The 42,699-nt window shown below is 71.1% G+C and carries 36 protein-coding genes; 24 read left to right on the top strand and 12 right to left on the bottom strand.

What is annotated here, in order from left to right:
* Positions 1 to 158: 158 nt before the first annotated feature.
* Positions 159 to 1,010, top strand: coding sequence for an alpha/beta fold hydrolase (locus tag ACN6LB_RS38525; RefSeq protein WP_445029911.1), 852 nt, complete (start codon positions 159 to 161; stop codon positions 1,008 to 1,010).
* On the opposite strand, the gene ACN6LB_RS38520 is transcribed toward ACN6LB_RS38525, so the two are convergent.
* On the bottom strand, positions 970 to 1,854 hold the full coding sequence (locus ACN6LB_RS38520) for an alpha/beta fold hydrolase (RefSeq protein ID WP_445029910.1): 885 nt from the start codon (positions 1,852 to 1,854) through the stop codon (positions 970 to 972). The two genes, ACN6LB_RS38525 and ACN6LB_RS38520, sit on opposite strands and share 41 nt — an antisense overlap.
* A 149-nt stretch (positions 1,855 to 2,003) precedes the next feature.
* Between ACN6LB_RS38520 and ACN6LB_RS38515 the strand changes: the two genes are divergently transcribed.
* Complete coding sequence (locus ACN6LB_RS38515; protein ID WP_445029909.1) at positions 2,004 to 2,588, top strand: GNAT family N-acetyltransferase; 585 nt, start codon at positions 2,004 to 2,006, stop codon at positions 2,586 to 2,588.
* 21 nt (positions 2,589 to 2,609) lie between these two features.
* Here the strand turns inward: ACN6LB_RS38515 and ACN6LB_RS38510 are convergent, their stop codons facing one another.
* Positions 2,610 to 3,608, bottom strand: coding sequence for an NADP-dependent oxidoreductase (locus ACN6LB_RS38510; RefSeq protein ID WP_445029908.1), 999 nt, complete (start codon positions 3,606 to 3,608; stop codon positions 2,610 to 2,612).
* A 147-nt stretch (positions 3,609 to 3,755) separates the two neighbouring features.
* Between ACN6LB_RS38510 and ACN6LB_RS38505 the strand changes: the two genes are divergently transcribed.
* Positions 3,756 to 4,697, top strand: a complete 942-nt coding sequence (locus tag ACN6LB_RS38505; protein WP_445029907.1) for a LysR family transcriptional regulator — start codon at positions 3,756 to 3,758, stop codon at positions 4,695 to 4,697.
* Here ACN6LB_RS38505 and ACN6LB_RS38500 read toward each other — a convergent pair.
* The gene (locus ACN6LB_RS38500; protein WP_445029906.1) at positions 4,654 to 5,649 is read right to left on the bottom strand and encodes a LysR family transcriptional regulator; all 996 of its coding nucleotides are present in this window, start codon (positions 5,647 to 5,649) and stop codon (positions 4,654 to 4,656) included. The two genes, ACN6LB_RS38505 and ACN6LB_RS38500, sit on opposite strands and share 44 nt — an antisense overlap.
* Positions 5,650 to 5,716: 67 nt before the next feature.
* On the opposite strand from ACN6LB_RS38500, the gene ACN6LB_RS38495 reads away from it, so the two are divergent.
* Both ACN6LB_RS38495 and ACN6LB_RS38490 read left to right on the top strand, forming a co-directional pair.
* Positions 5,717 to 7,150, top strand: a complete 1,434-nt coding sequence (locus tag ACN6LB_RS38495; protein WP_445029905.1) for an MFS transporter — start codon at positions 5,717 to 5,719, stop codon at positions 7,148 to 7,150.
* 194 nt (positions 7,151 to 7,344) lie between these two features.
* A complete protein-coding gene (locus ACN6LB_RS38490; RefSeq protein ID WP_356146188.1) occupies positions 7,345 to 7,473 on the top strand; it encodes a hypothetical protein in 129 nt (42 codons plus the stop codon).
* A gap of 82 nt (positions 7,474 to 7,555) precedes the next feature.
* Here ACN6LB_RS38490 and ACN6LB_RS38485 read toward each other — a convergent pair whose 3' ends face one another.
* Positions 7,556 to 9,124 carry a purple acid phosphatase family protein gene (locus tag ACN6LB_RS38485; protein WP_445029912.1) on the bottom strand — a complete coding sequence of 523 codons (1,569 nt, stop codon included), beginning with the start codon at positions 9,122 to 9,124 and terminating at the stop codon, positions 7,556 to 7,558.
* A 142-nt stretch (positions 9,125 to 9,266) separates the two neighbouring features.
* Here ACN6LB_RS38485 and ACN6LB_RS38480 point away from each other — a divergent pair, with 142 nt between their 5' ends.
* Together ACN6LB_RS38480 and ACN6LB_RS38475 are read left to right on the top strand one after the other, a co-directional pair.
* Positions 9,267 to 10,310, top strand: a complete 1,044-nt coding sequence (locus tag ACN6LB_RS38480; protein ID WP_445029904.1) for a 3-isopropylmalate dehydrogenase — start codon at positions 9,267 to 9,269, stop codon at positions 10,308 to 10,310.
* 276 nt (positions 10,311 to 10,586) lie between these two features.
* A complete protein-coding gene (locus ACN6LB_RS38475; protein ID WP_356141340.1) occupies positions 10,587 to 11,675 on the top strand; it encodes a branched-chain amino acid aminotransferase in 1,089 nt (362 codons plus the stop codon).
* A gap of 49 nt (positions 11,676 to 11,724) precedes the next feature.
* Here ACN6LB_RS38475 and ACN6LB_RS38470 read toward each other — a convergent pair whose 3' ends face one another.
* On the bottom strand, positions 11,725 to 13,176 hold the full coding sequence (locus ACN6LB_RS38470) for a cytosine permease (RefSeq protein ID WP_445029903.1): 1,452 nt from the start codon (positions 13,174 to 13,176) through the stop codon (positions 11,725 to 11,727).
* Positions 13,177 to 13,331: 155 nt separating this feature from the next.
* Here ACN6LB_RS38470 and ureA point away from each other — a divergent pair, with 155 nt between their 5' ends.
* The 8 genes from ureA (at position 13,332) to cimA (ending at position 22,642) form a co-directional block, all read left to right on the top strand.
* Positions 13,332 to 14,012 carry an urease subunit gamma gene (gene ureA / locus ACN6LB_RS38465; RefSeq protein ID WP_445029902.1) on the top strand — a complete coding sequence of 227 codons (681 nt, stop codon included), beginning with the start codon at positions 13,332 to 13,334 and terminating at the stop codon, positions 14,010 to 14,012.
* Entirely contained in the window at positions 14,009 to 15,679 is a 1,671-nt protein-coding gene (locus tag ACN6LB_RS38460) for an urease subunit alpha (protein WP_445029901.1), read from the top strand. The genes ureA and ACN6LB_RS38460 overlap by 4 nt, the downstream gene beginning before the upstream one ends.
* 24 nt (positions 15,680 to 15,703) lie before the next feature.
* On the top strand, positions 15,704 to 16,741 hold the full coding sequence (locus tag ACN6LB_RS38455) for an agmatine deiminase family protein (RefSeq protein WP_445029900.1): 1,038 nt from the start codon (positions 15,704 to 15,706) through the stop codon (positions 16,739 to 16,741).
* 10 nt (positions 16,742 to 16,751) lie between these two features.
* Positions 16,752 to 17,342 carry a TetR/AcrR family transcriptional regulator gene (locus tag ACN6LB_RS38450; RefSeq protein ID WP_445029899.1) on the top strand — a complete coding sequence of 197 codons (591 nt, stop codon included), beginning with the start codon at positions 16,752 to 16,754 and terminating at the stop codon, positions 17,340 to 17,342.
* Positions 17,343 to 17,477: 135 nt separating this feature from the next.
* On the top strand, positions 17,478 to 17,912 hold the full coding sequence (locus tag ACN6LB_RS38445) for a hypothetical protein (RefSeq protein WP_445029898.1): 435 nt from the start codon (positions 17,478 to 17,480) through the stop codon (positions 17,910 to 17,912).
* Positions 17,913 to 18,038: 126 nt separating this feature from the next.
* Positions 18,039 to 19,286, top strand: a complete 1,248-nt coding sequence (locus tag ACN6LB_RS38440; RefSeq protein ID WP_445029897.1) for a TolB family protein — start codon at positions 18,039 to 18,041, stop codon at positions 19,284 to 19,286.
* Positions 19,287 to 19,433: 147 nt separating this feature from the next.
* The gene (locus ACN6LB_RS38435; protein WP_356144185.1) at positions 19,434 to 20,747 is read left to right on the top strand and encodes an MFS transporter; all 1,314 of its coding nucleotides are present in this window, start codon (positions 19,434 to 19,436) and stop codon (positions 20,745 to 20,747) included.
* 290 nt (positions 20,748 to 21,037) lie between these two features.
* Positions 21,038 to 22,642 (top strand): citramalate synthase, encoded by a 1,605-nt coding sequence (gene cimA / locus ACN6LB_RS38430; RefSeq protein ID WP_445029896.1) that lies wholly within the window; start codon positions 21,038 to 21,040, stop codon positions 22,640 to 22,642.
* Between the two features lie 61 nt (positions 22,643 to 22,703).
* On the opposite strand, the gene ACN6LB_RS38425 is transcribed toward cimA, so the two are convergent.
* The gene (locus tag ACN6LB_RS38425) at positions 22,704 to 24,569 is read right to left on the bottom strand and encodes a ricin-type beta-trefoil lectin domain protein (protein ID WP_445029895.1); all 1,866 of its coding nucleotides are present in this window, start codon (positions 24,567 to 24,569) and stop codon (positions 22,704 to 22,706) included.
* A 127-nt stretch (positions 24,570 to 24,696) separates the two neighbouring features.
* Between ACN6LB_RS38425 and ACN6LB_RS38420 the strand changes: the two genes are divergently transcribed.
* Both ACN6LB_RS38420 and ACN6LB_RS38415 read left to right on the top strand, forming a co-directional pair.
* Entirely contained in the window at positions 24,697 to 27,735 is a 3,039-nt protein-coding gene (locus ACN6LB_RS38420) for a glycoside hydrolase family 3 protein (protein ID WP_445029894.1), read from the top strand.
* Positions 27,736 to 27,918: 183 nt separating this feature from the next.
* The gene (locus ACN6LB_RS38415; protein WP_445029893.1) at positions 27,919 to 29,307 is read left to right on the top strand and encodes a hypothetical protein; all 1,389 of its coding nucleotides are present in this window, start codon (positions 27,919 to 27,921) and stop codon (positions 29,305 to 29,307) included.
* A gap of 47 nt (positions 29,308 to 29,354) precedes the next feature.
* On the opposite strand, the gene ACN6LB_RS38410 is transcribed toward ACN6LB_RS38415, so the two are convergent.
* A complete protein-coding gene (locus ACN6LB_RS38410) occupies positions 29,355 to 29,840 on the bottom strand; it encodes a MarR family winged helix-turn-helix transcriptional regulator (protein ID WP_445029892.1) in 486 nt (161 codons plus the stop codon).
* Positions 29,841 to 29,901: 61 nt separating this feature from the next.
* Between ACN6LB_RS38410 and ACN6LB_RS38405 the strand changes: the two genes are divergently transcribed.
* The gene (locus ACN6LB_RS38405; RefSeq protein ID WP_445029891.1) at positions 29,902 to 30,990 is read left to right on the top strand and encodes an FUSC family protein; all 1,089 of its coding nucleotides are present in this window, start codon (positions 29,902 to 29,904) and stop codon (positions 30,988 to 30,990) included.
* Here ACN6LB_RS38405 and ACN6LB_RS38400 read toward each other — a convergent pair.
* Both ACN6LB_RS38400 and ACN6LB_RS38395 read right to left on the bottom strand, forming a co-directional pair.
* On the bottom strand, positions 30,938 to 31,747 hold the full coding sequence (locus tag ACN6LB_RS38400) for a response regulator (protein ID WP_445029890.1): 810 nt from the start codon (positions 31,745 to 31,747) through the stop codon (positions 30,938 to 30,940). The genes ACN6LB_RS38405 and ACN6LB_RS38400 overlap by 53 nt on opposite strands.
* The gene (locus ACN6LB_RS38395) at positions 31,744 to 33,165 is read right to left on the bottom strand and encodes a sensor histidine kinase (protein WP_445029889.1); all 1,422 of its coding nucleotides are present in this window, start codon (positions 33,163 to 33,165) and stop codon (positions 31,744 to 31,746) included. The genes ACN6LB_RS38400 and ACN6LB_RS38395 overlap by 4 nt, the downstream gene beginning before the upstream one ends.
* A gap of 158 nt (positions 33,166 to 33,323) precedes the next feature.
* Here ACN6LB_RS38395 and ACN6LB_RS38390 point away from each other — a divergent pair, with 158 nt between their 5' ends.
* Genes ACN6LB_RS38390 through ACN6LB_RS38380 form a run of 3 tightly spaced genes read left to right on the top strand, consistent with a single transcriptional unit; the run spans position 33,324 to position 36,576 of the window.
* Positions 33,324 to 34,259: an ABC transporter ATP-binding protein gene (locus ACN6LB_RS38390; protein WP_445029888.1), complete on the top strand. Its 936-nt coding sequence runs from the start codon at positions 33,324 to 33,326 to the stop codon at positions 34,257 to 34,259.
* Positions 34,256 to 35,791 carry an ABC transporter permease subunit gene (locus tag ACN6LB_RS38385; RefSeq protein WP_445029887.1) on the top strand — a complete coding sequence of 512 codons (1,536 nt, stop codon included), beginning with the start codon at positions 34,256 to 34,258 and terminating at the stop codon, positions 35,789 to 35,791. The genes ACN6LB_RS38390 and ACN6LB_RS38385 overlap by 4 nt, the downstream gene beginning before the upstream one ends.
* Positions 35,788 to 36,576, top strand: coding sequence for an ABC transporter permease (locus tag ACN6LB_RS38380; protein ID WP_445029886.1), 789 nt, complete (start codon positions 35,788 to 35,790; stop codon positions 36,574 to 36,576). The genes ACN6LB_RS38385 and ACN6LB_RS38380 overlap by 4 nt, the downstream gene beginning before the upstream one ends.
* A gap of 72 nt (positions 36,577 to 36,648) precedes the next feature.
* Here ACN6LB_RS38380 and ACN6LB_RS38375 read toward each other — a convergent pair whose 3' ends face one another.
* Positions 36,649 to 37,143 carry an N-acetyltransferase gene (locus ACN6LB_RS38375; protein WP_356145275.1) on the bottom strand — a complete coding sequence of 165 codons (495 nt, stop codon included), beginning with the start codon at positions 37,141 to 37,143 and terminating at the stop codon, positions 36,649 to 36,651.
* A 124-nt stretch (positions 37,144 to 37,267) separates the two neighbouring features.
* Between ACN6LB_RS38375 and ACN6LB_RS38370 the strand changes: the two genes are divergently transcribed.
* Complete coding sequence (locus ACN6LB_RS38370) at positions 37,268 to 38,083, top strand: class I SAM-dependent methyltransferase (RefSeq protein ID WP_445029885.1); 816 nt, start codon at positions 37,268 to 37,270, stop codon at positions 38,081 to 38,083.
* 82 nt (positions 38,084 to 38,165) lie between these two features.
* Here the strand turns inward: ACN6LB_RS38370 and ACN6LB_RS38365 are convergent, their stop codons facing one another.
* Together ACN6LB_RS38365 and ACN6LB_RS38360 are read right to left on the bottom strand one after the other, a co-directional pair.
* Positions 38,166 to 38,804 (bottom strand): hypothetical protein, encoded by a 639-nt coding sequence (locus tag ACN6LB_RS38365; RefSeq protein WP_356145270.1) that lies wholly within the window; start codon positions 38,802 to 38,804, stop codon positions 38,166 to 38,168.
* Positions 38,805 to 39,120: 316 nt separating this feature from the next.
* Positions 39,121 to 39,735, bottom strand: a complete 615-nt coding sequence (locus ACN6LB_RS38360) for a YceI family protein (RefSeq protein WP_445029884.1) — start codon at positions 39,733 to 39,735, stop codon at positions 39,121 to 39,123.
* A 200-nt stretch (positions 39,736 to 39,935) separates the two neighbouring features.
* Here ACN6LB_RS38360 and ACN6LB_RS38355 point away from each other — a divergent pair, with 200 nt between their 5' ends.
* Together ACN6LB_RS38355 and ACN6LB_RS38350 are read left to right on the top strand one after the other, a co-directional pair.
* Positions 39,936 to 42,317 carry a polysaccharide lyase 8 family protein gene (locus ACN6LB_RS38355; RefSeq protein WP_445029883.1) on the top strand — a complete coding sequence of 794 codons (2,382 nt, stop codon included), beginning with the start codon at positions 39,936 to 39,938 and terminating at the stop codon, positions 42,315 to 42,317.
* Positions 42,318 to 42,471: 154 nt separating this feature from the next.
* On the top strand, positions 42,472 to 42,699 hold a 228-nt coding region (locus ACN6LB_RS38350), incomplete at its 3' end, for a carboxyl transferase domain-containing protein (RefSeq protein WP_445029882.1).

Raw genomic sequence — 42,699 nt, 5'->3', positions numbered from 1 at the left:
CCGCGGATCGGCACACGCCTCTCTCGCTTCGAGACACTGAGGCCCGCCGCCTAACGGCGACGGGTCTCACAAAGGGACCGGTCTTTTACCAACAGAGTCCGACTGCCCGGCCCCTCGTCTCTTTCCGGGTGCTTTCCCGCGCGGGCAGACTGTCCACCATGACGGAGACGGTGATCACCGACGACGGTGTACGGCTGTGGGCCTCGCGTTCGGGGCAGGGTGAGCCCCTGGTCCTGTGTCACGGCGGGCCCGGGCTGTGGGACATGTTCGAGGACGTGACCGCCATGCTGGAGGACCGTGCCACGGTCATCCGCTGGGACCAGCGCGGGTGCGGGCGGTCGGAGCGGTGTGCCGGGCCGTGGACCACCGGGCGGTTCGTGGCCGATCTGGACGCCGTACGACGGCACTTCGGGCTTGAACGGATGGTGCTGCTCGGCCACTCCTGGGGCGCGCAGCTTGCGCTGAGCTACACGCTGGCCCATCCGGACCGGGTCGACGGGCTCGTGTACGTCGGCGGTACAGGCATCGACCCGTGGTCCTCCTGGCGCGGACCCTTCGGGGAGAACTTCCTCGCCCGCCTCGGTGAGATGCCCGAACGGCTCGCGCGCTGGCGGGAGTTGCCGGACGGGGGCCGGGAGTGGGCGGTGCTCCAGTGGTCGGTCGACTTCGAGGACCGGGAGCGGGCGCTGGAGCATGCCGGACGGCTGGCCGAGCCCTGGTTCGAGATCAACTTCGAGTGCAGCAAGGCCTTGGGCGCCCAGACGAAACAGACCTTGGGCACCCCCGAGCTGTACGACTCCTGCCAGGCCCTGACCGTGCCCGTGCTGATCGTCGACGGTGAGCGGGACCCCCGGCCGCGCTGGTCGGTGGACTCGCTGGAGCGGGCCCTGCCGTGGGTACGGAGGGTGGTCCTTGCGGGCGCCGGGCACCTGCCGTGGGTCGAGGATCCGAGGGGCTTCCGGGAGGCGCTCAAATCGTGGGCAGTTTCCGGTCGAGAAAGTCCCGCATGAGTCCGGCGATCTGGTCCGCGTGCGTCTCCAGGGCGAAGTGTCCCGTGGGCAGGAGATGGACCTCGGCCTCCGGCAGGTCCCGTTGGAAGGCGAGCGCGCCCGCCGGGACGAAGATCTGGTCGTGCGCGCCCCAGACGGCGAGGACCGGGACCCGGCTGGTGCGGAAGTACTCCTGGAAGGCCGGGTAGAGGGCGAAGTTGGAGCCGTAGTCGGAGATCAGGTCGAGCTGGATCTCGGGCTGGCCGGGGCGGGCCATCAGCGCGGCGTCGTGGTCGTAGGCGTCGGGGCTGACCAGGTCCTGCTGATCCTCCGGAACCCCGTGCAGGTACTGCCACTTGATGCCGTCGAGGGTGCCGATCTCACGCACCGGCGCCTCGGTCTCCGGTGTGCGTTCGGCGATCAGGGCCAGCACGGGCGCCCAGGCTTCGGCGCCGAGGCCCTCCTCGTAGGCGTTGCCGTTCTGGGTGACGATCGCGGTCACCCGCTCGGGGTGCGCCAGCGCGAGACGCAGGCCGATGGGGGCGCCGTAGTCCTGGATGTAGAGCGCGTACTCCTTCAGGCCCAGCTGCTCGGTGAACTCCCCGGTGATCTCGGCCAGTTCGGCGAAGGAGTACGGGAAGTCGGTGGCCGCCGGCGCCGCCGAGCGGCCGAAGCCGAGGTGGTCCGGGGCGATCAGGTGGTAGCTGTCGGCGAGGAGGGGAATCAGGTCGCGGAACATGTGCGAGCTGGTCGGGAAGCCGTGCAGGAGGAGCAGGGCAGGGGCATTGGCGGCGCCTGCCTCGCGGTAGTGGATCTCGTGGCCGCGGACGGTGGTGCTGCGGTGGTGGACCTGGTGGGTGACCATGAGCGTTCCTCTAACCTGTAATTGCTGCTTTGGTGGTTAGTGCGGTGGCGGGAACAGTTCACCACTGAGAGGTATAACCAGTCAAGTGGATGTGAAAGGTTAGGAGAAAGAGGTCGGCCCTACGGCCCGGGCAGCGGAATACTGACCCGATGACCCCTCGACCCGGCACCGCCCCAAACAGCAACGCCGAACCCCGCCCCGCCCAACCCCGCACCGCCCACACCGCAGACCTCTCCCGCGCCGAACTCGACGCCGTCCGCGCCCTCCTGGACGAGGCCTTCGAAGGGGGCTTCAGTGACGAGGACTGGGACCACAGCCTCGGCGGTCTGCACGTCCTGATGTGCGACGGGCGGGGGATCGCCGCCCACGGGGCCGTGATCCAGCGTCGGGTCCTCCACCGCGGGCGCTGGCTGCGCGTCGGTTACGTGGAGGCCGTCGCCGTACGGGCGGACGTCCGGCGTACCGGACTCGGCGGGCAGGTGATGGCCGAGCTGGAACGGATCGTCGACGCGGCGTACGGGCTCGGCGCGCTCTCCGCGAGCGACGAGGGCGCCGCCCTGTACGAGGCGCGCGGCTGGCGGGTCTGGTCCGGGCGGATCGGCGCCCTCGGCCCGGAGGGCGTCGTGCGGCTGGCCGAGGAGGAGGGCAGCACGTTCGTGCGCCCCGCGGCTGCCGGCGCGCTCGATCCGGCGTACGAGCTGGTCTTCGACTGGCGTGACGGCGACGTACTCTGAGGCTTCAGGCGCACCCGACGGTCACCTCTCCGCACCCCTGACGATGATCTTGCCGGTGTTCCCGCCGCGCAGCATCAGCAGGAACGCGTCCACGATCCGGTCGAAGCCCTCCACGATCGTCTCGTCGAGCGCGAGCCGGCCACTCAGCAGATGCGGTACGGCGAACTCGTACAACTCCTCCTGCACATCGCGGTAGTTGCTCACGAGGAAGCCCTCGATGCGCAGGCTCTTCTCGACCACGTCGGCGTGGTTGAAGAGGGCGAGCGGCGCGTCGGGAGTGTTGTACTGGCCGACCGTGCCGATCCGCACCACCCGGCCGCGCTCGCGCAGCGCACCGATCGCCGCGCCGAGGTGCTCGCCGCCGACGTTGTCCACGAAGAGGTCGATGCCGTCGGGGGCCGCCTTGGCCAGGAGGTCGGCGACGGGCCCGGCGTGGTAGTCGAACGCCTCGTCGTAGCCGACGTGTTGCTTCAGATACGCCACCTTGTCCGCGGTCCCGGCACTGCCCACCATCCGTCCGGCGCCCATGAGCCTGGCCATCCGCCCGGTCGCCGTACCTACGCCGCCCGCGGCCGCCGACACGAACAGGTCGTCCCCCTCGCGGAGTTGGGCGATCCGTGTCAGGCCGACGTAGGCCGTCAGGCCGGTGCCGCCGAGGACGCTCAGATACGCGGAGAGGGGGACGCCGTCGTGGTGCGGGAGCCGTCTGGTCTCCTCGGGCCGGACGACGGCGTGGGTGCGCCAGCCGTGGCGGTGGAAGACGATCTCCCCTTCGGGCAGTGCCGGATCCCGGGACTCGACGACACGACCGAGCGCCCGGCCCTCCAGCGGGGCGTTGAGCGCGAAGTCGCCGTCCATCATCTCGCGGTGGTACGGGTCGACGGACCAGTACAGGTTCTCGACGAGCGCGGTGCCGGGGGCCGGTTCGGGCACGGGTGACTCGGCGAAGCGGAAGTCGTCCGGGGCGGGGAAGCCGGTCGGGCGGGCGGTCTGCTGGACGGTGAGCGCGATGTCGTTCATGGAAGGTGACCGTAGGCAGGAATGCGGGACCCGGGCAGGGGGTTGCGCTCATGGAACGCCGTCGTCCATGAGCCGCTCTCATAGCAGCAGGTGGCAGGCGCGCGGCAGCCCCGACGGGGCCCGAGCACTCACCCCGCAGGAGTCCCGATGGCCATGCCCGACCTCGCCCCGCAGGAACTGCGCACCCTCGTGGCCGTCGCCGACGAGGGCGGCTTCTCGGCGGCCGCCGTCCCGCTCGGCACGACGCAGTCCGCGGTCTCGCATGCGGTGCGCGGTATCGAACGCAAGCTCGGCGTGGTGCTCTTCGAGCGCGGCCGGTACGGGGCGCGTCCCACCGCGGCGGGCGCCCGCGCCGCGGCGCACGCCCGGCGGGTGCTGCGGATGCTGGAGGCGCTGGCCGCGGAGGCGCGCGGCGCCGGGGCCGGGCCCGACGGCGCCGACACCGTCGCCGGACCGCTGCGCATCGCGGCCTTCCGCAGCGCGGCACTGCACCTGCTGCCGCCCGCCCTGGAACGCCTGGCGGCCCGGCACCCCGGGGTCGAGCCGACCGTGCGCGTCGTACGGGAGGTCGGGCCCGGCACCGCGGGGGAGGTGGCCGAGGGGCGGGCGGACGTCGGCATCGCCACGCTGAACGGTTCCGGCGCGAGCTCGCCGGTGCCGCCGCAGCTGGTCGGCGACGTCCTCCTGGAGGAGCCGTACGCGCTGGTCCACCCGGCCGGACACCCGGACCCGCGCTCGCTGCCGCTGGTCGACTGGACCGAGAACTGCTCCTCCTACACCCGCACCTGGTGGGCCGAACAGGACTGGATTCCGTGCGCGACGGTCCGCGCCGAGGACGACGGAGCAGTGCTCTCGATGGTGAGCAGTGGTCTCGGAATGGCCATCATGCCCGCGCTCTCGCTCATGTCCCTGACCTCCCCGACCCCCCTCGCGAGAGCACCGCTCACACTGGAGATCACCGATCTCGGACCCGAACACCCGACCCGCTCCGTCGGCTACGTCACCACACCCGAACTCGCCACGACGGTCGCGGTCCGCGCGCTGATCAGGGAGCTGCGGTCGCTGCACCCCCGGCCCCTGACCGCTTGATCCCGGCCCTGTCCGAGGCGGCCTCCGTCGCCGCCCGCGCCACCGCCCCGCGCAGCCACCGGTGCGCCGGGTCCGTGTCCACGCGTACGTGCCATGCCATACCCGTCGTCGCCACCGGCAGCTCCAGCGGAATCTCCAGGACCGCGAGCGGCATCACCCGGGCCGCCTCCGCCGCGACCTCCGACGGCACCAGCGCCAGCGCGTCCGTGCGCAGGGCGAAGAAGCAGGCCGCGGCGTACGTCGGAGCGGTGGCCAGCACATCGCGGCACAGGCCGAGTTCGGCGAGCCGCTCGTCGACCACGCTGTACGTGCGGCCGCGCCGGGTCACCGTGATGTGCGGCAGCCCGGCGAACCGGCGCGGGGTCAGCGGCTCCCGCGCGAACTCCGCGTCGGCCCGTGCCACCGCCACATGACGGTGCTCGCCCAGCGCGGAGCTGCGCACGTCGTGCGGGAGCGGGTCCGGCAACTCGCCGACGTCCAGGTCGACATGGGTGCGCAGGTCCGCAGGGTCCTCGTCGCCCTCCGGCAGCAGCCGCAGCCGTACGCCCGGAGCCTCGCGCGCCACCAGGGCCAGCAGCGGGGCGCCGAGCGACATGGCGATGCCGTCGTTCGTGCGGATGCGGAACTCCCGCTCCAGCGTGGCGAGTTCGACCTCCCGCGGAGGCCGCAGCGCCGCCACCGCAGTCGTCAGCGCGGCCTGCACCCGGGGCTGCATCCCGTGCGCCCGCGGCGTCAGCGTCAGGCCCCGCCCCGAGGGGACGAGCAGCGGGTCGCCGACGACACGGCGCAGCCGGGCCAGTGTGCGGCTCATCGCCGAGGGCGACACGTTCAGCTCGGCCGCCGCTCCCGCGACGCTGCCCGCGCGCAGCAGGGCGTCCAGGGCGGGCAGGAGGTTCATGTCCGGGAGGGGAGTGAAACCCGGCGCGGCCCCGGGCGGCTGGGATTGCTGCATGAGACGCAATGCTAGGTGAATCAATCGGAACTTGTGTGCACCAGTGGATCGCCCTCAGCCTGGACCCATGATGGATTCGCGTCAGCGCGGCACCGCGCTCCTCGTCGCGGGCTGCTTCTTCATGGAGATGCTGGACGGCACGATCGTGTCGACCGCGGCTCCGCAGATAGCCGGCGACCTGCACACCACCCCCGCCTCGGTCGGCCTGATCATCACGGCCTATCTCGTCACCCTCGCCGTTCTCATCCCCCTCTCCGGCTGGCTCACCGCCCGCTTCGGCCCGCGCCGGGTCTTCCTCGCCGCGATCACCGTCTTCACCGTCGCCTCGCTGGCCTGCGCCGCCGCCCCGGACCTCGGGACCCTCGTCGGCATGCGGGTCCTGCAGGGGGTGGGCGGCGCGATGATGGTGCCGGTCGGCCGGCTCGTCGTGCTGGCCGGGACCGCCAAGCCGGACCTGCCCCGCGCGGTCGCGTACATCGTCTGGCCGGGGCTCGCCGCCCCGGTCGCCGCACCCCTGCTCGGCGGCCTGATCACCACGTACGCCTCCTGGCACTGGATCTTCCTGCTGAACGTGCCCCTCGGCGCCGTCGCCCTGCTCGTCGCGCGCCGGCTGATCGAGCCCGGCGCGCAGGGCACACCGCCCCCGCTCGACCTCACCGGCGTCCTGCTCACCTGCACCGGTCTCGCCGCCCTCACCTGGACCGCACACCTGGTCTCCGAGACCCGCGGCTCCCTCCTCGGGGCGGCCCTGACCGGCGCACTCGCCGCCGTCGCGCTCGCGGCGTCCGGGCGCCACCTGCTGCGCACCCCGCATCCGCTGATCAACCTGCGCACCCTGGACGTCCAGTCCTTCCGGGCCGCGGCGCTCGACGGCTCCCTCTGCATGGCGGTCGTCGGAGCCATCCCCTTCCTGCTGCCGCTGCTCTTCCAGGAGGTCTTCGGCTGGAGTGCGGTGAAGTCCGGCGCGGTCGTGCTGTTCGTCTTCGTCGGCAACCTCGGGATCAAGCCCGCGACGACGTATCTGATCAACCGGTTCGGCTTCCGGCCGCTGCTCATCGTCTCCACCCTGGGGCTCGCGGCCACCACCGCGGCGTGCGCGCTGTTCACCGCCGCCACCCCGGTCGCGGTGATCGCGGTCGTCGCGGCGCTCGGCGGCGTGGCCCGCTCGGTCGGGCTCACCGGCTACTCGACGATCGCGTTCAGCGAGATGCGGCCGGAGCGGCTGCGGGACGCCAACGCCCTCTTCGCCACCGGCCAGCAGCTGGCCGCCGGGCTCGGCGTGGCGATCGCCGCGGCCGCGCTGCGCGGGGGCGCGGCACTCACGGACGCCCCGCGCTCGGCGTACGCCGTCGCGTTTGTGGTGCTCGGTGCGCTCTGTCTGCTGCCCGCGGCGGGCGCCGTGCGGCTGCGGCCCGGTGCCGGAGATGCCGTCCGGAGGATCACCGCAGGTCAGAGCCGTGTGACCCAATCCACCGTCTCAGATAGTAGGAAGTCCGAGTAATTGTGGAGACAGATGCCCGCGCCTCCCTTAGCTTTGTAGGAGCCGAACGTCTCGCTCGACCAAGCGAATGGCGGTCGTGAGCCGGAGCCCCTTGGCAGGTAACCCCTGCGGCACCGCTCCCCGCCCCTTCCGGCGTCTCGTAATCCCTCATCGCACTTCCGGACGTATGCGCCGGATGCAAGGAGTCGATCATCATGGCCGAGACGACCGTCCGCCGAGTCCGTCACACCACCCGTACGAGCGAGTCCGACCGCAGGAACGCGGCCGCGGCCCTGCAGCGCGCCCTCGACCGCAGGGACAACGGCGGATCGACGGGCCACTGAGGCCCGCCCCCGCCCCCACTTCCGGGAGCCGCACCCGCACGGGGTGCGGCTCGGAGCTCAGGACCTGCTGACACGCAGGCTCTCAGGCGCCGCGCCGCACCTCGAAGTGATCGATGCGCTCCCCGCTCTGAGCGAGCGCCGACACCTTCAGCTTCGGTGTCGTACCGGCCTCCGCCTCCACCGAGAGGAAGGAGAAGCCGGTGTACCGCACCCGCGACCACTCCACCGTCTCCGCCTTCATCTGCCGCGACTTCGTCCAGTGGTACGTCGCGACGGACTCGCGGCGATGGACATGCCCCTCGTAGCTGTCCTTGACGCCCGAGGGGAACGAGTAGAGGTCCTTGCCGCCGCCGCCCGCGGTGACGTACACGATCCCGTCCCGGGTCGGATCCGTCGACCCGCCCACCGGCACCGGCCTGCCGACCTCGCCGTTCCTGATCGCGTCGGTCCGCTCGTACACATGGTTGTGCCCGTTGATCACCAGGTCCACCTGGTGCTTCGCGAAGAGCGGCAGCCACTCGGCGCGCACCCCGCCGTCGGACGCGTGGGAGGACGTCGAGTAGGCACAGTGGTGGAAGAAGACGACCACGAAGTCCACCGCCTTCGCCGCCCGCAGATCACCCAGCGTCCGGTCCAGCCACTTCGTCTGCTTGCCGCCCGTGTAGCCCCGGTTGGCGGGAATCTCGTACGACACGTCGTTGGCGTCCAGCGCCACGAAACCGACGTTGCCGTAGGTGAACGCGTACACGCCGGGCGCCTTGTGCGGGTCGAAGCCGCTGTCCGGGAGCGACCAGCGGGCGAGCTGGCCGCCGTAGCCCTCGGGTGAGTACCAGGCCTCCATGTCGTGGTTGCCGGTCGTCACCATCCACGGCACGGACTTCGCCACCGACTCGTTCTGCTTGAGGAACAGGTCCCAGAACCCGGCGTCGTAGGCGTCCGACTTCTTGCCCTGGCCGGTCGGGTCCGCGTAGCAGATGTCCCCCGCATGCAGGTGGAAGGCGGGCTTCCGGCGCAGCAGCACATGGTCGTTGGCTGCCGCGGCCGGGCTGACGCCCTGGTCCCCGAAGGCGGTGAAGGTGAACTTCTCCGGGTGTGCCGGCGCCGTGCGGAAGGAGCCGATGGTCGACCTGTGCTGCGGCGAGGCGGGGTCGAAGCCGTCGTGGCCGACGCCGTAGTAGTACGTCGTCCCGGGCTTCAGGCCGTCCAGGGCCGCGTGCAGGTAGTACTGCTCGACGGCCAGACGTACGCCCGTCAGCCCCGGGGTGTGCAGGTCGCGGACCTCGGCCTCGATCTTCCGGCTCAGCTCCTCGGGCCGGAGCCCGATGCGCACATACGGCCGTTTCACCGCGAACGGCACCTGCCAGGAGATCCGCATCCGCGTCCTGGGGTCGGCGCCGAAGGCGAGATGGCGGCCGAAGGGAGTGACGGCGGAGCCCGTGACCCGGGCCGTGGCGGTCGCGCTGGGTGCGGAGGAGCGGCTCGTGGTCACCGTGCCCGATCCGGAGCAGCCGGTCAGCAGCCCGCCCGCCACCATGCCCGCCGTCACCAGCGTGCGCCGCCGTGACAGCTTCGTCCGCAGGTACTCGTGCTGCTCGGCCATGCTCATCCGGCGCGCGAGCTGCTCCGGGATGCCGAAGTCGGGGGTCTCCATGAAGGTGAACTTCCCAGCGAACCCCAACAGCGGTCCTGCGTACGGGTGAACGGCAGTCGACGGCATGGCGTCGCACCTCCCTGTCTTGTCCGTATGGCGGACGGTCCGTGTCATCCCATGGGACAAGGAGTACGGTGCCGTCATGTCTCGCAGCATCAATCTCGCAGTGATTCCCGGTGACGGCATCGGCCAGGAGGTCGTGGCCGAAGGCCTGAAGATCCTCTCCGCCGTCCTTCCTCAGGATGTGAAGCTGGAGACCAAGGAGTACGACTTCGGCGCCAAGCGGTACCACGCCACCGGTGAGACCCTCACCGAAGCCGACGCGGACGCGCTCAAGAAGCACGACGCCATCCTTCTCGGCGCCATCGGCGACCCGTCGGTGCCGTCCGGTGTGCTGGAGCGCGGCTTCCTGCTGAAGCTCCGCTTCCTCTTCGACCACCACGTCAATCTGCGTCCGTCGAAGCTCCTTCCGGGTGTCGCCACGCCGCTGGCCGGCCAGCCGGAGATCGACTTCGTCGTCGTACGCGAAGGCACCGAGGGCCCCTACACGGGCAACGGCGGCACCATCCGCAAGGGCACCGAGCACGAGGTCGCCACCGAGGTCTCCGTCAACACCGCGTTCGGTGTGGAGCGTGTGGTCCGTGACGCGTTCGCCCGCGCCCAGGCCCGCCCGCGCAAGAAGCTCGCGCTGATCCACAAGAACAACGTGCTGACCTTCGCCGGTCACCTGTGGACCAACATCTTCAACAAGGTGGCCGAGGAGTTCCCCGAGGTCACCACCGAGTACATGCACGTGGACGCGGCGACGATCTACCTCGTCACGCAGCCCGAGCGCTTCGACGTGATCGTCACCGACAACCTCTTCGGCGACATCATCACCGACCTCGCCGCGGCCGTCTCCGGCGGCATCGGCGTCGCCGCCTCCGGGAACATCAACCCGAGCGGCGACTTCCCGTCGATGTTCGAGCCCGTGCACGGCTCGGCGCCCGACATCGCCGGCCAGGGCAAGGCCGACCCGTCGGCCACCGTCCTGTCCGTCGCCCTTCTGCTGCGTCACCTCGGCTACGAGTCCGAGGCCGCCCGCATCGAGGACGCCGTCGCCGCCGACCTCGCCGAGCGCGTGGGCAAGCCCGCCCGCAGCACCGCGGAAATCGGCGACGCGCTCGCGGTACGAGTAGCCGGCTGACCCTCCCCCACTGCATGAAGGGCGTGGGGGGACCCCCAGCGCTCCGCAAAGCCGCCGGGTAGCTTCCGCACCCGGCGGCTTTTCCTGTGCCTCTCCGGGTGCCACCATCAACCACTGGGCCGCATTCACATCGTTTTCGTCCATGGCTGCGCACGCGTGATAATCGAACGTGGAGCCGCGGAATGAGGGAATGCTCGGACGTCCTAGCACTGGTCGTCCTGTGCCGTATGAGCAAGGCGGCCCGTCACAACACAAACCGGTGAAGGACAACCACTCATGACGACGCCCACGATCGAGCTCAAGCCTTCCTCCAGCCCGCTGTCCGACGCGGAGCGCGAGGCGATCCTGGCCAGCCCCGGCTTCGGCCGCCACTTCACCGACCACATGGTGACGATCCGGTGGACGGAGGGCCGCGGCTGGCACGACGGACAGCTCGTTCCCTACGGTCCGCTCTCCCTCGACCCGGCGAACATGACCCTGCACTACGCGCAGGAGATCTTCGAGGGCCTCAAGGCGTACCGGCAGCCCGACGGCTCCGTCGCCACCTTCCGCCCCGAGATGAACGGCCGGCGCTTCCAGCGGTCCGCGCGCCGCCTCGGGATGCCGGAGCTGCCCGTCGAGACGTTCATCGAGGCGTGCGACGCGCTGGTCCGGCAGGACCGGGCGTGGGTCCCGGCGCACGGCGGCGAGGAGTCCCTCTACCTGCGCCCCTTCATGATCGCGACCGAGGTCGGCCTGGGCGTGAAGCCCGCCAACGAGTACCTGTTCCTGGTCATCGCCTCGCCCGCCGGCGCGTACTTCGCGGGCGGCGTGAAGCCCGTCTCCATCTGGCTCTCCGAGGACCGGGTGCGTGCCGTCCCCGGCGGCATGGGCGACGCCAAGACCGGCGGCAACTACGCGGCCTCCCTGCTCGCGCAGGCCGAGGCCGCCGCGAAGGGCTGCGACCAGGTCGCCTACCTCGACGCCGTGGAGCACAAGTGGGTCGAGGAACTCGGCGGCATGAACCTGTACTTCGTGTACGGCGACAAAATCGTCACCCCCGAGCTGACCGGTTCGCTGCTCGCGGGCGTCACCCGTGACTCGCTCCTGACCGTCGCCCGCGACCTCGGCTACGAGTCCGAGGAGGGCCGTGTCTCCATCGACCAGTGGCAGGCCGACACGGAGAACGGCACCCTCACCGAGGTCTTCGCCTGCGGTACGGCCGCGGTGATCACCCCCGTCGGCACCGTCAAGCGCACCGGCACCGAGTGGCAGCAGTCGGGCGGCGAGCCCGGCCAGGTCACCCTGAAGCTGCGCGAGGCCCTGCTGGACATCCAGCGCGGCACCCGCGAGGACAAGCACGGCTGGATGCACCCGCTGGGCTAGGGGGGCTTGAAAGTCCCGCACAGCACCCGCAGGACTTTCAAAACACCCCCTAGTCCCCGACTGTGGCTGCCAGGGCCGCCCCGGACTCCGTGTCCGCGGCGGCCCTGCCGTGTTCCGGGGCGGGGGCGCGGGCGGTGAGCAGCAGGTACAGCGCGCCGCCCACGATCCCCGACAGCACGAAGCTGCAGTCCACCCCGCCGGTCAGGGACAGCAGCGGGCCCTCGTACGAGGGGAGCGAGACCGCGAGCAGGCCGACGAACGCGCCCAGCGCCCAGGACGCGGTGGCCTGGACGTTCCAGCCGCCCCGGTACCAGTAGATCCCGCCCCTGGAGCGGCGGTTGAAGACCTGAAGGGCGTCCGGGTCGTACACCCCGCGACAGCGGGCGAAGCCGATGAGGGTGATGACGGCCCAGGGTGTGCCGATCGCGGTGAGCAGCAGCACGAAGGACGTCATCGCGTCCTGCGCGGACGAGGCGTAGTGGCCCACGAAGACGCAGGCCGTGGCGACGACGGCGACCGAGTACGTGGCGCGGGCGCGGGAGGCGCGGGGGAGGATCGCGTCGAGGTCGAGACCCATGGAGTACAGCATCAGGCCCGCGTTGCCGACCGAGCCCGCGGAGGCGGCGAGCAGCAACGGGACCAGGTACCAGGTGGGGGAGGCGGAGACCAGCGGTCCGGCGTAGTCGAGGGCCGCGCGCGCCCCGTACGCCGTGAAGGTGCCGAAGAGCTGCGGCACGAGGAGCCCGGCGATCAGGCCCAGCCAGGTGGCGTGCAGGACCTTGCGGGAGGAGTGGCGGGACGGCGAGATGTAGCGCGTGTAGTCGCCGAGGAGGGTGATGAACGCGATGGGCCCGGACAGGCCCGCCGCCACCGCCGCGAGCAGCCAGGTCGGCCAGAAGGAGCCGAGCAGATAGCCGCCCGTCCCCGGCAGTGCGGCGGTGCCGAAGTGCGGGGCGTACGCGATCAGGCCGAGGGCGAGCAGCGCGGTCATGCCGATCGCGAGGACGCGGGACATGGTGAGCAGGACGCGGTAGCCGTAGACGGCGCCGGCGACGGTCGCGGCGGCGAGCACGCCGTACACGACGGCGTACGAGAGACCGTCGACCGGCAGTCCCACCAGGCGGTTGAGGACGCCCACCATCACGTCGCCGCCGATCCACACGGTCAGCGCGGTGTAGCCGAGGGCGAGCAGCAGGCCGACGACCGAGCCGACCAGCCGTCCCCGTACGCCGAACTGCGCGCCGGAGGAGGTGGAGAGGTTCGTCGCCGTGCGCAGTGAGACCAGGGCGAGCGGCGCGGTGAGGGCCGTACCGACCACCGTGCCCGCCACCACCGAGCTGACCGACGCCCACCAGCCGAGCCCGAAGGACGGCGGCAGCCAGCCGAAGATGATCACGCCGAGGCAGAGGTTGGAGCCGAGCAGGATCGACACGAGATCGCGCGGCCCGCTGGTGCGCTCCTCATCGGGGATGGTGTCGACTCCGCGCTGTTCTATCGGCATGGCTGGTCTCCTTCGATCGGCCATCGGTGAGGTGGAGCAAGTTAGAGCGACGTTCAATGTGGCGCGAGGCGCTGCTGCCAGTCAATGCCTCTGTCTTGCGAATCTCATGGTTAGAGTGTTGTTCTAAGTAGTGGAAAGCAAGGAGGTGTCGCGACGTGAGACTGACCCCTACGGAACGTGACCGGCTGCTGCTCTTCGGAGCCGCCGAGCTGGCCCGCGCCCGCCGCGCCCGGGGCCTGCGTCTGAACGTCCCCGAGGCGACGGCACTCATCGCGGACACCGTCTGCGAGGCGGCCCGCGACGGGCGGCGCCTCGCCGAGGCCATCGATGCCGCCCGGGCCGTGCTCGGCCCGGGCGACGTGCTGCCCGGTGTCGCCGACGTCGTCACCGAGGTCCATGTCGAGGCCGTCTTCGACGACGGTTCGCGGCTCGCGGTGGTCACCGACCCCATCGGCGGGGGACTGGGCGACGGTGCTCCGGGCGCGCTGCTGCCGGGGCCCGCGCACGCCGAGCCGGTCGCCGCGGTACGGCTGACCGTCACCAACACCGCCACCGTGCCGGTCTCCGTCACCTCCCACTTCCACTTCTTCGAGGCCAACCCGCGGCTCGACTTCGAGCGGGCGACGGCGTACGGGATGCGGCTCGCGGTTCCGGCCGGGTCGTCCGTGCGCTTCGGGCCGGGCGAGAGCGCCGAGGTCGGGCTGCTGCCGATCGGCGGCGAGCGCGTCGCGATCGGGTTCGCGGGGCTGGTCGACGGCCCGCTGGACGCGCCGGGCGCGAAGGAAGAGGCCCTGCGCAGGGCCGCCGCCTGCGGATACCTGGGAGCGCAGCGATGAATCCGTACGAGTACGCCGGCGCCCACGGCCCCCGCGCCGGTGACCGCGTCCGCCTCGGCGACTCCGGGCTGACCGTCCGGGTCGAGTCCGACGCCCAGAAGTACGGGGACGAGTTCCTCGCCGGATTCGGCAAGACCGCCCGCGACGGGCTGCACCTCAAGGCGGCCGCCGTCCGCGACACCTGCGACGTCGTCATCAGCAACGTGGTGGTGATCGACGCGGCCCAGGGCATCCGGAAGGTGTCCATCGGTATCCGGGAGGGGCGGATCTGCTCGATCGGGCGGGCCGGCAACCCCGACACCCTCGACGGTGTCGACGTCGTGGTCGGCACCGGCACCTCGATCGTCTCCGGCGAGGGGCTCATCGCCACCGCCGGAGCCGTCGACACCCACGTCCATCTGCTGTCGCCGCGCATCATGGAGGCCTCGCTCGCCTCCGGGGTGACCACGGTCATCGGCCAGGAGTTCGGGCCGGTGTGGGGCGTCGGCGTCAACTCGCCCTGGGCGCTGCGGCACGCCTTCAACGCCTTCGACGCCTGGCCGGTCAACATCGGCTTTCTGGGCCGGGGTTCGTCGTCCTCGGACGCGCCCCTGGTCGAGGCGCTCGCGGAGGGCGGCGCCTCCGGCTTCAAGGTCCACGAGGACATGGGCGCCCATACGCGGGCGTTGGACACCGCGCTGCGCGTCGCGGAGGAGCACGACGTCCAAGTCGCCCTGCACAGCGACGGGTTGAACGAGTGTCTGTCCGTCGAGGACACCCTGCGTGTCCTCGACGGACGCACCATCCACGCCTTCCACATCGAGGGCTGCGGTGGCGGCCACGTACCGAACGTCCTGAAGATGGCGGGCGTCGCGAACGTCATCGGCTCCTCCACCAACCCGACCCTGCCCTTCGGCAGGGACGCGGTCGCCGAGCACTACGGAATGATCGTCTCCGTCCATGACCTCAAGACCGACCTGCCGGGCGACGCCGCCATGGCCCGCGACCGCATCCGGGCCGGCACGATGGGCGCCGAGGACGTGCTGCACGACCTGGGTGCGATCGGCATCACCTCGTCCGACGCGCAGGGCATGGGCCGCGCGGGCGAGACCGTGCGCCGCACCTTCGCGATGGCCGGGAAGATGAAGGCGCAGTTCGGCGCCCCGGACGACCACGACAACGAACGCGTCCTGCGCTACATGGCCAAGCTGACCATCAACCCCGCCATCGCGCACGGCCTCGCGCACGAGGTCGGCTCCATCGAGGTCGGCAAACTCGCCGACATCGTGCTGTGGCGCCCCGAGTTCTTCGGCGCCAAGCCACAGCTCGTGCTGAAGTCCGGCTTCCCGGCGTACGGCGTCGTCGGCGACCCCAACGCGGCCACCGACACCTGCGAACCCCTGGTGCTGGGCCCGCAGTTCGGGGCGTACGGCGCGACCCCCGCCGACATCTCGGTCGCCTTCGTCGCGCAGGCCGCGCTCGACCAGGGCAATGACACGATGCCCACCCGCCGCCGCCGGGTCGCCGTGCGCGGAACGCGCGGCATCGGACCGGCCGACCTGCGCCTCAACTCCCGTACCGGAGCGGTCGATGTGGACCAGCGCACCGGGCTGGTCACCCTGGACGGCGACCCGCTCAGCTCCGAGCCCGCCGACTCGGTCTCCCTCAACCGCCTGTACTTCCTGTAGATGTCACAGCCCCTAAGGACCCCCATGTCTGCTGCCGCCGACGGCTTCCGTATGCCCGCCGAGTGGGCCCCGCACGAGCGCACCTGGATGGCGTGGCCGGGCTCCAACCCCACCTTCGACACCCCGGACGACCTCGCCGAATCACGCCGCGCCTGGGCGGAGGTGGCCCGCACGATCCGCCGCTTCGAGCCGGTCACCGTCGTGTGCGGGCCCGGCCAGTCGGCCGACGCCCGCGAACTCCTCGGCGTGGACGTCGAGTTGGTCGAGCGGGAACTCGACGACGCCTGGATGCGTGACATCGGCCCCACGTTCCTGACCAACGGACAGGGCGAACTCGCCGCCGTGGACTGGACGTTCAACGGCTGGGGCGCCCAGGAATGGGCCCGCTGGGAGCACGACGCGAAGATCGCCGCGTACGTCTGCGATCTCGCGGGGGCGACGACGTACGCCTCGAAACTGGTCAACGAGGGCGGCGCGATCCACGTCGACGGCGAGGGCACCGTCCTGCTCACCGAGACCGTGCAGCTCGGCCCGGAACGCAACCCGCAGTGGACCCGTGAGCAGGTCGAGGCGGAGATCCACGCCCACCTCGGCACCCGCAAGGCGATCTGGCTGCCGCGCGGCCTGACCGGCGACTACCCTCCGCACGGCTTCGGCACGCTCGGCCACGTCGACATCGTCGCCGCCTTCGCCCGGCCCGGCGTGATCGTCGCGCACTCCCAGCCGGACCCCGCGCACCCCGACCACGAGGTCAGCAAGGAGATCATCGGCCTGCTCAGGGCGCAGACCGATGCGCGCGGGCGCCGAATCGAGGTCGTCGAGGTACCCGCCCCGACCGTCCTGGAGGCCGACGGACACTGGGCCGACTACTCCTACATCAACCACTACCTCTGCAACGGCGGCGTCGTGCTCTGCGGCTTCGACGACCCGCGCGACGAGATCGCGGCCGGGATCTTCCGCCGGCTGTTCCCCGAGCGGACGGTCACACTGGTGGACGCCCGTACGATCTTCTCCGGTGGCGGTGGCATCCACTGCATCACCCAGCAGCAGCCGAAGATCTGAGGAGTGCGCCATGGCCGGTGCCCGCAGAAACGCACCGCCCCGTGAGGACGTCCTCGCCGCCGCCATGGACATGATCGCCGAGCGCGGCCTGGAGAAGCTCACCATGGCGGCGCTCGGCCGCGAGGTCGGCATGAGCAGCGGGCACCTCCTCTACTACTTCCGCTCCAAGGACGAGCTGCTGCTGCAGACCCTGGAGTGGAGCGAGGGCCGCCTCGGCGCCGAGCGCGGCCGGCTGCTCACCCGGGCGGCCCCGGCCCGCGAGCGCCTCGACGCCTACGTCGACCTGTACGTCCCCGACGGTCACCGCGACCCGCACTGGACGCTCTGGCTGGAGGTCTGGAACCGCTCGCAGAACGCCGACGCCGACGCCCGTGAGCGACAGGTCGCCATCGAGGGCGCCTGGCACCGCGACCTGGTGGCGCTGCTCGCCGAAGGCATGTCGCACGGCGCGTTCCGCACCGTCGACGCGGACCGCTTCGCCGCCCGGCTGCGCGCGCTCCTCGACGGCTTCTCCATCCATGTGGCCATCGGTCTGCGCGGCACCGATCGTGGCCAAATCCTGTCCCACGTACGGGAGTTCCTCGACGAGTCGCTCGGCTGACCGGCGTTCGCGGACGGTCGATCATCCGTCCGGGTTGTACGTAATCGAGCGCATTGACCCGTGGTGCATGGTGCGGTTGTCTTCGGGAGAGCCCCTGGTTCAGGGCCGGGGGAAGACAGGATTCCGGGGGAAATCATGTCCACTGCTGCACATGTGCCCTTAGGCGCCGCCCTGCTCCTCGTGCTGACCGGCGCGAGCGTCCCGACCGCCGTGGCCGCCCCGACCGACGCCGCGGCGCCGATTGCCCCGCGCGTCGAGCCGATCAGCACCGCCGCCGACGGCACCCAGGCCGGCGGCGGCTCCTCCGCCGCTTCGCTGACCCCGAACGGCCGCTTCGTCGCCTTCCGCTCCTCGGCGACCAACCTCGTGCCCGAGGGCGTGACCCACCCGGGCACCTACTCCCGTGTGCGCGACCTGCGCACCGGCGCCGACCGCACGATCGCCGACACGGCGGCCGCGGGCACCGGCGCCGTGAGCGACCGAGCCGTCACCTTCACCTCGTCGGCACCCGACCTGGTACCGGCCGAGACGAACGCGGTCGCCGACATCTTCCTGAGCCACACCCACTGACAGACGCCCTCAAGCGCAGCTGAGCAACGACGGCCCGCGGTCGCGTACGCGCGCGGACCCGACCACAACACGCCGCCCCGCGAACGCCGCTCCCGCCAGCCCCCGACACTCACAGAAAGAGCCCTGATGACCCCGCGTACGACAACCGCCACCGCATTCCTCCTCGCCGCCGGCCTCGGCACACTCGCCGCACCCCCGGCGTCCGCCGCCCCCACACCACCCACCACCGTGCGCGTGAGCGTCGACCGCGACGGCGGCCAGATCGCCGCGCCCTCGTTCCACCCGAGCGTCAGCCCCATGACGGGCGACGTCTTCTACACCAGCGAAGGCCCCGTCTACAGCGGCGACACCAACGGGATGTCCGACGTCTACCACGGCAGTTCCCCCGTCAGCTACAGCGGACAGAACCACGGCATGGGCAACGGCCGCTCGTACGACGGCTCGCCCTGCGCGACCGGCAGGATGACCGCCTTCGTCTCCGAGGCCACCGACATCACGACATCCGGCCGCACCGACACCACACCCGCGGTCTTCGTGCGCAACGCCGCCGTCGGCAAGGTCTCCTTCGCCAGCTACGGCTACCAGGGCGTGCCGTTCACCTGGGCGGGCCAGCCCGTGGTCAGCGCCGACTGCCAGTGGGTCGCCTTCAGCGCCACCCTGCCGTCCACGCCCGACCGCGTCGAGCAGCCCCGCGTCTACCGCTACCGGATCTACGACGGCTCGGTCCAACAGGTCAGCCAGGACTCGGACGGCTCCCGCGCGGCGGTCCGCCCGTCGATCAGCGCCGACGGCCGCCACGTCGCCTACCAGTGGTCGATCCCGCACCCCGGCGGCCCGGCCAACGACAGCGACATCTACGTACGCGACCTGGAGACCGGGACCCTGGAGAAGGCGTCCGTGGGACGGCACGGCCATGCCGCGAACCGCGAGTCCACCGGGCCCTCGCTCAGCGCCGACGGCCGGCACATCGCCTTCGACTCCTACGCCTCCAACCTCGCCCCGGGCGACACCAACGGCAGCGCGAACGTCTTCGTGCGCGACCTGGACAAGGGCGTTACGCGGCTGGTCAAGGGCGCGGGCAGCCGCGTGTACACCCGCGAGGCCGCGCTCAGCGCCGACGGTCTGCACCTCGCGTACGTCTCGGCACGGCTGCGCGACCCGGACAGCGTCCCGGCCGTGTACCTGCGCGATCTGGTCACCGGCGCGACCCAGCTGATCAGCGCCGACACCGCAGGTCACCGCAACGACCAGGCGGCCCAGAATCCGTCCGTCAACGAGAACGGCACGGCGGTGGCCTTCGACTCGGCCTCCCCGGACCTCGTCCCCGGAGACACGAACGGCACCAACGACGTCTTCCTGCGCCGCCTCGGGTGAGACTCCGCCGAGACTCCGCGCCCGCTGCGCACGTGAACACGGTGAAGATCGTGAAGAACATGAAGAACGCGATGAACGCAATGAACGAAAACCGAGGCGCTCTTGTCGCGATCGTGATCAGCGGGCACGTTACGGCTCATGGCACTCATGGGACGAGAGCACTGGAAGACGGTCTGGGTCGGCTCGGCCGGCAACATGGTGGAGTGGTTCGACTGGTTCGTGTACGCGAGCTTCGCCACCTACTTCGCCGGAGCGTTCTTCCCCGACGACAACCCCACGGCCCAACTCATGAACACCGCGGGCATCTTCGCGGTCGGCTTCTTCATGCGCCCGGTCGGCGGCTGGCTGCTCGGCCGGGTCGCCGACCGCCGGGGCCGCAAGACCGCGCTGACCCTGACCGTCACCCTCATGTCGGTGTCGGCCGTCCTCATCGCGATCGCGCCGACGTACGCCGTCGCGGGCTACGGCGGCGCGCTCGTACTGCTCATCGCCCGTCTGCTGCAGGGACTTTCGGTCGGCGGCGAGTACGCGGCCAGCGCCACCTACATGACGGAGGCGACCGACCCGAAGCGGCGCGGCTTCGCCTCCAGCTTCCAGTACGTGTCGATGACGGTCGGCCAACTCATCGGCCTGGCCCTGCTGATCATCCTCCAGCGCACCTTGTCCGAGGAGGCGCTGGGCAGTTGGGGCTGGCGCATCCCGTTCGTGGTCGGCGCGGCGGGCGCGGCCGTCGTCTTCTACCTGCGGCGCACCATGCTGGAGAGCGAGGTGTACGAGGAGGACGCGGCCGGCGCCTCCGAGCGGGGCACCCTGCGCGCCCTGGGGGAGCACCGGCGCGAGGCGTTCCTCGTCGTCGCGCTCACCATGGGCGGCACGCTCGCGTACTACACGTACACCACGTACCTGACGAAGTACCTGTCGAACACGGCCGGGCTGCCCAAGCAGACGGCGACCCTGGTCTCCTTCTGCGCGCTGCTGGTCTTCGCGTGCATCCAGCCGCTGGCCGGAGCACTGTCCGACCGGATCGGGCGCCGCCCGATGCTGATCACCTTCGGGGTCTGCGCGACCTTCCTGACGGTCCCGGTGATGACCCTGCTGTCCGGAGTGGACAGCTTCTGGCCGGCCTTCGGGCTCGCCCTTTTCGCCCTGGTGATGATCACGCCGTACACGGCGCTGAGCGCGGTGGTGAAGGCCGAGCTGTTCCCCACCGGCGTACGCGCACTGGGCGTCGCGCTGCCGTACGCCGTCGCGAACTCCCTCTTCGGCGGGACGGCGGAGTACGTCGCCCTGTGGTTCAAGAAGGGCGGCCACGAGTCCGGCTTCTACTGGTACGTGGCGGGGTGCGCGGCCGTGTCGCTCGTGGTCTACGTCACCATGCGGGAGACCAGGCACGTGGACCTGAACCGGGTCGGCGGTGGCCGGAAGCCCTCCACGGAGCCGGACGCGCGGCTCGCATCCTGAGACACCCGTGAGCACGGGGGCAGGGCTGTGCCAGACTGCCTCCGTGCTCTCGTTCGCCATGATTATTGGCAGCAGGCGCGCCGGTCCGCAGTGACCGCCACGTACCACCACGTACGGGCGGACATCGTGTCCTCGACCCGCGCGCAGACCTCTCGCACCCGCGAGAGGTTTTTCTGTTTCCTGGCCCACCACAAGCCGGGAGAGGAGCGCGAGGGATCATTGTCATCGGGGGACGGTGGAGCCGGTCATTCCGGTACGACCGAGATCCAAATCCTCAGGAGCCAGAGACCATGACGGAAACCAGCGAACTCGACGATTCGTTCCACGTCTTCGACACGACCCTGCGCGACGGCGCGCAGCGTGAGGGCATCAACCTCACCGTCGCGGACAAGCTGGCCATCGCACGGCACCTGGACGACTTCGGCGTGGGCTTCATCGAGGGCGGCTGGCCCGGCGCCAACCCGCGCGACACCGAGTTCTTCGCCCGCGCCCAGCAGGAGATCTCCTTCAAGCACGCCCAGCTGGTCGCCTTCGGCGCCACCCGCCGGGCCGGCGCCAAGGCCTCCGAGGACCCGCAGGTCAAGGCCCTCCTGGACTCCGGCGCCCCGGTCGTCACCCTGGTCGCGAAATCGCACGACCGTCATGTCGAGCTGGCACTGCGCACGACCCTCGACGAGAACCTGGAGATGGTCCGTGACACCGTCTCGCACCTGAAGGCGCAGGGCCGCCGGGTCTTCGTCGACTGTGAGCACTTCTTCGACGGCTACCGGGCGAACCCGGAGTACGCGAAGGCCGTCGTCCGCGCCGCCGCCGAGGCCGGCGCCGACGTGGTCGTCCTGTGCGACACCAACGGCGGCATGCTCCCCGCCCAGGTCCAGGCGGTCGTCGGCACGGTCCTCGCCGACACCGGCGCCCGGCTCGGCATCCACGCCCAGGACGACACGGGCTGCGCGGTCGCCAACACCCTCGCGGCCGTCGACGCGGGCGCCACCCATGTGCAGTGCACGGCCAACGGGTACGGCGAGCGCGTCGGCAACTCGAACCTGTTCCCGGTAGTCGCCGCCCTGGAGCTGAAGTACGGCAAGAAGGTCCTGCCCGAGGGCGCGCTGCGCGAGATGACCCGGATCTCGCACGCCATCGCCGAGGTCGTGAACCTCACCCCGTCCACGCACCAGCCGTACGTGGGCGTCTCGGCCTTCGCACACAAGGCGGGCCTGCACGCCTCCGCGATCAAGGTCGACCCCGACCTGTACCAGCACATCGACCCCGAGCAGGTCGGCAACACCATGCGGATGCTCGTATCCGACATGGCGGGCCGCGCGTCCATCGAGCTCAAGGGCAAGGAACTCGGCGTCGACATCAGCGGTGACCGCGAGCTGGTCGGCCGGGTCGTCGAGCGCGTCAAGGAACGCGAGCTCAAGGGCTACACGTACGAGGCCGCCGACGCCTCCTTCGAACTGCTGCTGCGCGCGGAGGCGGAGGGCCGCCCCCGCTCGTACTTCCAGGTCGAGTCCTGGCGCGCGATCGTCGAGGACCGCCCCGACGGCAGCCACGCCAACGAGGCCACCGTGAAGCTCTTCGCCAAGGGTGAGCGCATCGTCGCCACCGCCGAGGGCAACGGCCCGGTCAACGCGCTCGACCGTGCCCTGCGCGTCGCCCTGGAGAAGATCTACCCCCAGCTCGCCAAGCTGGAGCTCGTCGACTACAAGGTCCGCATCCTGGAGGGCAAGCACGGCACGTCCTCCACCACGCGTGTCCTCATCTCCACCTCCGACGGCAGCGGCGAGTGGTCCACGGTCGGCGTCGCCGAGAACGTGATCGCCGCGTCCTGGCAGGCACTGGAGGACGCCTACACGTACGGGCTGCTGCGGGCCGGGGTGGAGCCCGCGCAGTAGACCCTTATGGGTTTCGCCCCCTCCGCCCCTGGTCCTTGGGGCGGAGGGGGCGAAAGCACCTCTACTGAAGGCGCCACTTCTGATTGGCGGCCCCGGTACACGACCAGATCTGCGCCCGCGTCCCGTTCGCCGACGAGTTGTCCATGACGTCGAGGCACTTGTCCGCCGCCGTATTGACCACGTCACCGGTCGAGGAGTCGTACGACCAGCGCTGCGCTCCGGTCCCGTTGCAGTCGTACAACTGCACCTTGGCCCCGTCGGCGGCGGACCCCGACGTGACCTCGAGGCACTTCCCGAGTGCCTGGACCGTGCCGTCGCCCTTCACCGTCCACCGCTGGGCTGTCGAGCCGTTGCAGTCGTAGAGCTGGACGGCCGTTCCGTTCGCGGCCGAACCCCCCGCCACATCGAGGCACTTGCCCGCGAGTCCGACGAATGCCCCCGCCCGGTCACCGCCGCCCGCCTGCGTTCCCGCCCAGGTGAAGGTGGCCGACGTCCGGCCGGGCAGTGAGTAAGTCGCGTGCTGGGAACCCCAGTTGATCGTCACCGTCCTGGCGGACGACGAGTCGTTGTAGGCGATGAGCGCCTTGGAGCCGTCGGGATTGCGCCAGGCCACGTTCGGCACGGACGACGACGCGGTCGAGGCGATCCGCTGCGCACCCGGCCGTACGAACTTCGTCAGCTGCCCCATCGTGTAGTACTCGACGGTGTAGTCGACCTGCCCGCTCTGCCCGTCCCCGTTGTGCACCGTGACCAGCCCGCTGCACGTCCCGCAGCCGCCGTTGTGCGGCCCCCGGTTCTGGTCCACGGCCAGTGACCACTTCGTCACGGACTTCGCCCAGTTGCGGGTGTAGTCCACGATGTTGAGCATGTCCTCGCGCTGCTGGTCGGCGATCCAGGTGCCGCCGGAGTGCTCGGTGCCGAAGGCGTCCAGCTGCGGATACCGGTTGTGGACGGCGGTCTGCTTCGCCACGTCGCCGCCGTAGCCGTGCCAGGCGATCCCGCCGAAGTTCGGGTGCGCGCGCACCGCCGCGTCGTCGACGCTCTGGGCGGCGTACCCGTCGTAGGTGTCCCAGTTCCAGTCGAGCGCGAGGACCTTGGCCGGCAGGCCGGCCGCCTGGAGCTTCGGCAGCAGCTCGCTCTTGGTGAAGTAGGCGAGCCCGGAGGCGTTCCAGCTCATCGACGGGTACCCGGCGCAGCAGGTCGGCTCGTTCTGCACGGTGACGTAGGAGACCGGCACGCCCTGATCCCGGTACGCCTGGAGGTACTTCACGAAGTACGAGGCGTACGGCCCGTAGTCCTCGGCCTTCAGCCAGCCCCCGTTGAGCTGCCCGCTGTCCTTCATCCAGGCGGGTGCGGTCCAGGGCGAGGCCATCACCGTCAGGGCCGGGTTGAGCCGAAGCGCCTGCTTCGTCAACGGCACCACGTCGGCCAGGTCGTGGGCGATCGAGAACTCCGACAGGTCGGCGTCCGTCTGCCCGGCCGGCACGTCGTCGTACGTGTAGCCGTACCGCGCGAGGTCCGAGGCGCCCATCGGGTTGCGCAGGAACGACAGCCCGATTCCGTCCGTCGGCGAGAACAGCTTCCGCATCGTCGCGTCCCGCGTCGTCTGCGACAGCGCTCCGCTGCTGTTCATCAGCCAGGCCGCCGTGTCGGTGAAGGACGCGCCGCCGCCCGTGAACGTCTGGTAGCGGGTGTTCTCGTCGACGGTGATGTTCTCGCCGCCGCCCCCGGTGCCGGACTGGAAGGCGAACGGCGCCTGTTGCTGCAGGCCGCGGACCACGTGCCGGCCGGCGTCGTCGTCCGTCGTGGTGAGCCAGGCGGTCACCTGCTCGCCGGCCGCGTGTGCGGGGGGCACGGCCGCGGTGAGGCCGGCCGTGGAGAGCAGCCCGGCCAGCAGCAGCCGGAGTGCGTGGGGGGTTCTCCTCATGGGGTGCGTCACCCTTCCTGACGAGACGTCTTGACGGGTCTGCGGGCCGCTAGTTAACTCACGGCGTGATCTAAGTCATGAGTGAACTGTGTGAGCCCGAGTGAACCAGAGAGTCGAGGGAAGGTCCATGCCAAGAACCGCCCTGCTCGTCTGCACCGCCCTGTTCGCCGCACTGCTGTCGCCCACCGCGTCACAGGCGGCGGACGACCCGGCCCCCGTCCCCGTCGACCGCTTCGAGGGCGAGGTCCCGTTCGGCTCCCAGCCCGCCGAGGGCATCTTCACCTGGGGCAGCGACGGCGACGACCCGCCCGCCCTGCGGTTGGCCGCCCGCGCCGACGCCCCCGAGGGCGAGAAGGTCCTCGCCGGCACCTACGACATCAGCGGCTACGGCGGCTTCACCCACGACTTCGCCGCGAACGCGCCCGCCCACGACTGGTCCGCCCACAAAGGCATCCGCCTGTGGTGGGACGGACAGGGCAACGCCAAGAAGGTCAGCTTCGAGATCAAGGACGGCGGCGCCGACGGCGAGGCCTCCGAGCTGTGGACGACGTCCTTCACCGACGACTTCACCGGCTGGAAGCAGATCGAGATCCCCTTCACCGACTTCACCTACCGCACGGACTACCAGCCCGTCGGCGGCATCGACCAGGTCCTCGGCCTGGACCGGATGTGGGGGTACGCCGTCACGCTCCCCGTCGGCCTCAAGGGCCAATTCGCCATGGACGACGTCGAGTTGTACGGCAAGGCCGACCAGTCCCTGCGTGCGGGCGTGGTCGCGGACGCCGCCGTCCACCCGGTCGCCGAGGGCGGCACGGCCCACGTGAAACTCTCCGTCGCCACCACCGGCTCCGCCCCGATCGAGGAGCCCGTGACGGTCGCGTACGAGAGCGCGGGCGGCACCGCCGAGTCCGGCAAGGACTACACGCCCGTCAAGGGCGAGTTCACCTTCCCGGCGGGCACGGCCTCCGGCGCCTCCCGCACGATCTCGGTGGCCACGCGCAAGGACAGGTCGGCCGAGAATGCCGAGACCGTCCCGCTCAAGCTGACGGTCACCGGCGCCAAGGCCCCGACGGAGTCCCCGCAGGTCGTCATCAACGCCCACGGACTCCCGTACCTGAATGCGAAGGTGCCGCTGAAGAAGCGGGTCGCGGACCTCGTCGGGCGCATGTCCCTGGAGGAGAAGGCCGGCCAGATGACACAGGCCGAGCGCGGCGCGCTGACGTCACAGGGCGACATCGCCGCCTACGACCTCGGTTCCCTGCTCTCCGGCGGTGGCTCGACCCCGACGCCCAACACCCCCGCGGCATGGGCGAAGATGATCGACGCCTTCCAACTCCGCGCGCAGGCAACACGGTTCCAGATCCCGCTCATCTACGGCGTGGACGCGGTGCACGGCCACAACAACCTCACCGGCGCGACGATCATGCCGCACAACATCGGCATCGGGGCGTCCAGGGATCCCCAAGTCGCCTATCGGGCAGGCGCGGTGACCGCCTCCGAGGTTCGGTCCACCGGCATTCCCTGGGACTTCGCTCCCTGTCTCTGCGTCACCCGCGACGAACGCTGGGGCCGCAGCTACGAGTCCTTCGGCGAGGACCCGGCCCTCGTCACCTCCATGGAAACCGTCATCCAGGGCCTCCAAGGCCGGGCGGACGGCAAGGACTTGAGCCGCAACGACAAGGTGCTCGCCACCGCCAAGCACTTCGTGGGCGACGGCGGCACGGAGTACGGCTCGTCGACCACCGGCTCGTACACCATCGACCAGGGCGTCACCAAGGTCACCCGGCAGCAGCTCGAAGCGGTCCACCTCGCCCCGTACAAGACGGCCGTGGACCGGGGCATCGGCTCGGTCATGCCGTCGTACTCCTCGCTCGACATCCTGGGCGACGGCCAGGGGCCGGTGAAGATGCACGCCCGCGCCGACATGATCAACGGCGTCCTGAAGGACCGCATGGGCTTCGACGGCTTCGTCATCAGCGACTGGCAGGCCATCGACCAGATCCCCGGCGACTACGCCTCCGACGTCCGGACGTCGGTCAACGCGGGCCTCGACATGATCATGGTTCCGTATGCGTACAAGGACTTCCGCACGACCCTCGTCGACGAGGTGAAGGCGGGCCGGATCAGCGAGCGGCGGATCGACGACGCCGTCTCCCGCATCCTCACGCAGAAGTTCAGGCTCGGCCTCTTCGAGAAGCCGTATGCCGACACGAGCGGCGCGGCGCGCATCGGCTCGCCCGCCCACCGGGCCGTGGCCCGCGAAGCCGCCGCCAAGTCGCAGGTCCTGCTGAAGAATTCGGGCGGCGTCCTGCCTCTGAGGAAGTCGCAGAAGGTGTACGTCGCCGGCTCGAACGCCGATGACCTCGGCAACCAGACCGGCGGCTGGACCATCACCTGGCAGGGCTCGTCGGGGAAGAACACGGACGGGACGACGATCCTCGAGGGCATGCGAAAGGCCGTCGGTTCCGCGGGTTCCGGGGGAGGCGTCACCTACTCCAAGGATGCTTCGGCGCCGACTTCGGGCTACGACGTGGGCGTGGTCGTCGTGGGTGAGACCCCCTATGCCGAGGGCGTCGGGGACGTCGGCAACGGCAACGACCTGGAACTGACCGCCGCGGACAAGGCGGCCGTCGACAAGGTCTGCGGCGCCATGAAGTGCGCGGTCCTCATCGTCTCCGGCCGCCCGCAGCTCATCGGCGACCGGCTCGGGGACATCGACGCCCTCGTCGCCTCCTGGCTGCCCGGCACGGAGGGCGACGGCGTCGCGGACGTCCTCTACGGCGAGCGCCCCTTCACCGGCCAACTCCCCGTCACCTGGCCCAAGTCGGAGTCCCAACTCCCGATCAACGTGGGCGACTCGTCGTACGCCCCCCAGTTCCCCTACGGCTGGGGCCTGACCACCCTCACAAAGGTTCCGCAGGGCGGCGCGTCCACCCTCAAAGCCCTCGCCGCAGTGGCCCGGGCGGCAGAGAAGGCCGGCGCCGACGACACAGGCCGCGCCACCGTGACGAAGGCCCGCCTCCTGGTCCAGCAGGCTGCCGCCGCCTCGGACGTCACACCCGATTTCGCCAAGCCGTTCGCCGACGCGGACCACTTGCTGCTGACGGGCCGGTACGCAGAGGCGGTGAGAGAACTGCAGGAGGCTTACGCGACGGCTTCCGGCTGACCGAGGGAGGGATCTTTCAGCCCGTCCGGCGCTTGAGGACGAGCGCGGAGCGCGATGCAGGGGGAGAGGGGGCGCAGCCCCCAGGGCATCGGGACGGGTAGGGGCGGAGGGGGCGAATCACATCCCCGAACCCCCACCCGCCCCGATGCCCCCTTTTGCGTCCCTTCGGGTAGCGTCGAGGACATGAAGGCTCCCATGCCCCGAGGGCTCCCAGGCCTGCTGACCGCGCTGCTGCTGACCGCCATGGCGACGCTGTCCTTCGGCACGCCCGGCGCCCACGCGGCCGGCTCGGCGGCAGGCGCGGTCACCTCGGCCACCGACGTCTCCACCGTCGCGAAAGCCCTCCGCAAGACCCCCGTGTACGTCGACCCCGCCGCCTCGGCGCAGCTCTCCGCCGCGGACACCGACACCCTCGCCAAGAAGATCAAGAACGCGGACAAGCCCGTCTTCGTGGCCGTCCTCCCCGCGGACTTCCCCACTCAGGACCTCTTCCGCAACCTCCGCACGGACACCGGCGTCACCGGCCTCTACGCGATCCGCCTGGGCGACCGTTTCGACGCCCGGGCGGACTCCGCGGTGATGTCCCGCACCGCCGTCCAGAACCTGGTCACCAGCGTCCAGGGCGAGGACACCAGGGCCCAGCTGAACGACTTCACCGACCGCGCGCTGCGGAACGTGGGCGGCTCGGCCCCGGCGAGCTGGGGCTCCTCCGGCAACGACGAGGGCGGCGGGGTCTCGACGGGCGCCCTGATCGCCGTGGGCGCGGTCCTCGTCGTGGGCGGCGCGGGCGCGTACACCGTCGTACGCCGCAGCCGTCGCCGTAGGGCCGAGGAGCAGCGGGCGGCGCTCGACAAGCTCCGCGTGGTCGTCGACGAGGACATCACCGCCTTCGGCGAGGAACTGGACCGGCTCGACTTCCATCCGGCCGAGGCGGGCGCGGACGACGCGATGCGCGCGGACTACGAACGCGCGCTCGACGCCTATGAGCAGGCCAAGTCGCTGATGGCGGGGGCCCGGCGCCCCGAGGACGTCCGCGCGGTGACACAGGCCCTCGAGGACGGCCGCTTCTCCCTCGCGGTGCTGGCCGCGCGCCGCGAGGGCCGCCCGGTCCCCGAACGCCGCGCCCCCTGCTTCTTCGACCCCCGGCACGGCCCGTCGGTCGCCGACGCGACCTGGACCCCGGCCGCCGGCGCACCCCGCGAGGTCCCGGTCTGCGCGGCCGACCGGGCCCGGCTGGCCGACGGCACCGACCCGGCGATCCGTGAGGTCGACACCGACTACGGCCGCCGCCCCTACTGGGACGCGGGCCCGGCCTACGGCCCCTGGGCGGGCGGCTACTTCGGCGGCGGCCTCCTCCCCGGCCTTCTCGTCGGCACGCTGCTCGGCAGCATGATGGCCACCCCGTCGTACGCGGCGGACTACGGCTCCGGATACGGCGACTTCGGCGCGGGCGGCTACGACGGCGGCGATGTCTCCGGCGGCGACTTCGACCCGGGCGACTTCGGCGGAGGCTTCGGCGACGGCGGGGGCGGCGACTTCGGAGGCGGCGGGGACTTCGGCGGAGGCTTCTGAGCGGGGGCTTCGGCACTTGCCCGAAGCCCCGCACGGGGACCGCCGTCTCAGCCTTGCTCCCGCCCGTCCTGCGCGACACCCTCCGTGTTCTGTCCGGCCCGGACCGAGGGCACGTCGGCGTCGGCGAGCTGTTCCATCAGCGCGCCCGCGAGCCGTAGGACCTCGCGCTCGGTCTCGCTCAGCGTGCCGAGCGCAGCGGCCAGCCAGGCATCGCGCTCGGACATGTCCCGCTCCAGCGCGCGCCGCCCGTCCGCGGTGAGCGTGAGGACGGACTGCCGCCGGTCCTCGGTGCCGGGCCCGCGCGAGATCAGTCCGTCCGCCTCCAGTTCGGCGAAGACCCGCGTCAACGACTGCGGCCGCTGCCGCTCCGCGGCCGCGACCTCGCCGGGCGTCGCGGGACCGCACCGGTGCAGATGACCGAGCACCCCCAGCTGATTGGGGCTGAGGCCGCCGTCGCCCCGCTCCTGCCGCAGCCGCCGGTTGAGCCGGACGATCCCGCGACGGACCTGGGCGGCGTGACAGAGACGATCCATGAATCAATAGTAAGCGACTACGTACTACTCTGAACGTGAGTCGTCAGCTAACGTCGAGGCCGTGACCGTCAAACTCATACGCAACGCTTACGAAGCAGCGCTGACCATGACGGCCGTGCTGCTCTGCTACGCCGCCGCCCTGTGGCTGGAGGACGCCGCCGCACTGCACACCGACGTCCTCGTCCTCGCGGTCGCCCTGACCCTCACCCTGGCCCGCCCCCAGCGCACCGCCGACATCCGTGGCCGCCTCACCGCGTGCGTACTCATGCCCGCCGTGGCAGGCGCCGCGACCCTGCTCGGCCACCTGATCGCCCGGCACTACGCGCTCGGGGCCGCGGTGTTCACGACCGGCATCGCGCTGCCGATCTGGATCCGCCGCCATGGCCCGGCCGCCACCAGGGCGGGCACCCTCATGACGCTTCCGCTGATCGCCCTACTCGTCGTCCCCGGCCCGGCTCTGCCTCCGAAGTCCCAGGACGCGTTGGTGAGTTGGGGCTGGTCGGCGGTGATCGGCGTACTGGCCTGCTGCTGCGTCTGGCTTGTCCAGGCGCTCGGCGACCGCTTCGGCCCCTGGCCCCAGGACCCGGAACCGGTCCCCGCTCAGCGCGTTTCACGGCTGCACCCCCGGCCGAGCACCCGAATGGCCCTGCAGATGGCGGTCGCGATCGCCGCGGCCTTCGCTCTCGGCCGGCTCCTCTTCGACCACCACTGGCCGTGGATGGTCCTCACCGCATACGTGGCGGCCGGCGGCAACCGGGGCCGGAGCGATGTCCTGCGCAAAGGCGTCGAGCGCCTGGTCGGGGCCTGCGCCGGCACGCTGCTCGGGACCGGTCTGGCGGCAGCCGGTCTCACCGGCAGGACCCAGGCCTCGGTCGTCCTGATCTTCGCCGTGCTCGCCGTGGCCCTGTGGCTGCGCCCGCTCTCCTACGCCTACTGGGCCGCCGGCATGACCACCGCACTCTCCCTCCTCCTCGGCTACTACGGCCAGGACGCCCTCCACCTGCTGCCGACCCGTCTCGCAGCGATCGCGGTCGGCGCGGCCCTGGCGGTGGCCTCGGCCTGGTGGGTGCTGCCGGTGCCCCGGCGGCGCCGCCCGCTCACGCCGAGCTCCCCGAGCGCGGCACCACCAGCCCCGTCTCGTACGCCATGACGACCGCCTGCGTACGATCGCGCAGCCCGAGCTTGGTCAGGACACGACTGACGTGCGTCTTCACCGTCTCCTCGCCGACATGCAGCCGGGCCGCGATCTCCGGGTTGGAGAGCCCCTCCGCGAGCAGCCGCAGCACCTCCGTCTCCCGCGGGGTGAGCGCCGCGAGGGTGCTCACGGCGGGGGCACGCGGCTTGAGCCGGGCGAACTCGGCGATCAGCCGCCGTGTGATGGCGGGCGCGAGCAGGGCCTCCCCGGCCGCCACGACCCGCACGGCCTCGAAGAGCCGCTCCGCCGTCACATCCTTGAGGAGGAACCCGCTCGCCCCGGCGGCCAGCGCGTCGTACACATGCTCGTCGAGGTCGAAGGTCGTGAGGATCAGCACGCGTGGCGCGTCCGAACCCGCGACCTCGGCGCCCAGCAGCTCACCGGTCGCCTGGATGCCGTCCAGGACGGGCATCCGCACGTCCATGAGGACCACATCGGGCAGCTCCTCCCGGCAGACGCGCACCGCCTCCGCCCCGTCGCACGCCGTGCCGACCACCTCGAAGTCGGCCTGCGTGGCGAGCAGTCCGGCGTATCCGGCACGCACCACGGCATGGTCGTCCGCGACGACGATACGAATGACAGAAGAAGGCGCGGGCGCGGGGGCGGGTGTGGGGGAGGGGACGGGGACGGGGGCGGCCGGGGAGGCGAGGGCTTCGCGGGAGTCGGCGGGACCGGTGGGGGCGGCCGAGTCGAAGGGCGCGGGTGTCGTCATGCGAGCGCCTCCGCCCGCACGGGCAGCCGCGCCTCGACCAGGAAGCCGCCGCCGGTCGCCGCGCCCGTGCGCAGGGTGCCGCCGACGGTGGCGGCCCGCTCGCGCATGCCGAGGAGACCGTGCCCCGTGGGCGGCACGGCTGCCCCGTACCCGGTCCGCTTCACCGACCCGGACCCGGACCCGGACGCCGACCCGGACCCGAACCCGGTCCTGGTCACGGACCCTCTTCCGGGTCCGGGTCCGTTGTCACGCACTCGGATCCTCAAGTCGTCCTGCGCATAACGGAGTTCCACGTCGACGGCGGCCCCGGGCGCATGACGGCGCGCGTTGGTGAGAGCCTCCTGGACGATGCGGTACGCGGTGACCTCGACGCCCGGGTCGAGCGGGGTGACCGGGCCGCTGACGATCAGCCGGGTACCGGAGCCCGCGGCGTCCCGCGACTCGTCGATCAGCTCCATCAGCTGGTGCAGCCCCGGCTGCGGGCGCCGGGTGACCCCGACCTCGGCGTCCTCGCGCAGCACACCCAGCAGCCGCCGCATCTCGGTGAGCGCGCCTCGCGCGGTGTCCCCTATCGCGAGCAGTCGGGCGGCGCCGTCCGGGGGCAGTCCGGGTGTGGTCAGCCGGGCGGACTCGGCCTGGACGGCGATCATCGAGATGTGGTGGGCGACCACATCGTGCAACTCCCGTGCGATCCGCGCCCGTTCACCACGAGCCGCGTGAGCCAGCAGCGTGTCCGCGAAGGCCTGCTCGGTGGCACTGTGCGCCAACTGCGCGCCGCGGACCTGATGCGCGATGCCCGTCGCCGCGGCCGCGGACGCCAGCGTGGCCACGAGCACGGCCATCACACGGGTGGTGGTGTCGCCCTGGGTGACCAGGGCCAGGATGACGTACGGCAGCACGAGTGCCCCGCTGAGCCGGGGCGCCCCCGCTCTCCCCAGGCCGTACACACAGGCCAGTTGGGACGCGACCCCGGCGAGGGTGAGCGCCCGGAACGGCGACAGCGCGAGTGCCCCCGCCGCCGTCAGCGCCACCGCGGCTCCCGCCCGCACCACCGGCACACGCTCGACGCCGAACACGAACGCGAGCGGCAGCGTCGTGCACAGCCCCAGCAGCAACGCCGTCGACAGGTTCTCGCGCAGACTCCCGGCGCGGGCGAGCACCTCCACACAGGCCAACAGGGCGAGCCCGACGGCGTACACCACGGGGGAGGGGAGCTGCGTGGCGCCGCCGGACGAGCGGCCGGACAAAAGGGAAGACGCGCGGCCGGACAGCCACGCGGGCAGGCGGGCGGCAAGGCGCGCAGGCATCGACGAGGCCGGGGCCGGGGTGGGAACCGGCGCCGCTATGCGCCGCACCAGCCGCCATGTCCGTGGCCCCCCGGCCCCTTCCGCACTCCGCACCATCGCCTCGTCGCTCACGTCCGCCATTCTGCCGTCGGCGGCGCCGTACCGCGTCACCCGTGGGTTCATCCCTCACGTGGGGGAGACGAGCTGCGAGCGTCCCTCACGGCAGGGGCGGCGAAGACGGCTCCCGGGCGGGACGACGCCATGCCCGGCGATCCCTAGTCTCGCTGGTCATGAGTGACGCAACGATCGAAGTGCAGGAGCTGCGCAAGCGGTTCGGGAGGACCGTCGCCGTCGACGGACTCTCCTTCACGGTCGCACCGGGCCAGGTCACCGGCTTCGTCGGTCCCAACGGAGCGGGCAAGTCCACGACCATGCGGGCGGTCCTCGGCCTGGACACCCCCGACGGCGGGCGCGCGCTCATAGGCGGCCGCCCTTACCACGCCCTGAGCTCCCCCCTGTTGGAGGTCGGCGCCCTGCTCGACGCCGCCGCGCTGCACCCGAGCCGCCGCGGCCGTGACCACCTGCGCTGGCTGGCGCACTCGCACGGTCTGCCCCTGCGCCGGGTCGACGAGGTCCTGGAGCAGGTGGGGATGGAGAGCGCCGCCCGACGCAGGGCCGGTGGTTACTCCCTGGGCATGCGCCAACGCCTGGGAATCGCCGCGGCGCTGCTCGGCGACCCCCCGGTCCTCCTCTTCGACGAACCGGTCAACGGCCTCGACCCCGAGGGCATCCAGTGGATCCGCCGTCTCCTGCGCCGTCTCGCCGCCGAAGGCCGGGCCGTCCTGGTCTCCAGCCACCTGATGAGTGAACTGGAGGACACCGCAGACCACTTGGTGGTCATCGGCCGAGGGCGCCTGATCGCCGACACCGCTGTCGCCGACCTGCTCGCCGCCGCCTCCGGCGACCGGGTCGCCCTGCGCACCGGCTCCCGTTCCGAAGCCATGGAACTCCTTGCCCGCGAGGGCGGCACGGTAGCGGTCACCGGTCGCGACACGCTCACGGTCACCGGCCTGCCGGCCGAGCGGATCGTGGAGTTGCTGGCCGCCGCCCGGATCCCGTTCGCCGAAGTCGGCCTCCACCGGGCCACGCTGGAGGAGGCATACATGGAACTCACCCGGGACGCGGCCGAGTTCACCGCCACCTCGGACGGCGAGGTGACCCGATGACCTCGACACTGACGCCGTACCGCTCCTCGCTCAAGCCGGGCCGTGACACCTTCGGGCGGCTGCTGCGCGCGGAGTGGAGCAAGTTCTGGACGGTCCGTGTGTGGGCGCTGGTCCTGGCCCTCGGCGCCGCGGTGACGGTCGTGCTCTCGCTGCTGGGCGCGAGCGGCGCCCACTTCAGCTCGGGCGGGGAGGAGATCCCCGTCGGCCCCGACGGCACCCGTGTCGTCGACCGCTTCCGCTTCGTCCACCAGCCGCTCCCCGGCGACGGCAGCATCACCGCCCGGGTGACCGATCTGGCGGCCGACGGCGGCCGCGACCCCGAGCCCTGGGCGAAGGCCGGCGTCATCGTCAAGCAGAGCACGAAGCAGGGCAGCCCGTACGCGGCCCTCATGGTCACCCCCGACCACGGTGTGCGCCTGCAGTGGAACTTCACGCACGACAAGGCGGGCAGCAACACCTCGGGCGATCCGCGCTGGCTGCGGCTGACCCGCTCGGGCGACCGACTGACGGGGTACGAGTCCCCGGACGGCACGCACTGGTCGAAGGCGGGCTCGGTGACGCTGCCCGGACTGACGAAGACGGCGCAGGCGGGGCTGTTCGTCGCCACCCCCGCGCACACCAACCTGCAGCGCTCGTTCGGCGGCAGCAGTGAGAGGGCCGGAGGTACGTCCGTCACGGCCTCCTTCGACCACCTCGGCCTGACCGGAGGCGCGACGGGCACGGCATGGACGAGCACGGACGTGGGCATCCACCCCAGCGACCCGGCGAACCCGGTGTCCGGCCCGGCGGCCCCCGTCCCCGGCACCACCCGGGTGTCGGCGGGCGTCTACCACCTCACCGGCCAGGGCAACATCGCCCCGGACGAGACCGGCCCCGACACCGTCCAGATGAGCTTCCAGGGCGTCTTCGTCGGAGCGTTGTTCATGGCGGCCCTCGGGGCGCTCTTCATCACCTCCGAGTACAAGCGCGACATGATCCGTACGACGTTCGCGGCGAGCCCGCGCCGCGGCCGCGTCCTGGCGGCGAAGTGCATGGTGATCGGAGGCGTGACCTTCGCCGCCGCCCTGGTGGCGGTGGCGATCGCATTCCCCCTGGCCCAGAACACCCTGCGCACCAACGGCTACGAGCCGCCCGCCTTCCCGGACGTCTCCCTGTTCGACGGAACACCCCTGAGGGCGGTGGCCGGCAGTGCGGCGCTCCTGGCCCTCGTCGCGGTCCTCGCCCTCGCCCTGGGGACGATCCTGCGCAGCAGCGCGGGCGCGATCACGATCGTGGTGGTCCTGGTGACCCTTCCGCAGATCCTCTCCTTCGCCCTGCCCCTTCCGGTGGCGCACTGGCTGCTTCGCCTGACCCCGGCGGCGGCGTTCGCGATCCAGCAAGGAGCCCCGCACTACCCGCAGGTGGACAGCAACTGCCTCCCCGAGAACGGCTGTTACCCCCTCACCCCCTGGAACGGCTTCGCGGTTCTGTGCGCGTACGTCGCGGTGGCGCTGGCCCTGGCTGCCTGGCGCCTGCGCAGGAGGGACGTGTGAAGCGGGCCGTCCACGCCGAGTGGACCAAGCTCCGTACGCTGCCCAGCACGTGGTGGCTGCTGGCGGCGACTGTCGCGCTGACGGTCGTGGTGGGCGCGGCTTCCGTGTCCTCCGTGACCACCCACATCTGCCCGTCCCCGGCGGCCTGCCACGAGGACACGGTGAAACTGAGCCTGACAGGCATCTGGCTGGGCCAGGCGACGGTGCTGATCCTCGGAGCCCTGTCGATGAGCGCGGAGTACGGCACGGGCACGATCCGTACGACGCTGACGGCGATACCGAACCGGCCGAAGGTCCTGGCGTCCAAAGCCGCGGTGCTCGCCGCAGTAACGGCGGCAGCAGGCATGCTCGCGATCTCGGCCTCCCTGCTGGCAGGCCGTCTGATCCTCCCCGGCAACGGCTTCACCCCGAAGGAGGGCTATCCCTCGCTGTCCCCCACCGACACCGCCACGCTCCGCGCGGCCCTCGGCTCGGTCGTTCTCCTGATCCTCATAGCCTTGCTCGGCCTGGGGCTGGCCGCCCTGCTCAGGGACAGTGCGGGCGCGATCACCGCAGGCCTGGGCATCCTGTACATCACGCCACTCCTGGCGAACATGCTGGCCTCGGAGACCTGGAAGGACCGTGTCGAACGCTGGGCCCCCATGCCGGCGGGCCTGTCCATCCAGGCAACCCGGGACCTGGCCCGGCTGCCGATCGGCCCGTGGCCGGGCCTGGGCGTCCTGGCGGCGTACGCGATCGGAGTGCTGATCGCGGGAGCGGCACTCTTCAGACTGCGCGACGCCTAAAGGGACGCCTAAAGAGACACATAAAGAGACGCGCGAAGAGACGGGTGAGGGAACGGGCTCGCGCCCAGTGCCTCACTCCGCGTCGGGCAGAGCCAGCCACTCCTTCCACGACAGATCACGCCCGATGAACCGAGGCCGTTCGAAGGGCCACGCCTCACCGATCCATCGCGGTACGAGCAGGTCCAGCTCCCGCTCCACCTCGGTCCCGACCGCGTCGTCCACGACCCACCACGAGATCTCGCCGTCGGCACCGGCCTTCTCCGGCGGATCGATGTACACGCATCCGTACTCGACCGTCTCCGCGGCATTGAACAACACGTAGTTGAAGGACTCATGAGCAGCGATCTCGACCGCGTGCCGTTCCAGATCCGCCTTGTTGGCCTCAAAGGTGATGCTGGCCGCGGGCCACCCCCAGGCCTCCCCGAAGATCCCCCACAACCGTTCCCGTGAACCCATCACGGCCGGGTAGTCGATCGCGGCGTCGTCCCCGGAGATCGGGCGCAGGTGGTACCCCCCGGGCACCTCGACACGGACAGGATGAACGAACTCAGCAGGCAACCAGGTCATGGGCGGAGGCTAGCCGCGTGCCACTCGCCGCGCACCGGGTTATTCCGGGGCCACGTCGGCACTCGCTCGGCCTCGGCTCGTGAGGCGGGAGGCGCTGACGCGCCGAGGCTGGGATCGTGGTGCCATGACGAAAGAGCGGTTCGACGTGTGGGCGGGCGGTTCTGCGTACGAGCGGTACATGGGTCGGTGGAGCCGGCTCGTCGCAGAGGAGTTCGCGGCATGGCTCGACTGCGCGGACAAGCTGCGGTGGGTGGACGTGGGCTGTGGCACCGGCGTGCTGTCGGCTGTGATGACCGCACGCTGCCGGCCCCGATGGGTGGTGGGAATCGACCGGTCCGAGCCGTTCGTGGGCGCGGCCCGGACCATGACTCCCGGCTCGACGCACTTCGTCGTGGCGGACGCGATGTCGCTCCCCGTAGCCGACGCATCGTGCGACGGGGCGATCAGCGGTCTGGCCCTGAACTTCCTTCCCGTACCCACGGCGGCGGTGACGGAAATGGCCCGGGCGGTCCGGCCGGGCGGCCTGGTCGCGGCCTATGTGTGGGACTACGCCGACGGCATGGGGTTCATCCGCCGCTTCTGGGACGCGGCCGTCGCCGTGGATCCGGCCGCGGCCGCGCTGGACGAGGGCCGCCGCTTCCCGGTGTGCCGTCCGGAGCGCCTGCACGCGGTATGGGCCGACGCGGGACTCGTCGATGTGTCCACCACGTCGATCGAGGTGCCCACCGTCTTCTCCGACTTCGGAGACTTGTGGGACCCGTTCCTGGCGGGACAGGGCCCTGCCCCGGGCTACGTGGCCTCGCTGGAACCGGCCGACCGGCACCGAGTGCGTGACGCGCTCGGCTCGGCTGTCCCCAGGAGGCCGGACGGTTCCATCGCGCTCACCGCCCGGGCCTGGGCGGTAAGAGGTCGCAGGGCGGTCGGCGCCGCGACGAACTGAGGCTCGGACCGTCAGATCTCCGGGCCGATCGCCGGACTGCCGCTCGCGGTGCGCGACCGCACACCGGAACAGCAGCGTGGGCTCAGCCCTTCAGCTCCGCCTTGGCGAAGGCGATCAGCCCGTCGAAGTCGATCGCCCCGGGATCTCCGTGATCGTTTTCGGGAACATGCGTATGGCCGCAGATCCCCTTGAACGCGTTCCAGGCCGCCCCGCTCATCCGCTGCCCGCTCCGGTTGCCGGCCGACTTCGGGTAGGCGGGCCACAAGTCCGGCCCCGTGAGGGGGACATGGTGTTCGCGGTGCATCCAGGCCAGGAAGCGGGCGACGTCCAGGAGGGCCCATGCGGGGGCCGCCGGCCAGTAGATGTGGGACAGGCCCGCGCTCTTCCAGTCGGTGTGGATCTTCGGGTCGCAGGTGCCGACCATCTCGACCTGGCAGACGTTCAGCGTGTTCGTCTCGACGCCGCCCCGGTGGTTCTCCAGCGCCCGCGAGGACACCTCGATGTCGAAGTGCTGGAACCACTTGAGCTTCTTGGCGGCCAGGTCGGGCACGGCCGTGAGGTTCGGTGCCGAGGCCCCGCCGCGGTAGCCCGGCAGATTGCGGCCCTCGGTGGTGTGCAGCACTACGGCGTTGACCTCCATGGCCGCGCCGCCGAAGTCGTCCTGGTACCAGTGCGACCGGCTCGCGCCGGGATAACGCTGGGGTCCTGTCTTCGTGCTCATCCGCGCCTCCTGGATGTGGAGTCCCCCGGCCCGGTCGGCAGGGGCGCATGTGGGAGTGGTTCAACGGCCGTCCGTACGGCCGTTGTTGTCCAGGCACACGCGCAGGCGGGACACGCCAGTTCCAGGTGGTCACGCTCAGTCGTACTCGGTCAGGTGCAGTCGCGACCGCACCTGACGTAGTCGCGTCAGCGCACCGCACAGTCACGATCGGACATGACTGAGCGCCCGCCCTCCGATACGGGGGAGTACGAGGGCGGGCGCGCTCAGGGGGCGATCCCAGGGCGCCGCGGGCGCCGGGGGTTCAGCCGGAACGGTGTCAGGCGTTCCTGATCGCCGAGATGTCGAAGTTCAGCTTGATCTTGTCGGAGACCAGGACGCCGCCCGTCTCCAGGGCCGCGTTCCACGTGAGGCCCCACTCGGAGCGCAGGATCTCCGCCTTGCCCTCGAAGCCGACGCGCTCGTTGCCGAAGGGGTCCTTGGCCGAGCCGTTGAACTCCAGGTCGATGCTGAGCTCCTTGGTGGTGCCGAGGATCGACAGTTCGCCGGTGATCCGGTAGTCGTCGCCGCCCAGGGCCTCGGCCTTGGTCGACACGAAGGTCATCGCCGGGAACTCGTCCGTCTTGAAGAAGTCGGAGCTCTTGAGGTGGCCGTCACGGTCCGCGGAGCCCGTCTCGATGCTGTCCATCTTGACGTCGATGGTGGCGGTGGACCGCGACGGGTCCGAGCCGTCCAGGTGCAGGTCGCCGGTGAAGTCCTGGAAGCTGCCCTTGACGTTGGTGACCATGGCGTGGCGGGCGACGAAGCCGATCGTCGAGTGCGACGGATCGATCGTGTAGTCGCCGGTCAGCGCGGCCAGATCGGGGTTCACGGCGGCGGGGGCCGTGCCGGTGGCGGCGGGGGTGTCAGTGGTCTTGCGGCCGAAGATGCCCATCACGTGCTCCTTGGGGACGAGTCGCGGATTCGTCCGGAAACCGCGGCTGCGAAGTATGTTGAACTTTCAACGAGGCCAACACGAGACACCGTAGACCTATTCCGTTCAATATTCAACATCATCCGCAATGTGTTTGTGACGCTACGGTGCGTTGCTTCGGCGCGCTCTCTGGCGGGTGAGCCGAGATGTTGATAGACGGCATGGACATGACTCCGACACGCCGTACCTTCCTCGTCACAGCGGCCCTGGCGGCGACCCTCGCGACAGCCGTTGTCCCGCCCTCCACGGCGTACGGCGCGGAGGAGGGCGAGGACGAGTACGAAACCCTCCGCCGCCGCTGGCTGGAGATCGCCCTCGGCGACGGCTACGACCCGGCCGCCGAGCCCTACGCCTCCCGCCTGCGGCAGACCGGTGAACTCGCCCGCGGCTTCGCGGCGGCCATGGCCCCGACTTCCACCTCGCTCTGGCCGGGCTACCCCTTCGACCCGCCCGCCGGCATCACCCAGAGCTACAGCAGGCTGTGGGCGATGACGCAGGCCTACGTGCAGGAAGGCACCGGGTCGACGGATGACGGCTCCCTCCTCGCAGCCGTCCTCACCGGCCTCGACCACCTCTCCGCGAGGGTCTACAACCCCTCCACCACCCGCTACGGCAACTGGTGGGAGTGGCAGATCGGCAGCCCCCGCCTGCTGATGGACATCGTCGCCGCCCTCCACGACCACCTCACCGACGACCGCCGGGCCGCCGCCTGCGCCGCCGTCGACCACTTCGTCCCGGACGCCGTGCTCCGCGACTACTCCGGCACCTCCACCGGCGCCAACCGCGTCGACCTCTGCCGGTCCGTCGCGCTGCGGGGCATCCTCGGCCGCGCCCCCGAAAAGATCGCCCTCGCGCGCGACGCCCTCTCGCCGGTCTTCCCGTACGTCACGCAAGGGGACGGGCTCTACGCCGACGGGTCGTTCGTGCAGCACACCTGGGTCGCCTACTCGGGAACCTACGGACAGGTCATGCTCGACGGGCTCGGGCGGCTCTTCGCGTTGCTCGCCGGATCGTCGTGGGCGGTGGCCGATCCGAACCGGCAGATCGTCCTGGACAGCGTCGAGCACGCCTACGTGCCCCTCATCCACGACGGGCTGGTGATGGACGGCGTCAACGGGCGTGCCATCAGCCGGGGGTACCTGAGGAGCGACGACCGGCACGTGATGCGCAGCGACCATTTCCACGGGCAGGGGCTGATCGCCGCGATCGCGGTGCTGGCCCAGGGTGCGAACGCGGACGAGCGCGAGCGCTGGTACGGGCGGATCAAGGGGTGGATCGAGCGGGACACGGTGACGCCGATCCTCACGGCCGACCAGTTCGGCGTCGCCGACCTCGCGCGGCTGCACGCCGTCGCGGACTCGGCGATCGAGGCGACCCCCGAACCCGTCGGACACCGCCTGTTCTCCGCCATGGACCGCGCCGTGCACCGCGGCCCCGGCTTCACCGCGAACCTCTCCATGGCGAGCGACCGCATCGCCCACTACGAATGCGGCAACGGCGAGAACCCACGCGGCTGGCACACCGGCGCCGGAATGCTGCTCTGGTGGGCGAACCAGGCAGACGACGCGAGCGGGGTGAGCGCCCGGGGCGGCGACCAGTACACGGACTGGTTCTGGCCGACCGTCGACTGGTACCGGCTGCCCGGGACCACCGTGTCCACCAAGCGACTTGCCGACAAAGCGGGCGGCGAGTGGGGCGAGCCCAAGCCCGACGTGCGATGGGTCGGCGGCACGACGGACGGCACCTGCGCGGCCGTCGGCCAGCATCTCAAGGGGCTCGGCTCCACGCTGGAGGCCCGCAAGTCGTGGTTCTTCGTCGACGATGCCGTGATCTGTCTGGGCGCGGGGATCACCGCCACCGACGGGGTGCCGGTCGAGACGATCGTCGACAGCCGCAACCTGGGTGAGAACGGCACCCCCGCCTTCCTGCGAGGTCCGCACTGGGCCCACCTGGACGGCCACGGCGGCTGGCTCTTCCCGAAACCGGGGCAGGGTGACACGCCGGTCCTCCACACCCTCCGCGAGGACCGCACCGGCGCCTGGTCCGACATCAACACCTCCAGCACCACCGAACGGCGCACCCGGCGCCGGCAGACGCTCTGGCTGGACCACGGCACGGACCCCGTCGACGCGACGTACGCCTACGTCCTGATGCCCGGCGCGTCCCGCCGCGCGGTCGCCGCCCGCGCCGCCGACCACGACTGGCTGTCCGTCCTCGCCAACGACGCCCGCCGCCAGGCCGTCCATGTGGGCGGGCTCGGCCTGACCGCCGCGAACTTCTGGGCGGCCGGGACCGCGGGGCCGCTGAGCGCCACGGCAGGCGCGAGCGTGCTCGTACGCCGCCGGGCGCGCACCGCTACCCTCTGCGTTAGCGAACCCCCGCGGACCGGGGAGCCGCTGGAGATCGTCTGGGATCATCCCGTACGGGCCCTCGTGCGCGCGGATCCGGCCGTCGAGGTGACCGGGCTCGGGCGCCGGCTGACGCTGCGCGTCACTCCGGGGACGGCATGCGCCACGCACGAATGTGAGGTGACTCTCAGGTGACGGGTTTGTGCGACCCCTACAAGCCAGAGGCCCTCTGAGCAGTCGGATCGCCTGCATGCCGTTCGGGTTCTGTTCAGGGGTACCAGGAAAACAGGCCGGAGACTGTACGGAGTCGACGGCGAGCTTTCCTTGGTGGGCTTCGTAAGGTCGCTACATGACCGTTTTGGACGAGGCTGGACCCACAGGCGAACCGACGGACGCACGCGGGCGCGTGGCCGAACTGCACGCGATCCGTGCCGAGGCCCTGCAAGGCCCCAGCGAGAAGGCGACCGCGGCGCAGCACGCCAAGGGCAAGCTGACCGCCCGGGAGCGCATCGAGCTGCTGCTGGACGCCGGTTCGTTCCAGGAGGTCGAGCAGTTGCGCCGGCACCGGGCCACCGGT

The sequence above is a fragment of the Streptomyces sp. SAS_270 genome (assembly GCF_052543295.1).
Note: the sequence above shows the minus strand (reverse complement) of the source record. Positions and strands in the feature narration are given on the sequence as shown.

Bases quoted from the DNA above. Each gene is read 5' to 3' on its own strand.
- ACN6LB_RS38420 (WP_445029894.1), top strand. From the start codon at position 24,697: ATGCCAAGAACCGCCCTGCTCGTCTGCACCGCCCTGTTCGCCGCACTG.
- ACN6LB_RS38390 (WP_445029888.1), top strand. From the start codon at position 33,324: ATGAGTGACGCAACGATCGAAGTGCAGGAGCTGCGCAAGCGGTTCGGG.
- ACN6LB_RS38470 (WP_445029903.1), bottom strand. From the start codon at position 13,176: ATGCCGATAGAACAGCGCGGAGTCGACACCATCCCCGATGAGGAGCGC.
- ACN6LB_RS38375 (WP_356145275.1), bottom strand. From the start codon at position 37,143: ATGACCTGGTTGCCTGCTGAGTTCGTTCATCCTGTCCGTGTCGAGGTG.
- ACN6LB_RS38450 (WP_445029899.1), top strand. From the start codon at position 16,752: ATGGCCGGTGCCCGCAGAAACGCACCGCCCCGTGAGGACGTCCTCGCC.
- ACN6LB_RS38425 (WP_445029895.1), bottom strand. From the start codon at position 24,569: ATGAGGAGAACCCCCCACGCACTCCGGCTGCTGCTGGCCGGGCTGCTC.
- ACN6LB_RS38475 (WP_356141340.1), top strand. From the start codon at position 10,587: ATGACGACGCCCACGATCGAGCTCAAGCCTTCCTCCAGCCCGCTGTCC.
- ACN6LB_RS38510 (WP_445029908.1), bottom strand. From the start codon at position 3,608: ATGAACGACATCGCGCTCACCGTCCAGCAGACCGCCCGCCCGACCGGC.
- ACN6LB_RS38370 (WP_445029885.1), top strand. From the start codon at position 37,268: ATGACGAAAGAGCGGTTCGACGTGTGGGCGGGCGGTTCTGCGTACGAG.
- ACN6LB_RS38435 (WP_356144185.1), top strand. From the start codon at position 19,434: ATGGGACGAGAGCACTGGAAGACGGTCTGGGTCGGCTCGGCCGGCAAC.
- ACN6LB_RS38400 (WP_445029890.1), bottom strand. From the start codon at position 31,747: ATGACGACACCCGCGCCCTTCGACTCGGCCGCCCCCACCGGTCCCGCC.
- ACN6LB_RS38360 (WP_445029884.1), bottom strand. From the start codon at position 39,735: ATGGGCATCTTCGGCCGCAAGACCACTGACACCCCCGCCGCCACCGGC.
- ACN6LB_RS38385 (WP_445029887.1), top strand. From the start codon at position 34,256: ATGACCTCGACACTGACGCCGTACCGCTCCTCGCTCAAGCCGGGCCGT.
- ACN6LB_RS38355 (WP_445029883.1), top strand. From the start codon at position 39,936: ATGGACATGACTCCGACACGCCGTACCTTCCTCGTCACAGCGGCCCTG.
- ACN6LB_RS38365 (WP_356145270.1), bottom strand. From the start codon at position 38,804: ATGAGCACGAAGACAGGACCCCAGCGTTATCCCGGCGCGAGCCGGTCG.
- ACN6LB_RS38440 (WP_445029897.1), top strand. From the start codon at position 18,039: ATGACCCCGCGTACGACAACCGCCACCGCATTCCTCCTCGCCGCCGGC.
- ACN6LB_RS38495 (WP_445029905.1), top strand. From the start codon at position 5,717: ATGATGGATTCGCGTCAGCGCGGCACCGCGCTCCTCGTCGCGGGCTGC.
- ACN6LB_RS38445 (WP_445029898.1), top strand. From the start codon at position 17,478: ATGTCCACTGCTGCACATGTGCCCTTAGGCGCCGCCCTGCTCCTCGTG.
- ACN6LB_RS38490 (WP_356146188.1), top strand. From the start codon at position 7,345: ATGGCCGAGACGACCGTCCGCCGAGTCCGTCACACCACCCGTACGAGC.
- ACN6LB_RS38480 (WP_445029904.1), top strand. From the start codon at position 9,267: ATGTCTCGCAGCATCAATCTCGCAGTGATTCCCGGTGACGGCATCGGC.
- ACN6LB_RS38515 (WP_445029909.1), top strand. From the start codon at position 2,004: ATGACCCCTCGACCCGGCACCGCCCCAAACAGCAACGCCGAACCCCGC.
- ACN6LB_RS38410 (WP_445029892.1), bottom strand. From the start codon at position 29,840: ATGGATCGTCTCTGTCACGCCGCCCAGGTCCGTCGCGGGATCGTCCGG.
- ACN6LB_RS38525 (WP_445029911.1), top strand. From the start codon at position 159: ATGACGGAGACGGTGATCACCGACGACGGTGTACGGCTGTGGGCCTCG.
- ACN6LB_RS38500 (WP_445029906.1), bottom strand. From the start codon at position 5,649: ATGCAGCAATCCCAGCCGCCCGGGGCCGCGCCGGGTTTCACTCCCCTC.
- ACN6LB_RS38485 (WP_445029912.1), bottom strand. From the start codon at position 9,124: ATGGAGACCCCCGACTTCGGCATCCCGGAGCAGCTCGCGCGCCGGATG.
- ACN6LB_RS38415 (WP_445029893.1), top strand. From the start codon at position 27,919: ATGAAGGCTCCCATGCCCCGAGGGCTCCCAGGCCTGCTGACCGCGCTG.
- ACN6LB_RS38455 (WP_445029900.1), top strand. From the start codon at position 15,704: ATGTCTGCTGCCGCCGACGGCTTCCGTATGCCCGCCGAGTGGGCCCCG.
- ACN6LB_RS38505 (WP_445029907.1), top strand. From the start codon at position 3,756: ATGGCCATGCCCGACCTCGCCCCGCAGGAACTGCGCACCCTCGTGGCC.
- ACN6LB_RS38520 (WP_445029910.1), bottom strand. From the start codon at position 1,854: ATGGTCACCCACCAGGTCCACCACCGCAGCACCACCGTCCGCGGCCAC.
- ACN6LB_RS38460 (WP_445029901.1), top strand. From the start codon at position 14,009: ATGAATCCGTACGAGTACGCCGGCGCCCACGGCCCCCGCGCCGGTGAC.
- cimA (WP_445029896.1), top strand. From the start codon at position 21,038: ATGACGGAAACCAGCGAACTCGACGATTCGTTCCACGTCTTCGACACG.